General features: G+C 42.1%; 52 protein-coding genes and 1 pseudogene (1 of these 53 only partly in view). 11 read left to right on the plus strand and 42 right to left on the minus strand.

From position 1 onward, the window contains the following. Nucleotides 1–148 precede the first annotated feature (148 nt). Both HQN88_RS03845 and HQN88_RS03850 read right to left on the minus strand, forming a co-directional pair. Nucleotides 149–952, minus strand: coding sequence for an aminoglycoside phosphotransferase family protein (locus tag HQN88_RS03845; RefSeq protein ID WP_173108927.1), 804 nt, complete (start codon nucleotides 950–952; stop codon nucleotides 149–151). Between the two features lie 60 nt (nucleotides 953–1,012). Then, nucleotides 1,013–1,672 carry an NAD(P)H-dependent oxidoreductase gene (locus HQN88_RS03850; RefSeq protein ID WP_173108928.1) on the minus strand — a complete coding sequence of 220 codons (660 nt, stop codon included), beginning with the start codon at nucleotides 1,670–1,672 and terminating at the stop codon, nucleotides 1,013–1,015. A gap of 358 nt (nucleotides 1,673–2,030) precedes the next feature. Between HQN88_RS03850 and HQN88_RS03855 the strand changes: the two genes are divergently transcribed. After that, nucleotides 2,031–2,378 carry a winged helix-turn-helix transcriptional regulator gene (locus HQN88_RS03855; RefSeq protein ID WP_173108929.1) on the plus strand — a complete coding sequence of 116 codons (348 nt, stop codon included), beginning with the start codon at nucleotides 2,031–2,033 and terminating at the stop codon, nucleotides 2,376–2,378. A 467-nt stretch (nucleotides 2,379–2,845) separates the two neighbouring features. Next, a complete protein-coding gene (locus HQN88_RS03860) occupies nucleotides 2,846–3,382 on the plus strand; it encodes a nuclear transport factor 2 family protein (protein WP_173108930.1) in 537 nt (178 codons plus the stop codon). Between the two features lie 524 nt (nucleotides 3,383–3,906). On the opposite strand, the gene HQN88_RS03865 is transcribed toward HQN88_RS03860, so the two are convergent. Next, nucleotides 3,907–5,331 carry an MFS transporter gene (locus HQN88_RS03865; RefSeq protein WP_173108931.1) on the minus strand — a complete coding sequence of 475 codons (1,425 nt, stop codon included), beginning with the start codon at nucleotides 5,329–5,331 and terminating at the stop codon, nucleotides 3,907–3,909. 77 nt (nucleotides 5,332–5,408) lie between these two features. Between HQN88_RS03865 and HQN88_RS03870 the strand changes: the two genes are divergently transcribed. Beyond that, nucleotides 5,409–5,735: a winged helix-turn-helix transcriptional regulator gene (locus tag HQN88_RS03870; protein ID WP_173108932.1), complete on the plus strand. Its 327-nt coding sequence runs from the start codon at nucleotides 5,409–5,411 to the stop codon at nucleotides 5,733–5,735. A gap of 375 nt (nucleotides 5,736–6,110) precedes the next feature. Here HQN88_RS03870 and HQN88_RS03875 read toward each other — a convergent pair whose 3' ends face one another. Together HQN88_RS03875 and HQN88_RS03880 are read right to left on the minus strand one after the other, a co-directional pair. Next, nucleotides 6,111–6,485: a DUF1904 family protein gene (locus HQN88_RS03875; RefSeq protein WP_173108933.1), complete on the minus strand. Its 375-nt coding sequence runs from the start codon at nucleotides 6,483–6,485 to the stop codon at nucleotides 6,111–6,113. Nucleotides 6,486–6,625: 140 nt separating this feature from the next. Next, the gene (locus HQN88_RS03880) at nucleotides 6,626–6,997 is read right to left on the minus strand and encodes a winged helix-turn-helix transcriptional regulator (RefSeq protein WP_173108934.1); all 372 of its coding nucleotides are present in this window, start codon (nucleotides 6,995–6,997) and stop codon (nucleotides 6,626–6,628) included. 129 nt (nucleotides 6,998–7,126) lie between these two features. On the opposite strand from HQN88_RS03880, the gene HQN88_RS03885 reads away from it, so the two are divergent. Next, complete coding sequence (locus HQN88_RS03885) at nucleotides 7,127–7,765, plus strand: NADPH-dependent F420 reductase (RefSeq protein ID WP_173108935.1); 639 nt, start codon at nucleotides 7,127–7,129, stop codon at nucleotides 7,763–7,765. 168 nt (nucleotides 7,766–7,933) lie between these two features. Here HQN88_RS03885 and HQN88_RS03890 read toward each other — a convergent pair whose 3' ends face one another. From HQN88_RS03890 to HQN88_RS03900, 3 genes are all read right to left on the minus strand, one after another. Then, nucleotides 7,934–8,155, minus strand: coding sequence for an aspartyl-phosphate phosphatase Spo0E family protein (locus HQN88_RS03890; protein ID WP_337995217.1), 222 nt, complete (start codon nucleotides 8,153–8,155; stop codon nucleotides 7,934–7,936). Further along, on the minus strand, nucleotides 8,094–9,485 hold the full coding sequence (locus tag HQN88_RS03895; protein ID WP_173108936.1) for a hypothetical protein: 1,392 nt from the start codon (nucleotides 9,483–9,485) through the stop codon (nucleotides 8,094–8,096). Before HQN88_RS03895 ends, HQN88_RS03890 begins: the two co-directional genes overlap by 62 nt. A gap of 434 nt (nucleotides 9,486–9,919) precedes the next feature. After that, nucleotides 9,920–10,501 carry a TetR/AcrR family transcriptional regulator gene (locus HQN88_RS03900; protein WP_173108937.1) on the minus strand — a complete coding sequence of 194 codons (582 nt, stop codon included), beginning with the start codon at nucleotides 10,499–10,501 and terminating at the stop codon, nucleotides 9,920–9,922. Between the two features lie 351 nt (nucleotides 10,502–10,852). On the opposite strand from HQN88_RS03900, the pseudogene HQN88_RS03905 reads away from it, so the two are divergent. From HQN88_RS03905 to map, 3 genes and pseudogenes are all read left to right on the plus strand, one after another. After that, nucleotides 10,853–12,006 (plus strand): annotated as a pseudogene (locus HQN88_RS03905) (MFS transporter). Between the two features lie 191 nt (nucleotides 12,007–12,197). Continuing rightward, a complete protein-coding gene (locus HQN88_RS03910) occupies nucleotides 12,198–12,782 on the plus strand; it encodes a TetR/AcrR family transcriptional regulator (protein ID WP_173108938.1) in 585 nt (194 codons plus the stop codon). Between the two features lie 7 nt (nucleotides 12,783–12,789). Beyond that, a complete protein-coding gene (gene map / locus HQN88_RS03915) occupies nucleotides 12,790–13,536 on the plus strand; it encodes a type I methionyl aminopeptidase (protein WP_173108939.1) in 747 nt (248 codons plus the stop codon). A gap of 166 nt (nucleotides 13,537–13,702) precedes the next feature. Here the strand turns inward: map and HQN88_RS03920 are convergent, their stop codons facing one another. From HQN88_RS03920 to HQN88_RS03935, 4 genes are all read right to left on the minus strand, one after another. Continuing rightward, complete coding sequence (locus tag HQN88_RS03920) at nucleotides 13,703–14,074, minus strand: HIT family protein (protein ID WP_173108940.1); 372 nt, start codon at nucleotides 14,072–14,074, stop codon at nucleotides 13,703–13,705. Nucleotides 14,075–14,096: 22 nt separating this feature from the next. Further along, on the minus strand, nucleotides 14,097–14,405 hold the full coding sequence (locus HQN88_RS03925; protein WP_173108941.1) for a hypothetical protein: 309 nt from the start codon (nucleotides 14,403–14,405) through the stop codon (nucleotides 14,097–14,099). A 79-nt stretch (nucleotides 14,406–14,484) separates the two neighbouring features. Beyond that, nucleotides 14,485–14,964 (minus strand): hypothetical protein, encoded by a 480-nt coding sequence (locus HQN88_RS03930; RefSeq protein ID WP_246320040.1) that lies wholly within the window; start codon nucleotides 14,962–14,964, stop codon nucleotides 14,485–14,487. 92 nt (nucleotides 14,965–15,056) lie between these two features. Continuing rightward, entirely contained in the window at nucleotides 15,057–15,968 is a 912-nt protein-coding gene (locus HQN88_RS03935) for a helix-turn-helix transcriptional regulator (protein ID WP_173108942.1), read from the minus strand. A gap of 101 nt (nucleotides 15,969–16,069) precedes the next feature. Between HQN88_RS03935 and HQN88_RS03940 the strand changes: the two genes are divergently transcribed. Further along, entirely contained in the window at nucleotides 16,070–16,534 is a 465-nt protein-coding gene (locus tag HQN88_RS03940; protein WP_173108943.1) for a VOC family protein, read from the plus strand. 61 nt (nucleotides 16,535–16,595) lie between these two features. Here the strand turns inward: HQN88_RS03940 and HQN88_RS03945 are convergent, their stop codons facing one another. From HQN88_RS03945 to zwf, 7 genes are all read right to left on the minus strand, one after another. Next, nucleotides 16,596–16,946 carry a hypothetical protein gene (locus tag HQN88_RS03945; RefSeq protein WP_173108944.1) on the minus strand — a complete coding sequence of 117 codons (351 nt, stop codon included), beginning with the start codon at nucleotides 16,944–16,946 and terminating at the stop codon, nucleotides 16,596–16,598. Between the two features lie 111 nt (nucleotides 16,947–17,057). Beyond that, nucleotides 17,058–18,218: an FtsW/RodA/SpoVE family cell cycle protein gene (locus HQN88_RS03950; protein ID WP_173108945.1), complete on the minus strand. Its 1,161-nt coding sequence runs from the start codon at nucleotides 18,216–18,218 to the stop codon at nucleotides 17,058–17,060. A gap of 406 nt (nucleotides 18,219–18,624) precedes the next feature. Continuing rightward, nucleotides 18,625–19,077 carry a DinB family protein gene (locus HQN88_RS03955; protein WP_173108946.1) on the minus strand — a complete coding sequence of 151 codons (453 nt, stop codon included), beginning with the start codon at nucleotides 19,075–19,077 and terminating at the stop codon, nucleotides 18,625–18,627. A gap of 168 nt (nucleotides 19,078–19,245) precedes the next feature. Beyond that, nucleotides 19,246–20,664: an NADP-dependent phosphogluconate dehydrogenase gene (gene gndA, locus HQN88_RS03960; protein ID WP_173108947.1), complete on the minus strand. Its 1,419-nt coding sequence runs from the start codon at nucleotides 20,662–20,664 to the stop codon at nucleotides 19,246–19,248. Between the two features lie 32 nt (nucleotides 20,665–20,696). Continuing rightward, nucleotides 20,697–21,365: a fructose-6-phosphate aldolase gene (gene fsa, locus HQN88_RS03965; RefSeq protein WP_173108948.1), complete on the minus strand. Its 669-nt coding sequence runs from the start codon at nucleotides 21,363–21,365 to the stop codon at nucleotides 20,697–20,699. 62 nt (nucleotides 21,366–21,427) lie between these two features. Next, nucleotides 21,428–23,416 (minus strand): transketolase, encoded by a 1,989-nt coding sequence (gene tkt / locus HQN88_RS03970; RefSeq protein ID WP_173108949.1) that lies wholly within the window; start codon nucleotides 23,414–23,416, stop codon nucleotides 21,428–21,430. Next, entirely contained in the window at nucleotides 23,400–24,893 is a 1,494-nt protein-coding gene (gene zwf / locus HQN88_RS03975) for a glucose-6-phosphate dehydrogenase (RefSeq protein WP_173108950.1), read from the minus strand. The genes tkt and zwf overlap by 17 nt, the downstream gene beginning before the upstream one ends. A gap of 93 nt (nucleotides 24,894–24,986) precedes the next feature. Here zwf and HQN88_RS03980 point away from each other — a divergent pair, with 93 nt between their 5' ends. Beyond that, nucleotides 24,987–25,865 (plus strand): LysR family transcriptional regulator, encoded by an 879-nt coding sequence (locus HQN88_RS03980; protein WP_173108951.1) that lies wholly within the window; start codon nucleotides 24,987–24,989, stop codon nucleotides 25,863–25,865. Nucleotides 25,866–25,878: 13 nt separating this feature from the next. Here HQN88_RS03980 and HQN88_RS03985 read toward each other — a convergent pair whose 3' ends face one another. From HQN88_RS03985 to HQN88_RS04015, 7 genes are all read right to left on the minus strand, one after another. Further along, entirely contained in the window at nucleotides 25,879–26,274 is a 396-nt protein-coding gene (locus HQN88_RS03985) for a peptidylprolyl isomerase PrsA (protein WP_173108952.1), read from the minus strand. A 247-nt stretch (nucleotides 26,275–26,521) separates the two neighbouring features. Beyond that, nucleotides 26,522–27,205 (minus strand): FMN-dependent NADH-azoreductase, encoded by a 684-nt coding sequence (locus HQN88_RS03990; protein WP_274320482.1) that lies wholly within the window; start codon nucleotides 27,203–27,205, stop codon nucleotides 26,522–26,524. A gap of 22 nt (nucleotides 27,206–27,227) precedes the next feature. Continuing rightward, entirely contained in the window at nucleotides 27,228–27,866 is a 639-nt protein-coding gene (locus tag HQN88_RS03995; RefSeq protein ID WP_173108953.1) for an FMN-dependent NADH-azoreductase, read from the minus strand. A gap of 253 nt (nucleotides 27,867–28,119) precedes the next feature. Then, on the minus strand, nucleotides 28,120–36,417 hold the full coding sequence (locus tag HQN88_RS04000) for a glycoside hydrolase family 94 protein (protein ID WP_173108954.1): 8,298 nt from the start codon (nucleotides 36,415–36,417) through the stop codon (nucleotides 28,120–28,122). A 156-nt stretch (nucleotides 36,418–36,573) separates the two neighbouring features. Continuing rightward, nucleotides 36,574–36,984, minus strand: a complete 411-nt coding sequence (locus HQN88_RS04005; protein WP_173108955.1) for a hypothetical protein — start codon at nucleotides 36,982–36,984, stop codon at nucleotides 36,574–36,576. A 257-nt stretch (nucleotides 36,985–37,241) separates the two neighbouring features. Next, nucleotides 37,242–37,856 carry a Crp/Fnr family transcriptional regulator gene (locus tag HQN88_RS04010; protein ID WP_173108956.1) on the minus strand — a complete coding sequence of 205 codons (615 nt, stop codon included), beginning with the start codon at nucleotides 37,854–37,856 and terminating at the stop codon, nucleotides 37,242–37,244. A 234-nt stretch (nucleotides 37,857–38,090) separates the two neighbouring features. Next, the gene (locus HQN88_RS04015; protein WP_173108957.1) at nucleotides 38,091–38,765 is read right to left on the minus strand and encodes a cupin domain-containing protein; all 675 of its coding nucleotides are present in this window, start codon (nucleotides 38,763–38,765) and stop codon (nucleotides 38,091–38,093) included. Between the two features lie 653 nt (nucleotides 38,766–39,418). On the opposite strand from HQN88_RS04015, the gene HQN88_RS04020 reads away from it, so the two are divergent. Beyond that, complete coding sequence (locus tag HQN88_RS04020; RefSeq protein WP_173108958.1) at nucleotides 39,419–40,918, plus strand: P-loop domain-containing protein; 1,500 nt, start codon at nucleotides 39,419–39,421, stop codon at nucleotides 40,916–40,918. Nucleotides 40,919–41,016: 98 nt separating this feature from the next. Here the strand turns inward: HQN88_RS04020 and HQN88_RS37285 are convergent, their stop codons facing one another. From HQN88_RS37285 to HQN88_RS04100, 16 genes are all read right to left on the minus strand, one after another. Continuing rightward, on the minus strand, nucleotides 41,017–42,528 hold the full coding sequence (locus tag HQN88_RS37285) for an S-layer homology domain-containing protein (protein WP_274320486.1): 1,512 nt from the start codon (nucleotides 42,526–42,528) through the stop codon (nucleotides 41,017–41,019). A gap of 204 nt (nucleotides 42,529–42,732) precedes the next feature. After that, nucleotides 42,733–42,981: a tautomerase family protein gene (locus tag HQN88_RS04030; RefSeq protein ID WP_173108959.1), complete on the minus strand. Its 249-nt coding sequence runs from the start codon at nucleotides 42,979–42,981 to the stop codon at nucleotides 42,733–42,735. Nucleotides 42,982–43,043: 62 nt separating this feature from the next. Further along, on the minus strand, nucleotides 43,044–43,781 hold the full coding sequence (locus HQN88_RS04035; protein WP_173108960.1) for an SDR family NAD(P)-dependent oxidoreductase: 738 nt from the start codon (nucleotides 43,779–43,781) through the stop codon (nucleotides 43,044–43,046). Between the two features lie 22 nt (nucleotides 43,782–43,803). Then, on the minus strand, nucleotides 43,804–44,475 hold the full coding sequence (gene wrbA / locus HQN88_RS04040) for an NAD(P)H:quinone oxidoreductase (protein ID WP_173108961.1): 672 nt from the start codon (nucleotides 44,473–44,475) through the stop codon (nucleotides 43,804–43,806). 109 nt (nucleotides 44,476–44,584) lie between these two features. After that, the gene (locus tag HQN88_RS04045; RefSeq protein WP_173108962.1) at nucleotides 44,585–45,217 is read right to left on the minus strand and encodes a DsbA family oxidoreductase; all 633 of its coding nucleotides are present in this window, start codon (nucleotides 45,215–45,217) and stop codon (nucleotides 44,585–44,587) included. Continuing rightward, nucleotides 45,214–45,756, minus strand: a complete 543-nt coding sequence (locus tag HQN88_RS04050) for an NAD(P)H-dependent oxidoreductase (RefSeq protein WP_173108963.1) — start codon at nucleotides 45,754–45,756, stop codon at nucleotides 45,214–45,216. Before HQN88_RS04050 ends, HQN88_RS04045 begins: the two co-directional genes overlap by 4 nt. A gap of 27 nt (nucleotides 45,757–45,783) precedes the next feature. Further along, nucleotides 45,784–46,107: an NIPSNAP family protein gene (locus HQN88_RS04055; protein WP_173108964.1), complete on the minus strand. Its 324-nt coding sequence runs from the start codon at nucleotides 46,105–46,107 to the stop codon at nucleotides 45,784–45,786. A 76-nt stretch (nucleotides 46,108–46,183) separates the two neighbouring features. Beyond that, nucleotides 46,184–46,753 (minus strand): TetR/AcrR family transcriptional regulator, encoded by a 570-nt coding sequence (locus HQN88_RS04060; RefSeq protein ID WP_173108965.1) that lies wholly within the window; start codon nucleotides 46,751–46,753, stop codon nucleotides 46,184–46,186. Between the two features lie 283 nt (nucleotides 46,754–47,036). Continuing rightward, nucleotides 47,037–47,480 carry a hypothetical protein gene (locus tag HQN88_RS04065; protein ID WP_173108966.1) on the minus strand — a complete coding sequence of 148 codons (444 nt, stop codon included), beginning with the start codon at nucleotides 47,478–47,480 and terminating at the stop codon, nucleotides 47,037–47,039. 16 nt (nucleotides 47,481–47,496) lie between these two features. Further along, nucleotides 47,497–48,351, minus strand: a complete 855-nt coding sequence (locus tag HQN88_RS04070; protein ID WP_173108967.1) for a GNAT family N-acetyltransferase — start codon at nucleotides 48,349–48,351, stop codon at nucleotides 47,497–47,499. A 169-nt stretch (nucleotides 48,352–48,520) separates the two neighbouring features. Further along, nucleotides 48,521–49,999, minus strand: coding sequence for an Lsa family ABC-F type ribosomal protection protein (locus HQN88_RS04075; protein ID WP_173108968.1), 1,479 nt, complete (start codon nucleotides 49,997–49,999; stop codon nucleotides 48,521–48,523). A 475-nt stretch (nucleotides 50,000–50,474) separates the two neighbouring features. After that, nucleotides 50,475–50,933 carry a hypothetical protein gene (locus tag HQN88_RS04080; protein WP_173108969.1) on the minus strand — a complete coding sequence of 153 codons (459 nt, stop codon included), beginning with the start codon at nucleotides 50,931–50,933 and terminating at the stop codon, nucleotides 50,475–50,477. Nucleotides 50,934–51,321: 388 nt separating this feature from the next. Next, a complete protein-coding gene (locus tag HQN88_RS04085; protein ID WP_173108970.1) occupies nucleotides 51,322–51,960 on the minus strand; it encodes a nitroreductase family protein in 639 nt (212 codons plus the stop codon). Between the two features lie 210 nt (nucleotides 51,961–52,170). Continuing rightward, nucleotides 52,171–53,460, minus strand: a complete 1,290-nt coding sequence (locus tag HQN88_RS04090; protein WP_173108971.1) for an enolase C-terminal domain-like protein — start codon at nucleotides 53,458–53,460, stop codon at nucleotides 52,171–52,173. A 1-nt stretch (nucleotide 53,461) separates the two neighbouring features. Beyond that, entirely contained in the window at nucleotides 53,462–54,385 is a 924-nt protein-coding gene (locus tag HQN88_RS04095) for a Gfo/Idh/MocA family protein (protein ID WP_173108972.1), read from the minus strand. A gap of 15 nt (nucleotides 54,386–54,400) precedes the next feature. Further along, entirely contained in the window at nucleotides 54,401–55,351 is a 951-nt protein-coding gene (locus tag HQN88_RS04100; protein ID WP_173108973.1) for a carbon-nitrogen hydrolase family protein, read from the minus strand. Nucleotides 55,352–55,614: 263 nt separating this feature from the next. On the opposite strand from HQN88_RS04100, the gene HQN88_RS04105 reads away from it, so the two are divergent. Then, on the plus strand, nucleotides 55,615–57,671 hold the start of the coding sequence (locus tag HQN88_RS04105) for an OmpL47-type beta-barrel domain-containing protein (RefSeq protein ID WP_173108974.1). 2,062 nt of this gene lie beyond the right edge of the window; 2,057 of the gene's 4,119 nt are visible here — the first part of the coding sequence; its start codon is at nucleotides 55,615–55,617; the stop codon falls past the right edge of the window.

Here is a 57,671-nt window from a genome sequence, read left to right on the forward strand (position 1 = left end):
CAGTTAAGGAAAAAACATTAGGTTTCCTTTGAATTCCTACTAACTACTATTATTACTAAAACTTCCCACTCTATCCTACCCATTACTTGAGAAAAGGCAACCAATCCACCTGGACCGGCTGCCTTTGCATCTTGTTTTTGAACAATCGTTATGTGTACATTAGATTCCGCTGTATTAGAACTAGTAGCTTACGTTGCTCCTCTTCTGGAATGCTCTCGCCTAGGCGTGCTGCCATCAAGGGAATCTCCCACTTCGTGAGCTCTTCCTTATTGAAACCGGTCTGTTCAAGATATGCGTCTTCGTAACTTTTCAGCAATATGGTTCGAGTATGAGCAAACGTTTGACTGACGACTTCTGGAAGCTCTATTGGCAAGACTGCATGCTGAAGTAACATGATCGTCCTTGCTGCATCGGCTTGTGCGGGTCCATATGCTGCAGTCATCCAATCGATTACAACAGGTCCCTCCTGACTTAAGAGTACATTGCCAGGGTGATAATCGCCATGACAAAGTTGATTCCCATCAGATAGATCGGCCAAACAATTTACGATCGCTTCTCGAAATGGCTCAAATCCGGGGTGACGAATGTGATTAATTGTATCAGCCAATCGACTTTTAAAAGATTGCAAATGTTCGTAAGCCTTGACTCTTTGTAGCTTGATTTGTATCTGAGCTAGCTGGCGGCCGCATTCTGCAGCTTGTTCCGGCTTTCCTAGCAGAATCTCCAACATAGAAGGCCCCTTAATTCTCTCATAAGCAAGCCCAGTTAATCCGTCGATTTCCACTGTGCCATAAAATGTCGGAGCGCCTACTTCTAATTTTTCAATAATATGGCTGATCCCTTCCTCTAATCTTAGTAATTTGGGGTCATGGAATACTTTAAGGACTTGATCAGACCCTAATACATAAATATTCGCAGTATTGCCGCTGCCAATCCGTTCTCCCAGTCCCATGAGTCACCAACCATTTCTATATATTGTGATAAAGCACTTTTACAACTTGTTCGTTACCATTCAAACAAATTTTGCGATTTCTTTAAAGGAACGTCTTCTTTTAGGGCGTCCTTCCCTTACACGATATCCGAAGGCCACCATGACACTTAAGCTAAATTCATCATTCCCCAGAAGTCCTCTCTTTTGAAGGAGGTTATTCACCGCATCTAAGTCGAAGCCTTCAATAGGAGATGAATCTACGCGAATATGCGCTGCTGCCGTCATCATATTTCCGAGTGCAAGGTAAGTTTGTTTGGAGGACCAGTCAAGCAAAGTTCTTTCAGAATCTAAATGCAGATCATGATAAAACTGTTCGTAAGCAGGTCTCATTTTATTTAATACTTCCAATGGCATCTGCAGAATTTGAGTTTGTTGTTCGATTAAATAAGGAGAATCAAACGTTAGACCTTTTCTAGCCAAAATGATTACAAAATGACTCGATGTAGGAAGTTGTCTCATGGCACCAGACACATGTGGAGCTAATTTTTTTCTAAATTCAGGGCTCTGTACAACAAGAAATCTCCACGGCTCATTGCCCCCTGAACTTGGGGATAACCGACCAGCCTCTAGAATAAATTGAAAATCTTCTTCAGAGATTTTTTTCTCGGGGTCGAATTCTTTTGTAGCATGTCTGTAATTGAAGGTTTCTAACATCTCTAATTTTCTTACTGTTCTATCCATTTTTCTCCCACTTTCTAATACTAGTTATTTTAATATATAAAAAGTCCAGATTCCATGTTTCAATTAGGACGGCATGTGAAAACTGCAATCGCCTTGGAGTCAACTATAGCAGGTATTTATTTTCTTCATAAGAAGGCAATTATTATAAACAAGCTTTAGAAAAGTAAAGTGATGCTTCTAGGTTTTTCATAGAAAGAAGCAGACAACTAAGATCAGATGTCTGCTTCTATTTATAATTAATATGATTTAATTGGAAAATAACCCCAGTGACTTTTTGAACTCGTTTTATTATAGTTTATTTCCAATTACTACTTTACTTTTTATTCTAATACTATAAAACGAATGCGAGATGATAAATATGGAGTGTTCAAAGGTTGAGAATACATGTGTTGCGTCAATATCTGAAGTTTTGCAATTTTTCTCTGGGAAATGGACTTTTCTAGTGTTAACTGAGCTATTAAAGGAACCTCAGCGTTTTAATCAATTACGAAGAAATTTAGATAACGTAAATACAAAAGGTTTAACAGATACATTACGTAATCTAGAACAACACGAAATGATAAGACGCGAAGTGTTTCCGACTGTCCCCGTCACAGTCGAATATTCAATTAGTGAGAAAGGAAAAGCCTTTTCGAAAGTGTTTAACGAAATTAATCGTTGGAAAACCGAATGGGATTCTCCTATTCAACAATTTAAGTCCCTCTAGTAATCCTACCAAGATATCTTCCGAATTTCATTTATGCAGTTAATAGTTAATGATATTAAGTGTTGGAGAACCTAGGTTTTATTTAAACTATATCGGTTGCAATTAGTCCTAGTGGAATTATTCCCTTGGGGCTTTTTGCATATACGACGAATTGTAAATGTTCGAGTTAAAGTATGTGAATGTATATTTGGCACCAAATCGTATTCAGAATAAGATAGAAAATTGTTTAATGAATACTAGTTGTATAACTTTATTTTTCTAAAGCATATATAAAAAAATAGCCTCCTTATGAAATTAAAGAATACCTGCTATAGTTATTTCCGAGGCGATCGAAGCTTCACCTACTATCCTGAAGAGAAGAGGTTATTCACATATGTGGCAGATTACTCAATCATAGTTGAACAGCTTTTAAATCAAAGTATCATGGTTTTCTTTACCATTTAAAAATAGAAGGAGATTGATATATTATGACAAACACTATAAATAATGAGCAAGAAAATCTAATCAATAGACTTATTCAACTTGAACAAAAATCCCAACGATTAGAGGACATCGAAGAGATAAAAAAACTGAAAGCCCGTTATTTCCGTTTTGTCGATGAGAAAAAATGGACGGATTTTGGGGATCTTTTTACGGCTGATGCCACACTTATTTCACAAGGCCAAGATTTTTCTGCTGGTGGCGGGCAAGCTTACGGTAAAATGATCGGAGATCTTGTGGGTAAAGCACCTACGGTACACCATGGACATATGCCCGAGATAGATATTATCGATAAGGATAACGCCAAAGGTATTTGGTCTATAGAGGATTTATTAACCTTCCCTGACGCGAAGGATGCATATCCGGGGCATAACGGGTATGGGCAATACCGAGAAATGTATAGAAAAGAGAATGGCACCTGGAAAATCAGCAGCACGGAACTAACGCGATTCCGAATGGATCCTCTTAAGAACTGGGATCCAAATACGGATCCTGTAACTGGACAACCTGTAACTAGTAAGTAATTCTGCGCCCCAATAGATGTGGAATAAACAAACTAACCCCTTTGGAGGCTCAAAACTGAGCTCCAAAGGGGTTACTTGCATGAACGTATATGTAACTAGATGGATGGCATTCTTGTGTATCAAACCGCGGCGGTTTTATCTTCATGATCTTTTTCTACATATACTTTAGAAAATAACATCTCGCTCCGGACACATGTAAAAGAGCGATCACCATAAAGGTGGTCGCTCTTTTAGTTTTCACTCAGAGATCACTACGGGGCTTATGTTCAATTTACGCAATGCCTGCTTATACTGGAAACTTAACTCCAGTTAGATCTTCACTAAGATGCCAGAGCTGCTCAGCATATTCAGGATTAACTGCCGCTGTCGTTCTAGCATCAAATCCTGAATGAATAGGCGCTTGTTTCGTTATTTATCATTATTTTTTCGCATCTGTATCTTCCTCCATTATTTATTTCATACTCACTCTATCCATTGCTCAAAGAATATAATAGCTAGATGCCTCATCCCTACTCACCGTGGCTTTAAATCGGCAACTCTTGTGGAACGGAATCAGAACGTTTACTCTTACCTCCGTTCAGGAAAGCAAGGATCAACGCAATGATAGCGAAAAAGCCACTCACATTTAGTGCCGTATGGAAACCTGCTAATAAGGCTGTATTTGACGATGCATTATGCATCGAAGTAGTAACCGTAGACGCGATGGTGGCAAGGATTGATAAACCCAAACTACCTCCTAATTGCAGGAATGTATTCACGATTCCACCAGCTATTCCATGTTCCTCGGGTTTAACATCCTGAACAGAACCAACGATAACTGCTGTATAGGACGCCCCAATTGATAAACCGAGAATAATAAATGCCGGAAGAATGAACGAAGCATAACTTTTATCCATGTCCATATTACTTAACCAGAACATTCCGAGTGCATTTATTGTCTGTGTAACGATTAGAACTCGTTTTGCACTGAACTTCCGCATAAAGAAAGGCGTAATTTGCGTTACGACGATGGAAGTCAGTCCAAGCGGCATAAAAGCCAAGCCGATAGTTAAAGATGAATAACCAAGCTCATGAAAGTATAAAGTTGAGAAATAATTAAACCCAGTCGTATAAGAAAACATCAAAAATCCGATAATATTCGATGTAACGAGCGATCGAAGCTTGAATAGACGAAGTGGCATCAATGGATTTTTAGCATATTTTTCGATTACTATAAAAGCGACTAATACTACAATTCCTACAATAAACATGGCGATCTTCGCCGCGGACCAGCTTCCGTCGACATCCGGCATTGAAATGCCGTAGACCAGAGCGAAAATTCCTGCTAATACGGAAATCAATCCAAGGAAATCAATGGATTGTTTTTTCACTGTGGTCAATGGACTGACTTTAACGAACAACAATCCAATGATGAGCAATATTGCAAGTGGAACATTTAGATAGAATAGCGACCGCCAGCCGGCGGAGTCCGTCAGCAAACCACCAACGATTGATCCTGCTGCTGCTCCAGCGGATCCAAAAGCGCCGAATATACCAAATGCTTTATTGCGTTGTGGCCCTTCTGAAATATTGTTGCTGATTAGCGACATTGCCGCTGGAATTGAAAAGGCTGCTCCGATCCCTTGCACTGCTCTACTGGCAATCAACCAGACCGGATTCATTGCCAAGGCGCCAGCCAAGGATGCAAGTGCGAAGATGCTTAAACCAATCAATAATACGCGTTTTCTTCCGAGTAAGTCGCTTGCCCGCCCACCGATCATCAGGAAACAAGCGAAGGTAAGCACATACGAAGTTACGATCCACTGCAAGTCATTCGCCTGCATGTGAAGCGCGGTTTGAATAGAAGGCAATGCTACTACGACCGTGGAACTGTTCATGACCTCAATAAACTGGGTTAAAGATACAATGATAAGCAAAAACATATTTGCTTTTGAAATTCTAGCACTCACTTTTTTACACTCCTATCTTTTCTTTAAATTGATCCTCAATTTTCTTTCTACTCTTTAAAATTACTGGAGATGATAAATTGGAATCATCTAAATTTGAGACTACTTGTCTATCATCTATTTCAGAAGTTCTGCATTTTCTTTCCGGGAAATGGGCTTTTCTAGTCATAACAGAGCTTTTAAAAGAGCCTCAGCGTTTTAATCAATTACGAAGAAGTTTAGGTAACATTAATACGAAAGGTCTGACAGATACATTGCGAAATTTAGAAGAACATCAATTAATATCACGCCAAGTTTTCCCTACCGTTCCAGTGTCTGTCGAATATTCAATAACTGAAAAAGGACAAGCGATTACGGAAATATTTACGGGAATACATCGTTGGAAAACCGAATGGGATTCTCCTTAGGTGTTATTCTTTTTCATAAGAAGGATATTTTTTTATATATACTTTAAAAAAGTAAAGTAATTCTAGTTGTTTTACCCACCTCCCCATGCATTGTCTGAGGTGTTTCAAAAGTAGATGAAAATAGTAGGCTTTGATACGGTTTCCTACGATGTCTATAAAAAGAAGACCATCCTTTTGGGATGGTCTTCTTTTTTACATGCAAAAAATGGCCCGCAAGGGGCCATGATGATTAGCTCAAATTGTTCTGATCACTGACCAGCCGCGGACTTCGCTCAAGCAGAACCTCGACCAAGATGACCTCTTTCTTCGTGAAGGAGACCTTCTAATGGTCCAGCTGCAGCTCCATCCGCTTGTTCTTCCAATTTGGGAGCGTAATCACCATATACGCGCCTCAGATGGCTCCGAATCTTGGTCATGATTTTTTAGCATTGGTATCTCATTTAACGGAAGCCCCTCTTTGTAATAAAATGAAGGGGTGAGCATAATAAAAAAGATATGAGTGTGTGTAAATCCGTGTTCGCTTAGAATCCTATACATCATTTTTGCAATCTCATCATGTATCTCTTTCTTTCTCTGAAACATTAGAATTTCTACAGACATTGGACTGTAGGTTATTTGCTCAACATTAATGAGCTCCATTTTCACAATTTCTTTGGGTACATTAGCAAGATTAGAAAATTGCTCGATAATCAATGAAGAAAAGTTAATCAACGAATTTTTTTCGAATCCTTTAAATCTAAGAAAAGGCATATTGATTCCTTCTTTAATGATAAATTTTTTAAGTCTACTCTCTATTCTCTACGTTTATAGATAAAAAAATTATAGTCCTATTCTTCAGCTTATTTATTTAAATTTGTGAATTTTTATAGTTATTTCTCTGGTATATAATATTACTTGCTACCACGCGAAATATCAACGGAAGGACTACTATATTCTATTTTATTTGAAAAGATGTGCTCTTCGCCCCACTCACTCATTTTATCAAGAAATACAATCATGGATCTTCCGGACGAAGACATCATATATTCTACTCTTGGTCGAGGTTCAGGATATGATTTCCTTTCAACGATTCCATCACGCTCAAGTTCGCGAAGCTGTTCAGTTAGTATCTTTTTCGAAATAGACGGTAAATGCCGCAGTAATTCACTATAACGCACTGGTTTGTCATTTTTATATAAGTATCGATAAATCGGAATTTTCCATCTCCCACTTAACATCGCAAATACAACTTCTACCGGGCACTCATTTAGTTGGACAGGCATTCGCTCACCCCATTTTTACAAATATTATACCTTATATCATACCCCCTCTGGTTGGATACTTAAAAGTGCCTTATTGTTCATCATTCATAAAGTTCATATAATCACAAACGTAGAGAGGAGTGAATGTGTATGAACATTGGCATTATTGGAGCTGGAAATGTAGGTAAAATTTTAGGGGAGGGATTTGTTAAATCAGGTCATCGTGTTGTAATTAGTAGCCGAGAACCGCATAACTTGAAGCATGTTTCTTGGAAGCAAGAGGTAGGCGAATCTGGAGACATTACTTCATTTGAGGAAGCCGCCCGGTTTGGCGAGATTATAATTGTAGCACTCCCTTGGTCCTGTTTAAAAGATGTTCTTACATCTATCAATCCAGTCTATCTCACAAACAAGACGGTCATTGATGTAAGCAATGCCATTCATTTTGATAACGGTCCACGCTTACTCCTTCCCGATACATCGGCAGGTGTAACAGTCCAAAAGTTATTACCGGAAAGTCATGTTGTTAAAACACTTAATACAATCAGCGACAAAATCATGATTCATCCAAATTTTAAAGAAGGTTCGCCAATCATGTTTATGTGTGGGAATGATAATTCATCTAAAGATCAAGTCAGAGCTTTGCTTAATGATATTGGTTGGACAACACTTGTTGACTTGGGTGACATACGGCAAAGCATTCTACAAGAATCGATCATGATTGCATGTGTGATTAGCGAAATTCAATTACAATCGCCAGGATCTGCCTTTGCTTTGTTAAAACATTAAATTCTCAGCGTTATTTTCTTAAAATCCTCTAGGCGATCCTTTTTGGCAAACACGATTTCTAAGGCCCTACAGGAAGGTTTAACAGACAAAGGAAGCCGATCGTGTATCGGCTGCCTTCATGGTTTGAAACAAGAATAAAAAGAGATCTGCAATGGTTTATTCATATGTTTAATTGATCTTATTGTAAGCATTAATTAATTCATCGAGCTCCATCGAACAATGAAGACATCTAGGGTCTGAAAGACCATATAATCTAGCATATTTATTTAACTGCTGTCGTTTCTCGTAAATAGCCTGTTCGATTGCTGAAAGGTTGTCCGCAGCTTGTTCATGCAGCGCCTTCGATAGCTCCTGCTTCAAAGGAACCTTTCCCATGGATTTGTATTTCATTCAATATACACTCCTTCTCTACTTGTTTAACGACGAGTGAGAAGAAGGTATAGCGAGGCGGTTGAGCTGGTGGCGGCTTCGACCATTGATTCGCACTAAAAAGCCGAGAGTTTTCAAATTTTTGGTTCTTTATTTTCGGCTGAGGTAGATGAATATCAGGAAAAAGATAACCCAGACTTCCATAGAACCCGCTGCTTCCAGTAACGAATGATCCGCTCCCTCCTGTTGAACCATTTCCTGAATAAAGAGTCAACAGGACGGAATACCAAGTACTTGTAGGATCTGTACGAATCGGAGTTGCTTCTGATGTTCCTGACTGTGTCTTTGCTGCCATCTGTGGCTCGGACAGAGCATTCACTTCCATCGAAAGGGGTAATGATAATCTGAGCTTCAACGACGGTAAAACCGAGGGAGGATCAGGATCTTCGATAGTTGAACATGGGAATGATTTGCTTCCCGAGCCGTCATTACACTGATCCGCTGCTGGAGTTAACTTGATCTGTTCATCAGATTCGTTACTGTACACTGGAATAGGTCTCTCAGTAGGACTTTCATTTCCACTCGTATTGAAGTGCAGATCCCGTGCTCCATCTGTTCCGATAAGCGGTTCTATCTTTCCTACGTCAACGTCAGCCCTTCCTTCCTCGATCAGAGGGGGATTCGAATGGCTCGTGCTCGGAACTGGTATATCCGTCACAGTCACCTTCACATGAACGGTCGGGGTAACCACCTCGATTTGTGGCGCTGGTATCGGCGTCAATGGAACTTCAGCTTGAATCGCAAGCGTCTTTATTTGAACGATTGGGGTGTCGACTTTTGCGGCCGGCAAGTTTACCGACACCAACGGTATCCGATCCGTGGATACTTCCACTTTTGCTGATGGAACGTCCAAATTAACCAAAGGAGTTTCAATTGTAATGGAAGGCGTTATCACTTGTATATCGGGAAGCAGACTATGTCTGGAAGTTTTTTCCGCAGACGAAGTCGAAACAGGTGGCAAAGGCACGGCCGAATCGTTCACCTGGTTAGTGGAAGGTAGGGCCGTATTTCCGATGTCGGGCAGAATATTGGATAAAATCGGAATATTTGATAACGCTGGCGTCAGATTTATTTGTCCGGAAACCGCTTTCAGTGAATTCTCAGACCCGGATTCTTCACTATCATGCTTCCCTGAGTAGACTGGGTCCCCCGTTAGGTTCTTCAGCGACTCCAATAGAGTGGCCTCTGCGATGTGGGAATACGCATACTGCTGTATGAACGCTAGAACGAATAAGATGCACAAACTCTTAAGCCAGATCGTTCTTATTGTTCTTAAATACTTTGTTATCATACTGTTTTTCACCTCCTTTCTCAGCCAAATCAAATAGTAAACCGTTTTCCTAACATCTTCCATGAAATTACCCTTTCAGATCTATTGACACTTGTAATAGAACTTTTGTTACAGACATGCACATAAAACTCTGGTTTATGTCTATTCCTTTGCTTAAATAATAGCTTTAAAAAGCATGATCGATCCGTGGATTCAGTTTCCAGATCGACCATGCTTTTTGTAACTATTGATGAGCCATTTTGAGTGTTTTCCCATTGTCTTAATAAAAATCTATATCATCATCGAACTTCTCTTCTATTTTGTATTAAAACCTTATTTGTATAATTAGACGCAATGGAGGAAATTCCTCCCAAATCTCATCCTAAACGAACTTTCTCGAAAAATGACGAACAACATCCGCTGATGTCACAAGGATTCACCCTATTTTTGTTGATTTAATTAAGCAATGTAAGTATTACTTCTACTGAATTATCAACAAATGAACGTTCGGGACGAGATTTCATGATCACAGTTAGTCCTATTAAAGAGACGACTAGTGTCTGTGCTAAACCCTTTGCGTTAATACCTGCATCAAGCTCGCCTGAGCGCAAGCCCCGTTCTATCGTTTCTTGAAATATGACGGAAAGATACATCTGATGTTCTCTTGTTAGGATTTCAAATTTCTCATCATGAGGCGAAAGTTCTACCATTGAATTAATGCAAAAACATCCCCAGTTCGGACTTTTTTTATATTCTTTTGCCACCATATTTTCAAAAAAGGCGCGAAATGCCTCTTTAACGGAAGCATTGTTTTGAAGATTGGTGCGAACATAGGCAGCATGAAAACTCGTGTATTTACGCAACGCAGCTTCAAATAGTCCCTTTTTGTCTCCAAAGGTTGAGTATATGCTTGGTCGCTGAATGCCCATTCTCGATGTCAAATCGCTTATCGAGGTAGCTTCGAATCCCTTTTCCCAAAATACTTGCATAGCTGCATCCAATGCTTTGTCTTCATTAAATTCACGTTGTCGTGCCATAACAACTTCCTCATTTCGTATCGAACAGTATGTTATTATTTTATTCTGTGAAGAGTGACCTGTCAATAATTTCTTATGGCGCAATGCTGGCAAGGTTAGTATTTTTCTTGTTAATTACCATAATCGTTTAAATTGATTACTTGACAGCACGAAATATTTGGAGTTATATTTAGCCCTAAAACAACATACTGATCAGTACGTAATTTTGTTTGTTAAAAGGAAATTTAAGGAGGTATTATCTGTAATATGGAGCAGTTCGTCAAAAAAGTCACAACAGTGGATTATGTCACTATAGAAGGGAAAACGGAACAAGAAGCGTCAATAGGATCAGAATCATTTCCCGCCTCTGCAATGTCTCGAAAAGTAGCACTCTTGTTTGCAATCGCCTGTGGACTAGCTGTCGCCAACATATACTACGCACAACCATTGCTGGATGCTATTTCAAAAGAATTCGGTATTACCCATTCATCGGTAGGTATTGTTATTACAATTACTCAAGTTTGTTATGCACTTGGACTGCTATTGCTAGTGCCCCTCGGCGATTTATTACATCGACGTTGGTTGATCGCTGGACAGATGATAGTATCTGTATTGGCTTTGATTGTGGTTGGTACCGCCACCACCAGTCTGGTGTTATTCAAGGCATAGCTGCGGTTGGATTGCTAGCCGTAGTGACACAGACACTCGTTGCGTTCGCGGCAACTTTGGCTGCCCCTGCTGAACGCGGGCGTGTTGTGGGAGTTGTGACAAGTGGAATTGTAATTGGTATTCTAATGGCGCGAACTTTCGCAGGCGTATTAACGGATTTAGCTGGTTGGCGTTCTGTCTACCTTGTCTCTGCATTATTAACGCTAATCATGGCAGGTGTACTGTTTTGGGTGCTGCCGCATTATGAGCACAAAAGAGAATCACTATCCTACCTACAGTTGATTCGTTCGCTGCTCACGTTGTTCGCACAAGAACGAATCCTGCGAATCCGTGCTGCACTAGCCCTGCTGATTTTTACAGCTTTCAGTATATTATGGACTTCCCTAGTGCTTCCTCTCAGCGCCCCACCGCTTTCTCTTTCACATACTGCGATTGGAGCGTTTGGTCTCGCTGGGGTTACTGGAGCGTTAGCAGCAACGCGAGCAGGTCGTTATGCTGATCGAGGTTTAGGGCAGCGTACCACAGGCGTGGCATTGATTCTGCTGCTTATATCATGGTTGCCAATAAGTTATACGCAACATTCACTTCTGGCATTAATCGTGGGTATTGTCCTTCTTGATCTGGCCGTACAAGCCGTACATGTCACCAACCAGAGCATGATCCTTACATTGCGCCCTGAGGCACGCAGTAGGCTTACTGCTGGATACATGGTTTTCTATTCCATGGGCAGCGCCATCGGCTCAATTGCATCTACCAGTATCTATGATTACTTAGGTTGGAATGGAGTATGCTTGTTAGGGACAATTGTAAGTGCTTTGGCTCTTCTATTTTGGTTATTGACCCGTCGACTTCATTGATTATATACTGCACATTTAACAACGAAAAGAGACCCACAGCAACGGGCTGCGGGTCTAAGTTTATTTTTTTATCGTGTAGCAACCAATTAAATACCTGTATTGCTCTAAAAGATAATTTGCATATCCTCTCCCCATGCGTTACTATCTTTATATCGACAAATTTGCAGGTCTAAATAAGGAGGTGTACGCCCATGTGCCCCCGTACTAAAGAACAAAACGAGCTCATTCGCATGCAGCGCAGTGAACAGATCCTAGACGCTGCCGCGCGCACTTATTTCCACACAGGCGGCAGCTTTGATATCCGCGACGTCGCCCGCGAGGCCAAGATCGGTTACGGCACGGTATACCATTATTACCCCAACCGACATTTATTGATAGAAGATGTGCTGGACAGTGGCTTCGAGCGCTGCGAGCTAGCCCTGGCAGAATGGGCAAACAGCTACGTCGACGGCCAAGATGAGAGGCAGATGTTGACGTATTGCAAGGCGCTGCTCCGGCTGTGGCAGTCGGATGCCCGCGCATATCTCGTCTACAAAATGGCCGCGGAACATTATGCAGGCTTGCCTGAGAGGGATCGGCACTCCACCAAGAGACGATTCATGGAACGGCTGTACGTCCCGCTCCAATCGATCGCCCAGTGCGAAGACGACAGTGTCAACCATCTGCTTGCCGTGCTGGTAGGCTGCTGCGGGCTGCACTACTATGCGGGAACTTCCGAGTTGGACGTTGATCGAATCGCCAATCTCGCGATGCAAGCTATTACGAAGGAGTCCTGATACGAATATGGTCATCTTAAAAAGCAAGTATGAAATCGAGGCTATCCGCAAGGCATGCCAAGTAGTGGCCGAATGCCATCGCACGATCGCCCCGCTCATCAAACCAGGAATCACGACGAACGAGATTGAGCGCATCTTCGAGGACATTATCTTGAAGCACGGCGCCAAGCCCTACACGAAGGGCTACAAGGGCTATCAATATGCGACCTGTGCCTCCGTCAACGACGTGATCGCGCATGGCTTTCCTAGAGATAAGCCACTTGAGGAGGGTGATATCGTGACGATTGACACGGTCGCGGAGCTCGACGGCTGGCTCGGCGATTCAGCCTGGACTTATGCGGTCGGGAAGATCTTGCCGACAGCCGAGAAGCTGATGCGCGTCACGAAAGAATGCCTTGATCTCGGCATCGCGCAGGCTCAGCCCGGCAATCGACTCGGCGACGTGACGAGTGCTATCCAGCAGCATGCCGAATCGAACGGATTCGGCGTCGTGCGTGACCTTCTCGCGCATGGCATCGGCCGAGACCTGCACGAGGCGCCAAACTATATGCATGTCGGCAAGCGCGGCAAAGGTCTCCGTATCAAGGAAGGCATGGTGTTCACGATCGAGCCAATGATCACCGAAGGCACCTATTACATGACAATCGATCCAGACGGTTGGACCGCGCGGACACTGGACCGCAAGCTCGCCGCCCAATACGAGCATACGATCGCTATCACGGCTGAAGGTCCACAAATCCTAACCGCACAATAGAAAAAAAAGAAGTCGACCAACAAGATGGTCGACTTCTTTTTTTTCGTATTTATTCAACATTTAGGTCACTAATACCTAAGATATGTAAGAAATCATAACGGTCTTTGCCACTGTGAATCATTCAGTATAAGCCTTAACAGTAGTTGAAAGTAATAGAGCCGTCTATTTATTGATTATTTTTAAATAAGTACCGAATCCCTTTTCCCGCCATTTTCTCATTCGCATATCTAGGAATCACATGTAGATGTGAATGAAACACATGCTGCCCCCCTACATATCCACAATTCCATCCGACATTGTAGCCATCAGGTTTGTAATTTTGATCCAAATACATCTTAACTTCGTGTAATAATTGATATGTCGCATTCCACTCATCTTGAGTTAAGTCAAAAACTGTTTCCCTATGTGCTTTTGGGACAATAATGCCAGCCCCTTTAATCTCTTGTTCTTTAAGCAAAGTATACATGCAAAAGTCATTGCTAATTATGACTTCATGACTGTTATCATTGGAAATTTCACAATAAGGACAGTTAACCATAGCTGCACTCCCTCTGATTTTCCTATTCAAATAAGAACCAAACCAAAAGCAACGCAAAAACCAAGAGAAGGTGAATAAGTGGAATGGCCGAAATCAGTAAGATTCTTTGCTTTCGCTTGACGATAGCGAGAATCAAACACACCAAATACGTAATCAAATACAAGCTAGATACGACCACGAAAGTATATACGACGAATAATATCAGGGCGCTATCGCCATCAGATCGAACACCAGCTATCTGCATGATGTTCCCAATCATCAAGAAAGGATAAGGCAGCAGCGCAAGGCCGCCAATAACAAGGAAAATGATACTTAACGCTTTCTTATTCATATTACACCTCAAGTCTCTTTTCTTATAACCAATTCAACATTTAAAGTTTTTCGAGCTAACCATTTTCTCCAATTCATTGTTACAGTTTTTCCATGAATGCTAACAGATGTTCTTTTACCTGTACTTTTTCTTCCTGCGTCATATTATTTACTTTCATATTCCTTGCATTCTCAGGAGCTATGAGGATTGTTGAGGGCTCTTGAATTGTTTCTTTTAAGGTATTCCCTTGTATAGTGAGCAACAGCTTAGATTGGTTTGAATAGGAATGGATGATTTCTGTTTGTAAATAATTACCTGCCATATCATAAAAATCTTCAATAGATTTAATATCAGATTTCCTATGGGTTTTTCCTTCCTCAGTTGTGGTTATTGCATTCACTATTTTGTACCCCGTTTGTTCAAAGAATCCTTTATCATTTTGATTATCATCAAGTGTTTCTATTGTAAAAACCTCAATGGTTTCATATTTTTCAGTTTGACTACATGCACTTATAAGCAGAAAAGTGAACATCAATAAGCAAATTTTTACTAGAATCATTAGCTTTTTGTTGGAATTCATTCAGTCACTCCTAACTGGATGGGTTCAGCTTATTTAGATTAGATAGTATTATACCATATAATGGATAATAGCTAATTCCCAATAGGAATTTTTTAAGAATATTTCTCCACCATACTAATTAAATAATTACGAAATTCTTCAACGTATGTTTGAGGCTCTAAGATTTCTATATTTGTACCGAGGCTTGCTAAAAATTGAAAGCCAACACTGTTTTGAGGAACATGGATGGTGGCTAAGAAATAGTCAGAACTATAGGTTTCAATACTCTTACGACCGTACCTTTCTATGAATTGATCTTTTATGCTAGGCGAAATAAACGCTTTAATAGCGACTAATTGCGGTTGGTAACTTGCTTCATGTTCTTGTTCCAATGAATAATCTCTAGGGATAAATGTGTTTTCATCCATATGAAATTGATCAATCCTGGATAGTTTAAATGTTCTATTGCTCTGACGATGTAAACAGAATCCCTTTAAGTACCAGCTCGTTTCGCTAAAATGAAGTAAGTATGGCTCGACAATTCTAGATGAAATGGTGCCATTTTTATCTAAGTAATCAAATGAAACTAACCGTTTCTTTAATATCGATTCTTGGCATAATTTCAAGGTTTGAAGAATCTCAGACCGCCCCTCCCACTCATAAAATGACAGATGGATTGAACCTTTCGGAGACAATGGATGAACCATGGCTTCTATTTTTTTTATGGTCACTTCAATTTCATTGCTAATTAGAATTTGTTCCAATCCGCCGAGCGCAGTCAATATATTCTCCAAGTCGGAGTTGCTTAAAAGGCGTTTATCAACCTTGTATTCATCCATCATGCAATATCCACCATTGCTTCCATTGATAGCATAGATCGGGATGTTTGATAAACTCAGTGTTTCCATATCACGAAGAATCGTCCTTTTGGAAACATTAAATAATTGTGCGAATTCATTTGCTGTTACGACATCTTTTTTCAGCAAAATCATGATTATAGAAATTAATCTCTCAACCTTGTCCATACTTCCCCCACTTTTGCTCTTTTTATTCAAAGAACGGTGACATACAGCTGTCACCTTTTCTGGATTATACTACATTTATCACAAGAAGGAGGTAAAACTTTATGTCAGCTATTACATATTTAAATTTTGATGGAATTGCAGAACAAGCGATTGAATTTTATTCGGAGGCTTTACAAGCGATCGAGGTAAAAAAGGTGAAATTCAGCGATTTCCCCCAAGATCCGAACTATCCATTGCCAGAAAATGAATTAAATATGATCATGGAATCTTCAATCGAATTTGCAGGTGGAAAAGTCATGATGTCTGATCTTCTGCCTTCAATGAAAAGTGTAACGGGCGAGTTAGTTAAAGGCAACAATATACTGATTAGTATCGTTATGGATGATAAACAAACACTGGAAAAATACTTTTCCAATTTGTCTGTAGGTGGTTATGTGATCATGCCGTTATCAGAAATGCCTTGGTCTTCCTGCTTCGGAATGCTAGCGGATAAATTTGGTGTTGTTTGGAAATTTAATAGTGATGCAGATAAGTTCCTTGATCAAGTTATTTCCAACAAACAGTAACGCGTTAAAAAATGGCCTTTTCAATGAAAGGCCATTTTTCAAAAATTTTGGATGGATCCAATTAACGCTCGTAGCCGGGATCTTCATAATCGGTATTTTGCAGCTTATGAAGTATGTTCATATCATGAATATGAGCCTTCGTCTTGTCAGTTCCCAAAACGTAGATGAATTGATAGAGTTTAAGCAGATCATCGTTAAATTGATCCGTTGCTTTATCGTGATCGGCGGATTTATACGGAATTGGAGCTCTGAATTGAGTCACTTCATCGTCTCGTTTTAGTTGTTCAAGCATTTGACGTAGCTTTTCGAGCTCTTCCTCTGTTCCGGAGACCTCAAGCTGTTCATTCATAGAAGCTTTCCATTCAAGACTTTTGTTGGATACAGAGACGTATAGTGTATGTATAGTTGACATTTCAAACACTCCTTTTCTTATGGACTACTTCCTATTAAAGCCAATATGTCTTTTTTGAAACAGCGTTCCTTATGGCCATAACGGTCGATAGCAAATAAAAAGAGAGCTCCATCAACGTTTTATAATATCGTCAACATCTATGTCATCATAAATTTTGATACTAAGAACAAAGCCTATCGATACCATGTTAATCAACAACGAGGTGCCACCATAGCTAATAAAAGGAAGGGTGATTCCCGTAATAGGCATGATACCGATCAGCATCCCGATGTTTTCGAATACTTGAAACAAAAACATAGCGGAAATTCCACCAATGATATAAATACCTGTTTGGCTGCGAATGTTAAGTGCGATAGTAATCATTCGATAAATGAGAAGAAAATAAAGGAAAAGCAACGCAGATGCTCCTATAAATCCAAATTCTTCTCCTACTACAACGAATATGGAATCTGCATAAGTATATGGAACCTGACCACTCTGGACTGAAGTTCCGTGAAGATAGCCATCTCCTTCTAACGAGCCTGATCCGATTGCTTTGACTGATTGTTTCATGTGATATGTTGCTTTTTCAGAAGCTTGCTCTGGCAGAAGGACAGCATCCACCCTATCCAACCAGTACTCTTTATGTTTGGACGCCATGAATTGCTTTACTTCGTCATGATATTCGATATAGCTCCAGAGGGAGCTTCCACTTACGATTATCATAATTACTAGGCCTATCCAAGCATGCTTGTAGTTAATGTGCCCGAACCAACAGACAACAATAAAAATAACCAAATAAGCAATGGAATTACCGAGATCTGGTTGCATTAGAACCAAGAGAAAAGGAACTAATGTTATTAAACCCATTGGCAGTATGTCCTTGAACAGGCTAAGTGTCTCGACTTCTCTTTTGGATAGAAAATACGATAAAAACAAGATTAAAATGAGCTTACACAGCTCTGCCGGTTGAAAGCCAATCCCTCCAGGAAGAATGAACCACCCCTGAGCATTGTTAATGGTATCCCCTTTAAAAAATAATAAGACCAGCAGTCCCACCCCAATGAAATAGTACATCGGTGAAAAACGCAATAAGATCTTATAGTTAATAAATAGCATAATAAATAAGAACATAAATCCTAAACCGTAAAAATACATCATTTTAATATAGGATTGTGAATAATCTGGAGTAGTCCGTGTTGCGCTGTAGATGCAGAAAATACTAATAATCATTAAGATGAGCAGCAGCAACAAAATAAGGACATCCAGCCCTTTCAATATTCTTTTCAACATGAAAGCTAATTGCGTTCCCCCGAGGATATTCTCAATAATAAATCACCTGTTTCTGAATATGTTAAGGCAGCTACAGATAAGTATAAGAATAACTTTTTAATTAAAAGTGGGGTATATATTAAATTTTTCTTAAATTACATACTTTCTGGGGAGAAAATAAATAGGAGCCTACCTAAACAGGTAAGCTCCTTTCTCGTTATTCTATTTTTAGTTTAATTTCTTTCCCGGGTTTCCTCCTACAGATTAGGCCCATCACCTGGCAATACTTACGCTCTGCCAGCTTGTGAATAATGTCGAACTGAATTGAAAAGAAGCCTCTTACTCGACTCCTAAAGTCTGAGAGGCTTCTTAATTATGTTTGATATGGGTTATCGAACAAACGTTCTCGTACCTTGAACTTTTGCTTCTAACTCAATCTTACTTTTATTTGATTGAGATGATGGTTGTCGTGGTCAATAAATATGTTGAGATAGGTTGCAACTGTAAATTGATGATTCTCGGAACCAATAGTAAATATCACATCACTCTCAATTCCAGACATCATTTCAATCAACAATCTTCTTTTCTCAACAAAATCCTCAATTAAAGAGCCAGTTGTTTGATATGCACTGATATATTGAATAGCCTCACTATTATGCTCATCATGGTCTGGAAAGGAGATTAATACAGCTCCTTGATTCATAGATGGGAAATGCTTCTCCAAGATGAATTTATCCCAATAAAATAGATGACCTATTATTTCCTTTGCAGACCATTTGCCTTCACTTATCGGTTCGAGGAATCGAGGTTCATCAAGTTCCTTAAACCGCGCTAATTCTTCAATTATCTTTCCATAGTTCCGTACTTCTATAACAGCCATATTAGTCCTCCATATAAGTTTTAAATAATGTTAATTATACTGCTAACTGATGTAATCGTAAAGAACGTGTGTTCGTGTTAATTCCAAAAAAAAGGTACCTCAAGCTATGATAATAGCGAGAGGCACCTTCTTTAACAGTCATTGCAGCAACAGTAAGAAACCAATTGCTTACTCCGTTTTTTCCATCCATTGAAAATGAAAACTTCCCTCTTTATCAAGCCTTTCGAACGTATGCGCCCCAAAATAGTCTCTTTGAGCTTGAAGCAAATTTGCTGGCAGTCTCTCTGTACGATAGCTGTCGTAATAAGCTAATGCGGAAGCAAACGCAGGAACAGGAATCCCTCTGGTTACAGCAATCGATATGACTTTTCTCCAAGCATCCTGGTAGTTTTTAACGATTTCACCGAAATATTCGTCTAATAACAGGTTTTTAAGAGCAGGGTCTCGGTCATAAGCATCTTTAATATTTTGCAAAAATCTTGCACGGATAATACATCCACCTCGGAATATCATCGCGATGTTACCATAGTTCAAATTCCAATTGTATTCATCGGAAGCTGCTCTCATTTGCGCAAAGCCTTGCGCATAAGAAGCGATTTTACTGGTATACAAAGCTTTGCGAACCGCTTCGATAAATTCCTTAGGATCTCCCTCATAGCTGGATGTCGCAGGACCACTTAATCTTTTGCTAGCAGCTACACGTTCTTTTTTCATAGCCGAGATGAAACGAGCAAATACGGATTCAGTAATAATGGATAGTGGTACTCCCAAATCTAATGCGCTTTGGCTCGTCCATTTACCCGTTCCTTTTTGACCTGCTGAATCGAGAATGACATCCACCATAGGTTTGCCAGTATCCGGATCGGTCTTAGCGAAAATATCAGCTGTGATTTCGATCAAATAACTATCCAGCTCGCCATTGTTCCATTCAGTAAAAATGTCATGCAGTTCGTTTGTATTTAAATTCAGTACATCCTTTAGTAAGTGATACGCTTCGCCGATGAGCTGCATATCTCCGTATTCGATGCCGTTGTGTACCATTTTGACATAATGCCCCGCGCCATCTTCTCCAATATAAGTCGAACATGAATCGCCGTTCACTTTGGCCGAAATGGCAGTTAAAATGGGCTCGACCAGTTCATATGCGTCTTTTTGCCCGCCAGGCATAATCGCAGGACCATTAAGGGCTCCTTCTTCTCCGCCTGATACCCCAGCACCGATAAAGCGAAATCCTTTTGCTTGCAGGTCTTTATTTCTTCTTTGTGTATCAGGGAAAAAGGCATTCCCACCATCGATGAGTATATCTCCTTGACTGAGGTAAGGCACAAGCTGATCAATGGTATCGTCTGTGGGTTTTCCCGCTTTTACCATAATCAATATTTTGCGCGGCGTCTCGAGTGATTGGACAAATTCTTCGATAGTATACGTGCCAATAAAATCTTTTCCTTGCGCTTCCTCCACGAGTTCATTCGTTTTCTCTGGTGAACGATTATATACAGCTACCGAGAACCCTTTACTTTCAATATTTAGAGCCAAGTTTTTACCCATTACGGCCAAACCTACTACGCCAATTTGCTGTTTTTTCATTGTTATACCCTCCCTGATATTTCGATGTCAAATCAGCCTTTGACTGCTTTTTTCCAATCGGCTGCGAACTTCTCGAGTCCTTGATCCGTTAACGGATGTTTGGAGATTTGTTCAATGACACTGAATGGTACTGTTGCAATATGCGCTCCTGCCATGGCTACGCGTGTGACATGATCAGGATGACGTACTGACGCGGCGATGATTTGTGCATCTAAATTGTGGATTCGGAATAGCTCTGCAATTTTGACAACTAATTGTACGCCGTCTTCCGATATGTCATCAAGTCGACCCAAGAATGGCGAAACATAGGTGGCGCCAGCTCGAGCAGCCAATAAAGCCTGATTGACGGTAAAGATCAAGGTTACGTTCGTTTTGATACCTTTATCGGCTAGATAACGGCAAGCTTCTAAACCATCTAAAGTCATTGGCAATTTAATCGTAATATTCTTATCGTAATTGTTAATCTTGATGAGCTCTTCTGCTTGAGCAATCATTTCTTCAGCCGTAACAGCATCCGGTGTAACTTCAGCAGAAACGGATTCGACTTTAGGTACTAATTTTAGAATTTCTTCGATGCGATCCTCGAATTTCACGCCTTCTTTTGCCACCAAGGATGGATTCGTCGTTACGCCAGACAGAACACCCACTTTGTATGCTTTTTTAATATCCACTACATTCGCGCTGTCGATGAAAAGTTTCATTTTAAATTACCTCCATAAAATTAATTAGTTTTTTGAACTGTGAGTCAGTTAGTTCATTAAGATTAACTGAGTAGATCCTTCGAGAGCTGAACGACATTTTCTATGGAGAAACCGAAATATGCCATGACTTCAGGGCCTGACCCTGATGCACCAAAAGTATTGATAGCGATTATTTGTCCTTGCAAACCTACATAACGTTCCCAACCCAATGAAATACCTGCTTCAATGGATACACGTTTGATTATGGTAGAAGGAAGCACAGTTTCCTTGTAAGAAGCTGACTGGCGTTCAAACAGTTCCATACTTGGCATGGCTACTACTCTGACTGAAATATTATCCTTCTCTAATTCCCTTTTTGCATTCACAGCCAACGAAACTTCCGATCCAGTTCCGATGAGAATGAGATCAGGTTGAGCATTGGTCTCCGTTAAGATATAAGCACCCTTCCTAACTTCATCTAAATTTGCTTTCGTCGAACCGTAAACCGGAAGGTTTTGTCTACTTAAAATAAGAGCTACTGGACCATTCTTGTTCTGCAAAGCATAAGCCCACGCGCTCGCTGTCTCATTGGCATCGGTCGGCCGTATAACGGTTAGACCAGGGATTGTTCTTAGTGCAGCCAAGTGCTCTACAGGCTCATGCGTTGGTCCATCTTCGCCGACCGCAATTGAATCATGTGTGAATACATAAATAATCGGCAGTTTCTGCAAGGCAGCCAACCGAATGGAAGGCCGGAGATAATCACTAAAGACGAAGAATGTACTTACAAAAGGGATAACGCCTCCGTGTAAGGCCATCCCGTTGCCCGCTGCACCCATCGCATGCTCACGTACCCCGAAATATACATTTCGTCCTTCATAGGATTGGACACCAAAGGTTTTTTCTCCAATGATATCTGTCATCGTAGAATGCGATAAATCCGCGCTTCCTCCGAATAACGATGGCACATGTTTCATAAAATGATTGATCGCATTCCCACTGGCTACACGAGTCGAAATGGGTTTCGATTCATCAAATGTCAGAATATCGGAAGCTTCGATCAGTACCGTACCTTTTATGGCATTCTCAAGTTCAAGAGCAAGCTCTGGATAAGACTGTTTATAAGAATCCAGCAGTTGGTTCCATTCTGCTTCCTTGGACTGACCAAGATGCTTCAAATTATCAAAGTGAGCTTGTACGTCCTCAGGGACTGTAAATTCATCATGCGGCCAACCATAGAAATCCTTCGTCGCTTTGGCTTCTTCGGCCCCTAGCGGATTTCCATGGGCTTTATTCGTTCCTGCAACCTTGGGACTTCCGTACCCAATGATCGTCCTTATTTCGATTAAGGTAGGACGTGTGGAATCCTGCTTGGCTAATTCGATCGCTTTCGTGATTTCCGCGATGTCATTGCCATCCTCAACCCTCAAGTATTGCCAGTTCGCAGACTCCGCTCGCAATTTTGCATTATCTGAGTAGGAAACATTCAACTCTCCATCTAATGAAATATCATTAGAATCATACAAAACAATCAGTTTATCGAGCTTCAGATGTCCAGCCATCGACATCGCCTCATACGAGATACCTTCCATCAGGCAACCATCTCCAACAAGTGCATACGTGTAATGATCGACGACCGGGAAAGTTTCTTTGTTAAATTTCGCAGCCAAATGAGCTTCAGCCATTGCCATCCCTACGGCCATTGCAATTCCTTGTCCCAGTGGACCCGTCGTCGCGTCAACACCATCGGTATGTCCAAACTCCGGATGACCAGGCGTTTTACTTTCAAGTTTGCGGAATTGTTTAAGATCATCCAGCGACACCTGATATCCCGACAAATGAAGCATACTATAAAGGAGTGCAGAACCGTGTCCTGCCGACAATACAAATCGATCACGATTAAACCACTGTGCATGGAATGGATTATGCTTTAGATGTTTTGCCCATAATGAGTATGCCATCGGGGCAGCGCCCATTGGCAGTCCAGGATGTCCTGAATTCGCCCTATTGATAGCATCGATGGATAAAGTGCGAATGGTATTCACGGATAATTGATCAAGCGTTGTATTCATAAGCATAGAACTCTCCTTTTATTGCATCGTCAGTCGATGCGTTTTTGGAATCGAACCACCAATGGAAGCCGTCAATTGCAAGCAATTTATCGGATTCATTTGGTCCGTACGATCCAGCTGGATAGATATGAAGGGGTAGAAGGTTTTCCTGATAAGCGTCTATTATTGGCTGTACCCATTCCCACGACAATTCCACTTCATCCCAATGGGCAAAATAGGTTTTATCACCTATTAACGCATCGTGGATTAGTTTTTCATAAGCATCTCGAACACCTTCATTCATGACGCTTACTTGTCTCCGATCAGAACTACGGTCATCTGAACGTTCCTTACCCGTCAGGCTTCTTTGAAAGAAAATGCCTTCGTTGGAACCGATCTCTATAATCAAAAGATCTTTTAACGGACCTTCAGATGTAAACTCGATAACAATTCTCGTCACTTTCTCTTCTAATCGCTTGCCTGTTCGAATGTAGATGGGCGTGTCCTTCCAAAACGGGTTATCGATTTGTAGTCTAGCTGCAATGTAAGTATCATTTTGAGAATCCAAGGCTATTCCCGGTTCATCTGTATAGCTGACAACCTTCTCCCCTTTTATCTCCCCAGCACCATACTGACCGCGAACTATATGTTTAGTAACATCCATTTTGTCAAGTGGTTTTAACGCCTTCATTACCTTCCTTTTAAGCTCCCCAACCTCATCTACTGAGCTTCGATTGGGCAATTCGATCGTTAACATCATAAGTATTTGAAGCATATGATTCTGAAACATATCGCGTATGGCACCTGCATGATCGTAGTATCCAGCTCTCTCCTCCACACCTAATGTTTCGTTTGCCGAAATTTGAACACTGGCAATACTTCGTGTTCGTAAGTCTTGCTCAGAAAGAGCAGCGTGAAGAAGTTTCCCCATTTGCTGAACCATAGGTTTGCCTAAGTAATGATCAATTCGATAAATTTCAGTCTCATTGAATGCTCCGTTTAACTTGTTGTTCAATTGTCTCGCGGAAGACAAATCGTGGCCAAAAGGTTTCTCGATCACCAGACGCTTCCAGCCGTTCGCTGAACCAAGCCCGCTTTCATGAATATTTGTTGCGATTGTTTCAAAAAACTCAGGTCCAACAGACAAATAAAACATCCGATTCGGCGTTAAGTTAAGTTCTGCCTCGCGATCTTCAACAAAGTGCAGCAACTTCGTGTAATCTTCTTTGCGATCAACATCCAGAACGTGATAACGGAATGCACGCAAGAATTTTTTCATGGTATCAGCATCTTTCACTTCACTTCGGGAGAATGTAATAAGAGATTGCTCTACATTCGCCTGAAATGTTTCATGAGATACTTCTCTTCTACCAAGCCCGATTAAGGAGAAGTTTGAAGGTAGTTTCTGATCGATGAACAATTGATACAAAGCTGGGTAAATTTTTCTTTTGGCTAAATCCCCTGTAGCTCCAAATAATACAAACGTTGCTGGCTCCATGTTAATCTCTCCTTCGCTGGTTTCTTTTACGCAGCTCAACTATAATGTTTCATATATCCATTAAATCAATCTAGGAGTTATAGCCCAAATTTTATGAATAATAACTATGAATTGTACAAAGTATTTTATTGGGCTGCGAAGACAGGAAGCCTAACCCAAGCTGCCAAAGTCTTGTTCCTCACCCAACCTAGCGTCAGCCACGCCATCAAACAACTGGAAGACAGCTTTGGTATTACGTTGTTTAACCGTAACTCCAAAGGGGTTGTTCTCACGCAAGAAGGTGAGGTCCTGTATTCCTATATTGAGAAATCTCAGATCTTAATTGCTCTCGCTGAAAAACAAATGGCTGCACTTAAAAATCTAGACAGTGGCGAACTGCGAATCGGCGGGAGTGATTCTCTGTTCAAGCATTACATACTTCAACACTTGGAAAACTTTCATAAGCAATATCCTGGCATCAAACTTCATCTTAATCACGGAACAACCCCGGAGATTATTGCTCTTTTAAAAGAAGGGGAAATTGATTTAGGCGTCGTTCGTATGCCAATTTCCGATCCCCAGCTTGAAGTAAGAGAAAGCTTTCAGCTTCAAGATTGCTTTGTTGCAGGATCTCTTTATTCCGAGCTTCAAAATGTGGTACTATCTCTCGATATGTTGCTCCAATACCCAATCATCCTATTCTCACGGAATAGCCGAGCTCGCATGGCCATTACGGAATTATTTCATAGCTATGGTCATCACATCAAACCTGAAATCGAGGTTGGAAGTGTAGATCTTCTCATTGAATTAGCTCGGAAAGGGCTCGGAATCTCCTACGTGACCAGGGAATTCGTAGCGAAAGAACTGGAAGAAGGAACTCTCTTCGAGATTCAATTAGACGTGCTGATACCACCTTCACACGTTGGTATTATGATTATGCGTAACATGCCGATTTCCAATGCAGTAAACAAGTTTATTGAACTGGTTCAATAGATGGATTAACCTATCACGCAGGAATACCAGATAACCAACCTACTGCATTGTGTACATCCTCGAAATCATGGTAGCTTAATTCTGGTGTATCCCTTACGAATGTTTGACTCATGTCAATATTCGTAAGGGTATTCTCTGGAGTAACAATAGCCATATATTGAATCCCCGCATTCAAGAGTTTAGGAAGCCACTCTTTAGCGAACCATTCAGTGTCTTCTTCTGATACAAATCTATGGTTTTTATCAACTAAAACTTTTTTGGCTTCTTTTATAACTGCCAGTTCAATTAATTTATCCAGTGGCTCACGGAAATCTTCATTCTGAGTTGTAGAATTCCAACGTAGCACAGCGGCTTCAATCACATCGTCCCAAAAGATATGAGCTTTATCAGAAAAAAAATAGTGCATCATATTTTTATCTCCTAACATAAATTATTTGACGTTTATCTATGTCATAAACCATGTATGCTTTGCTTAATATCACTATACTATAATTAGTTACTATATAAGTAATTAATATATTTCATAATAGACATAGACCACATGAATGGCTTACGTCTTAGCTCATAGCTTCAAACACTCATTTAATTACATATTAAGCTTCCCGTACATAAAAAATAACGACTCCGATTATTCATCGAAGTCGTTATTGCTTTTTTTAAAATGCTTTTGCTAAATCACGTGCTTTTCGGATAGCTTTAGCCTTTATCTCTTGTGATTGATCAGAAGCCGCACCCATGCCTTCAACGAAAATCGCTTCAAAGCTTGGAACACCAAGAAATTTCATAATGACATCCAAATGGCGATGGCCCATTTCAAAACTCTCCATCACCGAACCAGGCGACAAAAAGCTTCCGCTTGCTTGGATATGAACTGCTTTTTTTTGGTCTAATAAGCCAACTGGACCTTTGTCAGGAACATACTTAAACGTTTTACCGGCTACACAGATAGAATCAATATACGCCTTTAATACAGGAGGATACGAAAAATTCCATGTTGGATTTACAAATACATATTTATCGGCTGCAACGAATTGTTCGACGAGTTCGTTCAAACGGTCAATTTTGGCTTTCTCTTCTTGGTTTAGGTGTTCGCCGTCACCCAGCTTTCTCCAAGCATTGAACACATCACCATCGATGTTCGGGATATCCGAATTATAAAGATCAAGATGAACTACTTCATCCAAAGGATGCGATTGAAGATAACTCTCGATAAATTCAGCCCCCACAGCCATGCTGTACGAAGCATCTTGTTTATTGGGATGAGCTGTAATATACAAGACTTTCTCTTTCCTGTCATTACTCTTCGAGGAACCGAATATTTTTTTTATAAATTGCATCATAGCATTATGACTCCTTCAATACTTAGAATGTTTTTGCCAGCTTCCAAGCTTGTACGATAGCATCCTCTTTAATCTGACGAGCTTGATCCTGAGCCGCGGCCATACCTTCTACATAAACAGTCTCTAAAGTTGGAACTCCTAGGAATTTCATAATGACGTCTAAATGGCGATGACCCACTTCAAAATCAGCGAAAGCAGAACCAGGGGATAGTACACTTCCACTTGCTTGAATGTGAATGGCTTTTTTGCTTTCGAGCAGGCCGATTGGGCCATTCTCTGTATATTTAAAAGTTTTCCCAGCAACACAAATAGCGTCAATATAAGCTTTCATCACAGGAGGGTATGAGAAGTTCCAAGTCGGGTTTACGAATACATATTTATCTGACGCCACAAACTGATCCACTAACTCGCCGAGTCGGCTAACTTTTGATTGCTCAGCATTCGTTAATTGGTCAAAAGGTGTGCCCGATCCCAATTTGCTCCAAGCACTAAATACGTCTGCATCAAGACGTGGGATATCCATTTTAAATAGATCAAGATGTTTAATTTCGTCATCCGGATTAGCTGCTTTATAAGCCTCAAGAAATTGCTTACCAACGGCTAAACTATAAGAAGCCTCGCTCTCATTTGGATGTGCAGTAATATACAATAATGTTGACATAAAATATTCCTTCTTTCATTATAATTTTGGAATTCACATTCCTATTTTTTGAATAAAAAAGCAGAAATTTATTGAAAATGAGTATTGGATCAAATTCAACAAAAATTAAAGCTTCTTACATTTTGTATGTTACTATAATTAATTAATTTACGTCAATTCATAAAATTTCCCAGAAACCCACCCCAATGCACATTTGTTCATACCAAAATAAGCCATCGATAAATCGATGGCTTATTTTAAGTAAGACAGATTTTTATAGTGACAGTACGATTTGATGGATTTTACTATCGTCATTTAATTGGACGAAAGGACCGTCATCGGTTGTGAACTCTTGCATCTCGGCTACCTTTCCATCAATCAATAACGTAGCTTCACCACTTGACTTTTGCGATAAATTTTTGACAGAAATGTGGTACTCCGAGTTTCCGAAACGGTAGATTACGGCATACTCAGGCCACTCTCTTGGTATACTTGGGCGGATGAACAATCGTTCTCCTCTACGGCGCAGGCCGAGAATCCATTCAATTCCTGCTTGGTACATCCATCCTGAAGCTCCTGTATACCATGTCCATCCAGCATGCCCTTTGTGAGGATCTTCTGTATAGACGTCAGCAGACATGACGTAGGGCTCACCCACATATTTACGAACCTCTGATGATGTTTTGGTATGCATGATAGGGTTCAACATGTGGAATAGTTCAAAAGCTTTGTCGCCTTCACCAAGTCCACACCAAGCAATGATACTCCAGATTACGCCGTGTGTATATTGGCCTCCGTTCTCACGGATCCCGGGAGGGTAACCCTGAATGTAGCCTGGACTTGGATCCGTTTGATCGAACGGCGGATACAGAATATGCGCTACGGACAAGCTTCGATCCACAAGCTCGCGATCGAATGAACGCATAGCCTGCACAGCTTTATCAGGCTGCGCCATTCCAGAGATCACGGACCATGATTGCGCGATCGCATCAATCCGGCACTCCGCATTGTGGATGGAACCGAGCCATTGTCCATGATCGGTAAAAGCTCGTCGGTACCATTGACCGTCCCATCCCTCTTCATTCAGTGAATTCGCAAGCTTGTCATATATTTGACGATAATTTGCTGCTCGTTCTTGGTCACCGTGATCTTCACACAAATCGGCTGTTCCTTTCAAAACACTTCCCAAGAACCAGCCGAGCCACACGCTTTCACCTCGTCCTTCAGCGCCAATACGACTCATTCCGTCGTTCCAGTCTCCAATTCCGATCAACGGCAGCCCATGCTCACCAAACCGTAAACCCCGGTCGAGCGCACGCAAGCAGTGATCTAAGATCGTGCCACTTTGCTCGGACAACACGGTCGGCTCATACCGTTCATGCTCCTTCTCGTTTAAAGGTTCGCTTCGAAGAAATGGAACAATTTCGTTCAATAAGCTCTCGTCTTCGGTATGTTCCATGTACCTGACAACAGCATAGGGCAGCCACAATAAATCATCGGAAAAGCGGGTGCGGATGCCGCGGTGCGTTTCCTCATGCCACCAATGCTGGACATCGCCTTCTTCATATTGGTGACTGGCGTGAAGTAAAATTTGCGCCCGTGTGAGCTCAGGACGGACATGGAGCAGCGCTAGTGAATCCTGCAGTTGATCGCGGAAACCGTAAGCCCCACCTGCTTGATAAAATGCGGAGCGCGCCCACATCCGGCAGGACAACGTCTGGTAGAGCAGCCAGTTGTTCAGCATGATGTCCATCTCAGGGCAAGGCGTGGTGACGGTAATCGTACTCATTGTATTGTCCCAATACTCTTTCACATCCTCAAAAGCCTGCTCGCATACAAGTGTTTGTCTATACTTTTGTGTAAGCTGAGCTGCTGATTCACGAGAATCCTCGCACCCAAGCAAGATGTAGACGATTTGCTCCGTGTTGGGCTCAATGACCATTTTGTTTTGAATGGCTCCACACCCCTCATACGAAGGACCGATCGCTCCAGACAAGTGAAGGCGGTTCATGACCGCAGGATGTTCCAGCGTGCCGTTACGACCAATAAATTCCAAGCGGTCCGATGTCCAAGTCATTGCCATATTTGGCATTGTAGCTTCCATCTGCGGATGCATCGCTAGAAAGGCGGTCGCATCCCGGAAATTTTCTTGATACGTATTACGTGCCATCAGTACTTCATTCTCTGAATCCCATTCCGAGACGATGTGCGAAGCATTTCCTTCACGGTGCACACCAAGCACCCATTCGGCATAATAAGTGACCGATATTTCCCGTTGCTCGGATGTTGTGTTTTGTAATCGCAATTTGATCACTTTGACGGGATCCTCCAGCGGTACAAAGACGGTCATTTCTTGCAGGAGACCATGACTTTCATGATGATATCGCGTATAGCCACGACCATATACGACCTTATAGCTGGAAGTTGCTTGCCCGCGGGCTGGTGTCAACGACCAATACTCCATACTTGCTTCATCCCGTAAGTAGCATACTTCCCCTGGTTGGTCGATGGCGGGATCGTTCGACCATGGCGTTAATTTGCATTCGCGGCTGTTCCGCCACCATGTATACCCTGTATATAGTTCTGATGTCAAACATCCGAATTTCGGATTAGCCATCACGTTAATCCAAGGTGCTGGCAGGTAGTTACCATTTTTTATTATGATGTGGTACTCGCGCCCGTCTGCTGTAAAGCCTCCCCAACCATTAAAGAAGAGAAGATCATTCGAATCGACGACCTTATGAGACGCAAAACGGTTTGGTGATGCCGTAATTGGAATCGATTCTACCGGAGTAGGGCTCGGAACAGATGCTTTTAATTGGGCTTTTAGACTTGGGCCATCGGCTCGCAGCACAATACGGGATACCGCGAATAACAATGACTTGTCACCATCCCCTATTTGAGAAGCGGGCAGGACGTGTACGCCCCCTTTCCCTGAACCTTGTCCGCCAACGATCTGTTCTACCGTTCGCCGAAGGGCTTCTTGTAATTCCTGTTGATACCCTTCGACGGATTCATTCAAAATCACAAGGTCGATGAACAACCTGTTATGACGCAAGTACTCATATCCAATGATAAGCTTGTTTATAAAAGCTAGATTCATCGTATCTGAGACCCGGATCATAACAATCGGCAAATCCCCAGAGACCCCATACGCCCAAAGTCCTTGCTGTCCTTTTGGGTTAACAGCGATCCCATTCTCCCGCTCTGGACGAAGCGGAGCTGAATAAAGCGTACAACCCGCAAGCAATTGAAAAACAGTCAAATCTGCAATCGTGATATGTAAATGCTGTATTTCAATTTGGCTCCTTGTCCAAGCAAGCTGGAAAGATCGCTCGATTTGTTGTTTATGGGACAACTGCTGCACAATATCAATCGCTTGTTCTTTCGACTCTGTTACTCCCGTTAGAGCTGTCAATTCAACTTGCTCGCCAGGCTGTAGGGTTAAACGTCGCCGCATAATAAATGCCGGATCGGCCACCGATCCAACCGTGCTGCCAAGACGGGTTGCAATGCCACTTGGTCTGGATAGCGTATATCCCCTGCCAATAAACCGCGCACGATCTGTCTCAAATTCCACAGGTCCAAGTGGCTTGTCGCCAGTCGTTAGCGTATGGAACGCCCACACGGATTTCTCTCCACCGTCCCGAGGACGTTTGCGAGCAAGCAGGCATTCAGCATTAGCTTCGAATTGCGTTTCAATAAACAATTTGGTGAAAGCCGGATGCGCTTTATCCGCATCGTGAGGCGCTAAGGCGATTTCGAGAAACGTCGTTACCTCGATGATCCGCACTTCACTTCCCTTATTGGAAATGGTTAACCGTCGGACTTCGGCGTTCACTTCAGGCGATACGCAGATTTCAAGTATTGTGTGTACATCCTCCTCTTCACATAAGAACGTGGATCGCTCTTGGGAGAACTGCGCCCGCTGTTTGTTGGATGACAGGCGACATGGTTGAAAAGTCGGGGACCATACCTTATCTGAAGTGACATCCCTAATGTATATATAACTACCCCAGTTGTCCGTAACCGGATCTTCTCGCCAACGCGTTACATCCATCTCTTCAAACCGAATGAATCCACTGCCGCTATTAGAGATCATCGTCGTGAGTGACCCATTCGAATGTACATTCACCTCAGGAACAGCTGTATCGGCGGAGTCATATTCACGCAAAGGGACAATATGTGCCGGTTTCGGTTTTTCGATCCTTGACTGCCCTGATAATTCACGATTTATGATAGAATCCCGTGGAGGAATTCGCTCTTGCAACAACAGTTCCGCCGCCTGTACGCGTTTATCGCGATGAAAGTAATCATACATTTTACTCGGCAGGAGTACATTCGCAAGCGTCAGCAAACTCATTCCTTGGTGATGAGCCATAAAACTTCGGATGATCTTGTAAGTATCACCTTCTGGCATACGCTCAGGGGTAAAATCAATGGCCTCGTAAAAGCCATATTGGCCACGCGCGCCTAGTTTCTCCATTCGCAGTAAATCGGTCAACCCTTCACGTAATGCAAATGGAAGTGCCATGACTGTCGCATACGGCGCCAGAACCAAATCTTTTTCAAGTCCACGTTTGAAGCCTAAGCCTGGAACACCGAATGCCCGGTATTGGTAATTCATCTGATAATCAAACGCGTAATAACCGGATTCCGAAATACCGAAAGGAACACCTCGTTCACGAGCGTATTCAATTTGTCGCTTCACAACACCTCGATACGTACTTTCCCAGATCGTGTTCCGATAGGAACGCATAATCAGGCTCGGCATCAAGTATTCGAACATTGTACCTGACCACGAAACTAGAGTTGTGTGGTTCCCTTGCCTCTTTACTGTCCGGCCGAGGGCCAGCCAATGGGACACTGATATTTGCCCAAGTGCAATTGCAACAAAGCTAGTCTCTCTGGCCTCGGAAGCTAATAGGTCATAGAGAATATTATCCCGCTGGTTCGATGAAGCATGGAAACCTAGAACGAATAGTTTGGCTTTATAGTCATAAAGCGGTCTGAAATCGGTCTCTATAATCAAAGTTTCGATACGGTCGATTAGCTTGTAGCCGAGGGCTAGCCAATCACTTGAGGCCGCTTGATTAGACGAGTGCCTGTTATCCTTCATATCCATATCAGCATGTTGATCTTCTAGTCCAATGTACGTCATTTCTTCAGGGCTCGTTTGATCTAGATCAACGGCAAACTCAACATTTAACCCTAATTTGTTGCCAATAACTGACGGAAACGTTTGTTTACCCATATTGAAATCAGTCTTAAGCCAATGGGCCAACCCTTGCTTGACCGTCATTAGACTGGCCACGAAATTACCCGAGTCCACCGTTGAAACGTAGGCTGGCGGTAGTACACCTAGTGAAAGGGTATCGTACCAGTTATAAAGATGTCCGTTCCATTTGTCTAACTTCTCGATCGTGCCCACAGTCCGTTCTAAACGCTCCACAAGCGCAGGTGTATCAATAAACTCGAAATCCCGAGCAGCTAGTGCAGCTGTTAGCAGAAAACCAATATTGGTTGGAGACGTACGATGTGCAACGCCATTTGGAGGATCCATTTGCACGTTATCCGGTGGCAGAAAGTGGTCCTTAGGACCGGCATAATCTTCATAAAATGTCCAAACTTGCTTAGCCAATACACGCATTTGGTCCTCTTCCTCCGGCGTGAATTGCAGCTTTTCATGTGCAAGTGGCTGGTCCAGCCAGCGAACAGTCAGAGGAGCTAAAGCCCATAGCAAACATAGCGTGAAACCCATCCATTTTTGCGAGGTCTCCTGCTGTATCGCTACAGCTAAGGCAAAGAGGATAATCAATCCATATCCGCCACGAGTTCCTAGAAGCAACCCTTGTTGTTTCCCCTGATTGTTTTCAATATGAGAAGAACTGGTCCATTCAAGCATACGACGTTTACTTATCGAAACCCTGTACAGGGTTTTTATGATCGCATCGAGCAGAACTGCACTTTGAAAAGGTAACGTCAACATATTCATTAAGACGTATAATGTCGTTGACAACGCCCTTCGCGGATGTACAATAATGGTCTTCAAGTGAAACAGTTGCCGGATAATCGGCAAAAGCATCGTTGCTAGAATGAAAACAAACCAACCTACTGCTGAACCAGGCAGAACACTTAAACCAAGTGCTAAGAGGACGAAATAAGCAATTGGAAGTAAACTGCGGCGTAAGTTATCGATCATTTGCCAACGCGTAATAGCGGTCAGATCAACGGGGCTTAATGTTCCCCGCCGGTCGCATACACGTGGGAAAAGCCAGCAGAGCAGCTGCCAATCTCCACGTACCCACCTATGCATCCGCTTCTGATAGGCAAGAAACTTCGACGGGTGGTTATCGATTAGTTCAACATCTGATAACAGAGCAGCTCGCAGGAATCCTCCTTCGAGCAAATCGTGGCTAAGCACTGTATTTTCAGGAATACGTTCGCATAATAACTCTGCAAAAGTATCCACATCAAAAATACCTTTTCCCGTAAAAATACCCTGCTCCATTGCGTCCTGATAAGGATCTGAAGCAGCAAAAGCATACGGATCCAAGCCTGGCTCCGAACAAATGTATGCAAGCCTTGATTGCATAGCCGACTCGTAACTAGTTCCTATCCGCGGTTGCAAGACACCGTATCCTTCAACGACTCTCGTTCGCGCTTGATTTAAGCGCGGTCTGTTATATGGAAGATGCAACGTACCAATCATCCTCTGTGCACTTCCCATTGGAAGTTGTGTATCTGCGTCCAATGTTATTATGTAGCGAATTGGCGGCAAATCGACGGTTTCACTTAACATGAAATCGAAACTCGTCTCTTTGCTTCCTTTCAGCAGCTCGACAAACTCCACCAATTTCCCGCGTTTCCGTTCCCATCCCATGAATACATCCTCAGCAGGGTTCCACTTTCTTCGCCGCTGGAAAAAATGAAAGGAAGCTCCTCCTGGGATGGCATACATCTGGTTGAGTCTCGTAATTTTTTCTTTGGTAAAGGCAACAAGCGCATCGTCTTCCTGAAGCTTTTCCTGTGCTGCATCAGTAAAATCACCTAAAAGAGCATAATGGATGTTTGGATCGCGATTGGCCAAATAATGAATTTCCAGACGATCAGCAAGTTCTTCCACTTCCTTTGGTGTGGACCAGATCGCCGGAATAACAACCATCGTAGTTGCAGTCGAAGGTACTCCATTCGAATAATCATAACGTAGCAAAGGCCGGGGGCGTATCATTCGCTCAATGCCAAAATGAAGCCAAGTAATGACCCATTCGCTTACAGGAAGGGAAAGCATAAGTAAAACAACTACCCACATCACAGGAGTTAAGCCACGATCTCCAGCAATCCAAATTGAAGAGGCCAATAGTGCAACCGAGAACAATCCGATTAGGAGTGATAAATAGGTACCAGTTGCTCCCTTTACAATCCCAGTTCCCCGCACTTGGCGAGTCTTTCTGCATGATTGTAAGGAATGCTCCAATTTCTTAACTCCAGCTGGTTCAAATAAAAAATAAGCCACAAACGTTGATCGTGGTAAGTCATCTGCCTTCTCTTTTTTCTTGTCCCACTGTTCATTCTCTTCCTTCGAAAGAGCTACTGCCTGACTTGCGATCAAGTTTTCAGGTATGCGCATACGGCGTGCTAACTCTTCAACTCGATTAAGGATCTCATTCCTGCTATTGGAATCAAGTAGGGAATAATCACCCGAATAATCTTGACGAAGTGTTTGATCTAGCAAGCTAATGCGCTCGAATAGGTTACTCCAATCCATACGCTCATTTTTTCGTAAACTACTGATCAAATTACCTGCCTTAACCTGAAAAGCGGACTGAAGTTGATGCTCATATGATACAATGCGGTCCACTTCAATTGAACTATTCTCCAATTTGCAAACTAACCATTCCCGAACTGTCGCGGAATCCTCTGCCCACTCCCGCAAGTGACTAATCAAATGAACGATCCATGGGCCTGATAGTGGAACTTTTTGCTCTGCATCTTCTAATACTGCGTTAATCGTCTCTGGATTTAACTTGGAAGGTTCTATTCTTGAAAGTAAACGTTCAACTTCTACGCAAACCTCCCGACGTTCCCGGACAAGTGCCATCGTTTCGGATAGCCTTCCAATTAAAGTCATCCTTAGTATGAGTGAGATGGAACAGGTTTCAGAAAGTCTCAATGCGGATACTTCTTGATAAGCATTCATATAGGAAACGATGGTTTCCTCATCGAGTATACCGTCAACTTGCTCCAAGTAATCTTCACAAAGACTCTGGATTCGTAAAATCCCCTTCTTTTGAAAGCAAGGTAAGTAATCAAAAGAGCGGTTGGAGAAATTAGACTTTACTTCTATTGCTTGTTCCTCAATAAATTCAGCATTATCAAGCAGCCACTCTTCTGCGGGTAATGCACAACTTGCGGGACTGTTTTGCAACGATAGTACAAAATCCCTTAAACTCTCTATGTTCTTCTCAAATTGGTTCCATATGTATTTGGGTTGGATTCGCTTTAACGTTGGCGTATGCTGTAATGCGAGTTCTCGTGCTCTTTGACAAATTTTATCCGTATTAGTTACCATTGGCCCCTCCGGAGATCAGTTTATACAATTTCTTGTCTTACTGTCGTCCGGTATAAAGAGGATTCCGGGACAATCAAATTATCCCCAGTTTTGTATAATCTCATAAGTAAATTTATGTTTGCAGGACTGTAAACATTTTTAAGCCCTTTGAATTGTTTAGTTAGTGCACACTATTGGTAATGATGACAGCCAGCTGACTGCACTGTGAATATTATCAAATTCACGATAAAGCAATTCATTTGAATCGTGCTTTTCAATAGATTCTCCAACGTTGATATTAGTAACTGTGTTCTCTGGAAAGACGATAGCTATAATTTCAATGCCAGCGTTTAATAGTCTAGGAAACCACTCATCGGACAACCATTGTGTCTCATTTGCAATAAAAAGACTATGACTTTCATCAAATAAAGCTTTCTTCGCTTTTTTCACAGCAACAAGTTCAACTAATGCATTCAGGGGAACGCGGAAATCTTCCTCATGAGCTAAATAACTCCAGCGAATCACGGCAGATTCAATCACATCATCCCAAAAAATATGAGCTTTATCAGAAAAGTAATAATGTAACATGATTAATCTCTCCTTTCACCTGCTGCTCGAATATCAGTTAACTATCGCGATAGTAGTATTAGCATCTCAAAACCAAATTATAATCCATCTCATAAATCCATCCTGATGCACTCAAAAAAAAAAAAAAAAAAGAAACCCGCCATTAAGAACGGATTTCGCTTGTTTCTATTTCAATGATTACAGGATTAACCTAATGTTGTATTTTGTAAGTTAATTAGATCAAGGCATGATATGTATATTCACTTTGACTATTTCAATCATGTCATTTTCAATCTTTCTTCTGCCATCTCTAGCTGAACCATGATTGATTTTCTGCCTGTAATTATAACACCTTCATTGGAAAACTCTTGTAAAACAAGAGAAACGGATTCTCTTGTGGCACCAATCATGTTGGCCAATTCCTGATGGGTCAGTGGAATCTCTATTCTTTGATATCCCTTTTCTTCAACACCAAATTTTTTCGAAAGTTTAGTGAGGAAAAAAAGAACTTTACCTCGAAGATCACTTAATGCCAATTTTTCCAATACTTCGTCCCGATCACGTATGCGATTGCTCAACTCTTCCAAGAACTTTAAAGCGAGATCTGGACGTGTGCTCAAAAATTGCTCGAATTGATCCTGAATGATGGAGCAGACGATTGTCTCCTCCATAGTTTCCATATAATTTCCATTTGTCCCAAATGAGAACAAGCCGCTTTCGCCGTACATACTACCTGACCCTAGTATTCCTACGGTATACTGTTTTCCATCGGCATTTGTTTTAAACAAACGAATTCTACCTTCGATAACAATAAATAAACCATTACTATCATCTTCAGGTGTTTGAACTAAAGTACCCTTAGACACAGATTTAATATTTGACTCAGGAGCCATTTAATCAATTTTCTCTTTATCTTCTATAGGGAGGGATTCAAATAACCTGAATTTTGATAAATGCCAATGTTTGCTTATGTCTTGCATGTAGCAGCTCCTTACTATCTACAATGAAGATTACCGTTCAATTAAATTATTCCCTGCTTGACAGGATATCATAAATACGATTTAGGTGAAGGAGTACCAAGGTTCTACCCTCACCTGTTCGTTGCAATGCTTACTTCCCTTCCGATTCTAAAGTAATTTGTTTTGTTGATTGTAGCCGTTGCCGATGACGGGGTAAGAAGATTGTCGCGCCCCATATACCGGATAAGAGACTTGCAGATGTTGGGCCACATGCGGTGAGAAGCTCTCATTCCGCGGCAGACGTTGATTCTCGCAAATGACCGGAGGACCGATCGTAGTTGTACTCTTAATTGGTGCTAGCGCCTGTGTCACCGTTGCTTGATCTAGACAATAGGTGTGGGCGAGCATATCCCTCGGGGCTAGCCTGAGAAAGTCAGAAACCGCGATGAATTCAGGTACTGGCGCGTCGAAAATCGCAAGCAAATGCGTATCATCTTCCGTAGCCATCTCCCAGTGGAACCACCCCTGAGGAATATTAGTTACCTGTCCAGGCGTTATATTATAGTTAAGCACCGTTTTGTTAAACGGATTCAGAAGCGATACGACGGCTGCTCCTCGAATACAATAGACCAGCTCAGAGGCGTTCTGGTGAATATGCGGTTCAACGACATTTGCTTTAGATAAGTAGATGTCTAGAAGAGATACATTGCCGAGTGTATTCAACTGCTGGATACTCAAAGCATTAATGAAATTGCTCGCATCCTTTGTGAATGTACGATTGTTCTTCAGATCGTAAAAAAATTGTACGTTTGGAGAATTGAAATCCATGTAAGATACTGCCATACGCTCACCCTCCCAATTGTGGTTTCACTTTTACTAAGCGTATTCCACTGCAACTATAGCCATGACTAGTGGGGTGAGACCTGCTATATTAAAAATTGCAAGGTTCGTCCTGTATTAATCACTCTTTGGTAGGAACTATTACCTTGAGTTAATTATAATTAATCTTTCCCTATATAGCCGATGTTCTTAATGTTATGATTCTGTTGCAGTAAAAATAAATCTTAATGAGGTGAGGACAATGAAAATAATAAAATATACGCCTTATCCTCATGTTGCTTATTAGTTATTCTTTTATGAATACTTGAAGCTCTGAGATTAGGATTCACTCTCAGGGCTTTTATATTATGACAGCCACTCAAGGGTGGCTGTTATTTTTTTGCAAACAAATAGACGTTAGTCACCGGTTTTCAAATATGAAAGGATGATGCTTTATTAAAAGACTCGCTCACTATTTTCGCTCATTACAATCCGTACAAACATCGTACAGTTTGATTTATGAAGGTTCCTACTATGATCAAGGGGGGACGATATCTGACCCAACCTATTGGAATAATGATGTTGCCTATTACATTGAACGGACACATAAACTCACGTTGGATAAACCATGTATCACCATAAGAATACCGTTTGATCGTCTTGGCTTAGATGAGAATATGGATGCAGTTGTTCTCTCCGATTTTGCATTAAGAGAATGGGTAAATCACATTGAGGCATTAAATAAATTGATTTATAACCGGTCACGTTCTGATAAAGAAAATGGTGCCTTTTATTGTTTTCGTCCAACCAATGTGGTGTTGAAACGGAATGCATCCTTTGTCGTAGTCGCCTCGGAAAAAAGGTATCTATGCTTAATGATTACCGTTCAACTTCCATACAAGAATAATGATAAAGCTATGCGCATGCTCTGCAAAATGCTTCCAAAAGAAGTGGAGGAGTTAATTGGCAATTGGGATCTCAACAAATTAAATGCTGCCTATGCATTGGTAAACAAACAAAATAGGATTCGCGAATGGCTGAAAGCCAATGATTATTGTGCGTTTATTGCGAATGGCAGCATTTTGCCAAGAAACAAAGACAACAGCGGACCACTGGAGGGTGCCCTGCCTTTTACATCCCCAGAAGATATTGAAATTGAAATTTGTGGTATGCGAGGAATGGGAATAAAACATGGTGTGACGGTCATCACCGGCGGTGGTTATTCGGGTAAAAGCACAATGCTGGATGCACTAAACTCGGGGATTTACAATCACATTATAGGCGATGGACGAGAATTTGTAATTACGGATCAAAGTGCAATGGAAATATCTGCGGAAGAAGGTCGATCCATTACAAATATAAATATTACACCTTTCATTAAATGGATACCCAATAGTTCGACTGAACAGTTTTCGACTGACTATGCCTCTGGTTCTACATCTCAAGCTGCAAATATTATGGAGGCAATCAACTTCGGGTGTAAGCTTCTTCTAATAGATGAAGACAGAAGTGCGACGAATTTCATGATTCAAGACATCAAAATGCGCTCATTAATCAAGCATGAACCCATTACACCTTTTACGGAACGTGTCAAAGAGCTTTATGAGGCTGCCCACGTATCTTCCATTCTAGTTATTGGAGGTAGCGGTGAATTTTTATCCGTTGCCGATCAAATTATCCTGATGGACAATTTCGTGCCAAAAAACGTAACCCAGGAAGCAAAAAAATTATGTGAACACGACAAACCACGCGAACGTATCCCGCTTGCTAAATGGGAGATCGATAGAAAAATAACCACCGATCACTTTTCGAGCTATCCACAAAGCAGTGGTACAGAAAAGCTGATGGTTTCAACCATGGGATACATCATGATTGGTGATGAACAAATTGATATTAGAGGTCTTTACAATATCACATCACACGCCCAGCTTGTAGCTATTGCCTTTTTAATTCGAAAAATCGCTATAAGTAATCAAGATCGCCTTATCTTTTTTCATGAAAAGATTAAAAAAGTTCTCGAAGATATGGAGAGTGAAGGAGTTGATATTGTATTTTCCTCCTTTTTCCCTGGTTTCGAAAGATGGCTTGAATTACCAAGAATGAATGAAGTATTATCTGTCATAAACCGAATGAAACATTTGAAGATTATTCAGCCTGAGCTTTCTGAACACCTCTAATTACGAGTTGTATATATATTTATCCAAAGTGTCAAGCAAGAAAAAAAGCTTATCCTAAGTCGTATTCGGCTTAGGGTAAGCTTTTTTGTGAAATTTGATTATTTTATTGGTTGAATTGGATTGTTCTTCAAGATGTCTTCCACTTCTTGGTAGCCATCTGGGTAGGCAAAGTTATAACGCGCTGGAAGTGCGAACACGTACTTGTCACTGCGCGTCAGTTCGCTAGGGCCGATAGGCGCTGCGCCGATGTGGAACTTATCCTGCTGAAGTTTGTTCCATTGATCAACCGTAAAGACGAGAATTGGAATATCCTGTCTAGGTTGTTCAGCGGTCCATTGGGGATGGCGAATGTTGAGTTTCGCACCGCTTTCTACGATCTTATCACCTTGCGGATCGCCGATGGAAAGACCCTCCCATTTGTCCGTAACAATCGTGTACCCTTTCCAACTATCCGGCAACGTGAAACGGAAGCCATATTGGGAATTCTCATAGACGGTTTGGCTTACTTGACCTGTTTGTCCACCGACTGGAATTATCGGTTGAATTGGATTGTTCTTTAAGATATCTTCTACTTCTTGGTAGCCATCTGGGTAGGCAAAGTTATAACGCGCTGGAAGTGCGAACACGTACTTGTCACTGCGCGTCAGTTCGCTAGGGCCGATAGGCGCTGCGCCGATGTGGAACTTATCCTGCTGAAGTTTGTTCCATTGATCAACCGTAAAGACGAGAATTGGAATATCCTGTCTAGGTTGTTCAGCGGTCCATTGGGGATGGCGAATACTGAGTTTCGCACCGCTTTCTACGATCTTATCACCTTGCGGATCGCCGATTGAAAGACCCTCCCATTTGTCGGTTACAATCGTGTACCCTTTCCAACTATCCGGCAACGTGAAACGGAAGCCATATTGGGGATTCTCATAGACGGTTTGGCCGATTTGACCCGTTTCTCCAATAGGCGCTGAAGGTTGGTGGATGTATTTAAGCGTGTTAAAAATCATCTCAGCGGCTTGCGCGCGTGTAATCTCCGTATTCGGATGGAACTTACCGTCGGCGTCTAGCGTCGCAATTCCTTTGTAAATAGCGGCTTGGATCGGAGCAAGATCGTCAAGGGCTATTTCGGCCCTGTCTTTGATCTCAATTGCCGGGAGCTTCATCATGTGCATGATGTTATGCCCATCAAGCGCAAGAAGCAATTCGTTGGTAAAAGTAGCTTTCGTCCATTTCTGATCTGGATCAAGATCGGCCGGAAGCTTCAAGCCGTTATTCGCCGCGATAATGAAGCTTTGCGAGTACCATGCGTCATTTTTTGCTTTTGCAAAATAGTCAGAAGCCAGCGGCGCTTTAACAAATCGAATAGCATCTAAGTTCAAGCCAAGCGCATTGACGATCAATTGAATGCCTTGCGCAGCTGAAAGCGTAGCATTGGGCTGAAACAGTTCATTGCTGACACCTGATACGATGCCTTGCGATTGTAGAGAAATAATTTTATCTTTAGCCGCAACTAGGTCCAGATCAGTGAAAACTGCAGTTGCAGCAAGGCTTTGCCCAGCTATGGTAAGAGACAATATGGCGGCAGTGGATAAACTAAGAAGTTTTTTACGGGATTTCACTTTCTATCACCTCGTTGATTTTTTTACTTACAGTACCTCAAACGTATAATCGGTTGAAATTGTTGCAATATATGAACTGCTGTTTGTAGTGAATTTTCGGGATCACTAACCAATTACAAGTACTACTCGCGGCGCCGAAGAGGCGACAGCTGCTCTCGGCATCTGTCGCCTCTTCGGAGGGCAGTACTGCGTTGTCTTTCCTAATTAGCCTTCAGTGACTGCTTTCTGTGCAGCTACCTTTCTGCGATACTCTAACGCCGGGAGTCCGCCCCAACCCCAATTGTCGGTGTCGACTTCTTCAATAACAACGAAAGTTGATTCCAGCGGCTTATTAAGCACATTTAGCAGCAATTCGCTTACGCCCTTGATGAGAGCTGCTTTCTCTTCTGCGGTTATCGAATTGCGGTCAGGTGTCGTACCCTCTCGCGTAACTTGAATATTTACAATTGGCATATTGAATAGTCCACTCCTTTAGTTTAATATATCGTTTTTTTTCGGCACTTCTCCGGCTTTGATTAGTTACCGGCGCTTTGGCCGCCGTCCACGTGAAGAATTTCACCCGTAACGAACTTCGCCGAATCCAGGTACAGAACCGCTTCAACGATCTCGTGTTCCTCGCCCATACGTCCCATCGGATGCAGCTTAGACAAAAAATCGTGCGTTTCAGGAGCATGCATCGGCGTTTTGATGACTCCCGGCGACACAGCGTTCACGCGTATGCCCCGTTTCGCATACTCGATCGCCAAGGCTTTCGTCGTGGAGTTCAGACCGCCCTTCGTCAAGTTCGCCAGCGCAGAAGGCACTTGTTCCGTCGGCGAGTCCGTCAGGCTTGTCGTGATATTAATGACGTGTCCCGTGCCTTGTTTCAGCATTTGCACAAGCGCGCGCTGTGTCAGATGGAAGAAGCCGACCACGTTGGTGCCCATGTATCTCGTAAATTCTTCCTCGGTGTATTCTGTGAACGGCTTCGCGATAAAAATGCCTGCATTATTGATTAGCGTGTCAATGCGACCATATTTCGCCATTGCTTCGTCAACCAGACGCTGAGCGACTTTCGGCTCTACAACGTCGCCAGCTACAATATGCACGTGCTTGCCTGTCGGATCGATATCTTTCGCGGCTTCTGCCAGCGCTTGTTCACGGCGTCCGTTGATGACGACATTTGCACCGCGCTTAACTAATTCTGTAGCCATTGCTTTACCAAGTCCGCTGCTACCGCCTGTGATGACATATACTTTTCCTTGATTGCTCATGTTTTTATTCTCCTCGTTTATATTATTGTTGTTGTTCATTACCGATTTTCAACGCTTTTGCAATGGATACGGTACGTTTGGCCTGATGCTCTGCCGCGCCGCGTGCATCTTCTTTAATCTTGCCGTCTTGACCGACGGTTACACTTGTTCCGTACGGGTTGCCTCCGGCAGTGAAGACCGACTGGTCCGTGAAGCCAGGCGCGGCGACTATAGCGCCCCAGTGGTACATAGACGTGTACAACTGCAGGATCGTTTGCTCCTGTCCGGCATTCGGATTTGTAGCGGATGTCATAGCGCTCACGACTTTGTTTACTGTTTTACCTTGCGCCCATAGACCACCGGTTGTATCCAGGAATTGCTTCAACTGCGCCGGCAAATTACCGAATCGAGTCGGCATACTAAAGATAATGGCATCCGCCCACTCCAAATCCTCTACTGTCGCAGTCGGCACGTTTTTCGTCGCTTCGAGATGAGCTTTCCAGGAGGGTTGGCCGTCCACAACGGATTGCGGCGCCGTTTCTGCGACTTTCAAAATTTTCACTTCGGCTCCTGCTTGGCGTGCGCCCTCCGCTGCCCATTGGGCCAATTGATAGTTTGTTCCGTTAGAACTGTAATATATAATTGCTAAATTCACCTTTGTTGTCATGGCTGTATTCGTTGTCTCCTTAGTAAAAAGTTTTTTGAAAAATCCCATTGCTATCGCTCCAAGCTTATTATATTTGAGGTCAAGTCCATGCCGGTACGAACCGCAAATAGCGAACGATCGTAGCCAGCACCGTCTTGAACGAATCTTCAGGTTCTGCTTACTGCAGCTTGAATGCGCTGATCAAATCAGCAGGCGACTGCAGCCCGGATAAAGCCTTTTTATCGTTGATAATGTAATAAGGTACGCCTCTGATACCAAGTTTCTGCGCCTCGCGCTGTCCTTCTTCCACTTTCTCAAGTCCTTCTCCTTGGAGAAGACGTGCCTTGAGCGCTTCTGGATCATTCGTAACCCCGCTCGCTTGCGCGATTTCCACAAGCTTGTCCACATCGCCAATATTAACGCCTTCTTCAAAATAGGACGTATATATTCGTTCGAGTAATTGTGATTGCAGATGCTCTGGCGTAATCGCGATAAGTTGATGTGACAACACTGAGTTCGGCGTATATTTTACCAAATCCATATTGTAGTTGAGGCCGAAATGAGCCCCTGTTTGATTATATTGCTTCATTCTTGCTTCGAATTGGGCTTGTCCACCCAAGCGGCCGATCATAACCTGACGGTAGTCCTCGCCTTCCTTGCGAATACCGGGATTAAGTTGAAACGCATGATAGCGAACCGTAGCGCTTATACCTTCTGGTAGCTCTTTTAACGCGGTTCTCAGGCTAGCATCTCCCATTCGGCACCATGGACACACCGTATCTATATAAACGTCAATCGTTACGTTTTTCATAATGCCTCCGTTACCGGTTTAATTGTTTTAATGTGTTCGACGTATGCTTTGCTGCTTTGTGCCAAACGCTCAGGTGTCACGTCGGACGTGTCATTAACCGTGAAGTGCGGCAGGTATACAGCGCTAATGAAACGCGCACTTGCTTGAATAGGCGCCAAAATTTGTTCCAACGTCAAACGGTTGGATCCTGTGGGTTGATAAGATTCAGCAGTGCCATAAGTTGAGATGGCTACGCCGATTTCTTTGCCGGTTGTTGCAGTCGCTTCCGGACCGTAAGCCCAGTTATACTGCAGTACTGCATCGAACCAACTTTTGAGCAGCGGCGGCATGTTGTACCAATAAAGCGGATATTGGAAGATGATCCGGTCATGCGTTTCAACCAGCTGCTGTTCGCGCTGAACGTTGATATTCTCGTTTGTATATTCTTTGTATAAGTCATGAATCGTGATGTCGCCTTGCTTCTCCAGTTCTTCAACCCATGCTTTGTTCCAGTTGGATGATTCCAAGTTAGGGTGTGCTACGATTACGAGTGTTTTCATTTGATTCGCTCCATTCAATTAGTTTGTTTAGTTATTTTTGAAAAATACTGTATTGTGCATAAAGATACTTTCCTGTTTCTGAGTCAGAGGACCATCTAACTCCGAGAGCCGCTTCGCTTCAATCCATTCGGGATCGGCGCGGAAACGTTCGTAGTTCGCATTGCGCGTTTCCATGTCAGAATGCTCAACGACATAATATAAGCGGTTGTTCGCGTCATCCGCATCCACCCAAAAGTGCTTGATCGGCATTCCGTGCTTATCGAACAAAGCGACGACATGCTTATCGAAGCGCTCAATAATTGCTTCCATCTTGCCTGGGCTAACATCGTAAATCCTCATCTCGTATAACATCTGTTCACCTCCAATTCAGATTTTGTCTATCTATTAAAAGGTAGATAAAACTCAAAAAAATAACCGCCGCGCCTTGTTACGTTAAAGAAGATATGATGCCTACGGCAATTAAGTTGAACCGATTTGCATCCTTAAAAGTTCTTGCAAGCAGCTGTGCCCCTTGAAGAGTGGCTAATATTCTGTTCGCCTGTGCTTCCGCCGTTCCTTCGAATTGAAGATGACCTTCACTGCTTCCTTGTTCGAGCACCCGTTCTATCCACGCTAAGTTTGTGGTGAAGAACGCGGCAAGCTTCTCACGAATTTCTTCCGTTAAGTTCGCTAGCTCGGATGAAAGCATCACGCTCAAGCACGTACAGTACGTATCCACAGGAATACTGAAAACATGGATGTATCTGCGTATTTTCTCCAAGTTGTTCTGCGCTTCCTTGTCAATCTGAGCAATGGTAGCGATAAACTCTCGGTGGTACCTGGTAATTAGCGCTTCTCCTAGATCCTCCTTATTCGGAAAATGGTAGTGAATGCTCGCCGTGCGAATGCCAACTTTCTCTGCAATGTGCGAATAGCTGAAGCCGTGGAAACCGACCTCCTGCACTAGGACTTGGGCAATATCAAGAATCAACTCTGCTGTGTGTTTGTTGTTGTTCATGTTTGTATTCTACCTTTCAGTAGGTAGATTGTCAAGGTGCTTTTTCTACAAATAAATGTAATAGCCTTCGTGCATCTCATCAAGCTGTATTCAAATTGCGCTACACTTGATTTACAACAGCCTGTTTCGTATTGATGCGCAGCACCTCACCAATCATGAGCACCAGAATAATATACAATGGAATGTGGTAGATTAGTTTGTACAGGATTGCAGCCGAAGAAGACGGCTGCTTCCCTAATAGATATGTTCTGCTAAGTTCCAGGTTTATTCCTCTCACAACAAATTAATCGGATACTTCAACAACAAACACGTAGCTTGAACTGCCTTCAGAAATTCTCTTTTCCTTATCTTTTAGCCAAGTTGCAGAAAGAGAATAGTAATACACACCATTTTCTTCAGGAATTTGAAAGGAGTTTTCAGTTATTGTTTCTTGAGAATGTGCACCATTATGAGTCTTGGATAGGCTTATCTCCGTCGGCTGTTTTCCTTCAAACCTGAACTTAATTGTAGCAAGCGCCATAACGATTTCTTTTTCCTTATCCTTGAGCATTTCTTCGGGACCTACATAATCGGCACAAGTGTTTCCCCAACAGTATGAACTTTGATAGACCTTAATGGCTTCTCCGTTGACTACGTTAACACTTGGCTGAGGAGGGCTGCCTCCTAACCTGCAAGCACTCAATAACATTACGATAGCGACCGCAATTGGCAGTATTTTTCGAAGCATCGAATCCCTCCTTTAGCTAAACATCCAATGCCTTGAGTTCTAATCTTATAGGAAATGTATAGCCCATTGAGTCTAACAACATCATAGCTTCTTTATTCTGTTCATTAACTAGCGTCTCAACTTCTTTTCGACCGTTCTTCATGTGATACTCAAAACTCTTTGTTATAAGAAACTTACCCAGCCCTTGATTACGCCATCTAGGAATTACGAATAATCTTTCAACTGCACCCGTTTGCCAACACATAACGCTCCCAACAAGTTCATCACCTTCAAAAGCAGAAATGGTATATAACTCTGGCCCTCCCATCATCCATTCCAACATATCTACGCTTCTGTATACAACACCTTGATAATATTGTTGTTCTAATTCCGTATATGTGATCCTTTCTTCCTTAGACTCCATCGAGTGAAATTTGACATTAACTCCAACAGGCATTTTGATTTCAGGCATGGTTTTTTTAAGCGAATGCTGTGCTATTAAATATGTTTGATAAGGGATAAAACCCTTCTCTTCGATAAACTCACTGTCACCATAAAAGTCTTTCCAAGCAACCAACTTTGTTTTCTTACTTGGATTACGGAGCGCTAGACAGGTATTTATGAATATAGGATATAGTACCTCTCTCAATTCATTCATGCGATTTGAAGCAAATTCATTCGTGGGCATTTCGATTTCAAATACATCATGATCAGCAGCTATTCCGTGTCGTAAGTACCCCGCGCAAATTAATTTACCATCCTCGTTAAATACACAACTCATTCTTTGATGTTCAAAATCTTTATTGTACTTAAAAAGTAGCCATACTTTGTGACTTAAATTTTTAACAGTTTCCTCTAGTTCACTGCAATATGGGCGAACTTGTAATGACATCCCAATACCTCCCCAAAACTTCTTTACTTAAGTAAATGAGATATTGTATTATTTTAACCTTTTGGTAAAATATGGACAATGGAAATAATGATTATATAAAAAATCCACCACTCCTACCAACGAAGAGGTGGATTTTTGATTACTACATGCGTCTGTTATACGAATTACATTAGAGTTCAATGACCTTTGTAGCTACATTTTCACAAAATTCACTGTCATGCTCTACAAAAAGAATAGTTGGCGAGTATTCCAGCAACAACTCTTCAATTTGCATGCGAGAGATAACATCAATAAAATTAAGCGGTTCATCCCATATATGCAAATGCACTTCCTCGCAAAGACTTTTTGCAATCAGCACTTTCTTCTTTTGCCCCCCGCTAAAAGTTGAGATATCCTTCTCAAATTGAACTCTGGAGAAATCAAGCTTTCTTAGAATCGATTTAAAAAGGGGTTCATCAATCCCATGACTGGCTGCATACTCCGATAAATTACCTTGAAGATGTGAAGTATCTTGGGAAACGTAAGATATTTTCAACTGTTTGTCCCTATTTAGGTTGCCTGTAAAGCTTACATCTTCACCGCAAATAAGTTTGATAATACTTGATTTCCCGGATCCATTCTGACCCGAGAGTGCGATTCGTTCACCTTGCTGGATAGTAAAGCTTATATCTGCACAAACCATCCTCTCCCCGTAAAAAATCGAGACATGATCCAGCTCAGCCATTTGGTTGTTTTGAAAAGCTAATTGCGAAATCTCTAAGCTTTCAGCGTTTTCGATATTTTTAAGGAGTTTCGACTTTTCATCAATAGCAGTCTGCTGTCTTTGAGCAATTGATTTAGAACGCTTCATCATTTTCGCAGCTTTGTGGCCAATATACCCTTTATCTACCTTCGAACCAGAATTTCTTGTTCCATTTTTCGTTTTCTCCACTTCATGTGACCAGTTTCCCGTCCGTTTAGAAGAATCGGATAAGCGTTTAATATCCTTTTTAAGTTTGTCGTTCTCGGCAAGCTCAAAGTTATCTTGTCTCTTTTTATTTTCCCACCAGCTTGAAAAATTTCCTCTTTGAATTTCTATATTGGTCTTATTGATTGAAAGGATATGATCAACACAATTATCCAGAAATGACCTATCATGAGACACCAAAATATATCCTTTTTTATTATTGAGATAATTACTGATTAGTTTTCTTGCATTCTTATCAAGATGATTCGTCGGCTCATCGATTAATAGGAAACTATTTTCCTTAATAAATAATGCAGCAAGTAATACTTTGGTTTGTTCCCCGTTAGACAATGAATTAAAAGGCCGATATAAAACATCTTCAGACATCTTGAGTAGTGAAAGTTCACGAACTAGTTTCCAGTGCTCATAGTCCGGATATATATCACTGATTACATCGAGCGTATTGTTTTCTTTATTTTCCACATAGAAAGGGAAGTATTCAAAGACCACATGAGCAGAAATGTTTCCGCTATATTCATAGTTGCCCAGCAACAAGCTAAGAAAAGTCGTCTTGCCTCTTCCATTTCTACCGGTAAATCCCAACTTCCAATCCGTATCGATTTGAAAACTTACGTTCTCAAATATGTTATCGTAACTGCCCTCATAGGCAAAGGTTAGGTTTGTAACATTTATTAATGACATCACGTTATCCTCCTGTGTAAATAAATAAAAGCCACAAGAAAGTTACTTTCTTGTGACTCAAATAAATACGACAAATCTAGCCCCTTGAGGATTTAGATAAGGAGATATCGTTTGAGTGAAAAGAATGTAGTAACTTTCTTGCATATAAAGAATAAAACATGCGAAATAAACCATTCGCTATTGTTGTTTTATTTTTTATTATCGCAAGAAATACTACATATTCTTTTCAACTCCAATCATTAATTATCAGAATCTTATCATACCCTTTTTTTTATTTCAACCCAAAGGTCCTGGGAAACTTTTGTTTTAATTAATTTCTAGTCCTATTATTAAGGAAGTGCTTGTCGTAACAACTTGCTATTCTAACGTTTATTTCACTCCTAAAAGTAAAATGTTTTTACTTTGACAAAACCGCTTCTCATTTCAACAGCGACATATTTCAACTATGTGATGTAATTTTTGCTTGTCAGCAACTCTATGAATCACTAATGAATTCTTTTCCATTCCAAAAGAAGGTTTGTTTCACGATTTTTCCGATGCTGTTGTCATAATACGTGCGTGAGAAACCTAATTTGTTTTTCGGTAACCTTGTGGAATATCGTTCAGTATCGCTTACGAATATTTCCGAATATCCTTTGATAGGCAGTACTTCTATTCGTCCTGTCTTATCAAGAGTAAACAGAATAAATACATTCCCGTTGCTCGAACCATATTGACCTATTGTAAAATCAACATTCCCATCCCCATTGTAATCATCAAATTCGATGTTAAAAAATGAGTTAAACACTATATCGCTAAAACCATTTAAATCAAGGGCACTTGTCACTTCGCCGCTCTCATTGGAAAGTTGAATTTGGAATTTCCCCGTCCAATTGCGCCCCATATAAGGACCTTGAGACCAATCTTCAAAGTACTTACCATTGGTAAGTACCACACTTATGTATTCATGCTTATTAGTATACTGAAAAAGGTCGTTTCTGGATAATGTGAGCGATCCCGTTACTTGAACTATATTAGATGTAGGTGTAGGCGAGGACAATTGTACTGTTGATTTATCTACTGAGATTGACCCGGAGGGTTCGGCGGTTATTGAGGTCATGGGTTTCGTATTGATTGCTGTCTCCTAAGAGCACGCACTCATTATGAATATGGATGCCATTGTGAAAAATAACTTCTTCATAGGAAACCCCCAAAGAACCAAATTGTAATCTTTCCTTTACTGTATTGGACGTATTTAAACTACCATCAGTTGAATAAAAAAAGTGAATGTTCACAGAAGTAAACATTCACTACCGATATTTTGTGTTAATCACGTAATTTTCTTAAAACGTATTATAGCTGACGAATTCCCCAACAGGCTTACGATAACCCCGCGGCCGTTGGCTGGATGTATCTTCTTTCCCGATTGTAATAAGCAGCGCAGGCACATAGTCATCTGGAATCTGCAGAGCAGTTCTCAACGCTTCCGTATCAAATCCGATCATCGGGCACGTATCCCAGCCCTTTTCCTTTGCAGCAAGCATGAAGGTCATTGCGGATAGATTCGCGTTACGAATGGCTTCCTCCCGCATAAATTGTTCGCCTCTGCTTTCATAGAAATCGACGACGGATTCCACGGTCATGTCATATTCCTGTTTACTGATCGCACCTAAATGCAACAAGCCCTCATTCAACTGGGCCACATCTTTATAAGCGTCCATCTTTCCTAAGACAACAATCGCAGCGGACGATGTCTGAACCTTATACTGTTTAAAGCTTGCTTCATATACACGCTGTTTCAGGTCAGGATCCTTCACAACCAGGTAGTGCGCATGCTGCAAATTAAAAGCAGATGGAGCATACTTCACCAATTGAAAAATCTCATCAAGCTCTTCATTCGAAATATCTACATCTAATAGAAATTTATTAGCGGATCTACGTGCTTTAAGTAAGGTAATAAAGTCGGTTTGTTGTTGAATCATTGTGAATTCCCCCATGACTGGATTTTATGTAAAAATAACTTAATTACTTTTTGTAAGTAATTTTAATTTATATATTAATTGTCGTCAAGTGGGTGTTTGCACAATCTGCGTTTTTGGTTGTCATAAATCCTCCTGCACAAAAAATAAAAAAGCCTGATTACTCAGGCAGTTACATTTACAATTATGTAGGCACTTTTGTCTCATTGAACATTAACTGTTAAAGAGGCAATAGTAACCACTACGACTGAATACGCCTCCACTATGCTCATAAAATTCAGGAAGTAGTTGGAATTGCCCATCCACTGTCTGAATCCAACTTCCCTCCGGCATTGGATGATTTTGCTTCATACCTTCCCAGTTGGTATAGTTTTGACTGCCGTTGGATTCGATCAAGCCCATGGAGAGTCCCGGCACAGGAGGTAGATGCGCAGCAAGATTCTTATTCCAATCCACCATCATCGGATTTGCAGTCAAGTCAGCACAGAAACAAGGAATGCCATGTTCACTAGCCAGCTTTGCAACGCGCAAGCTCATGCTCATCGTCTTGGCAACTGGCTTTAAGGCAAAGGCGCCGTACCCCATTTGAATTCGCTGCAAAGCATCCTTTTCATTATGCACACTTTCATCGCCTGCCACCCTTACTGGGATATCTGAAACATCCATGTGCATATGTTCCGGAAACGGCTCTTCCACCAAAATAATATGCGCTAAAGCTCCCATTTTCTCTGCAGCGTCCACTAACCTCCATAGAAGTTCCTTACTGCCGTACCGCCCGTTAATATCCAGGTAATAGGCTATTTTTCCGTTTGCCGTATGAAGGCAGTCACGGTTCCCTGCTATTCGATGAATATCCTTCAACCTATGGATATCCCAATCCAGCATTTTCTCAGGATCTCCATCCTGATTCGGATCCGAGCCTAGTTTTATTTTCAGCACAAAATAACCCTCATCGAGCAAAGCCTCAACATCCGCCTCTGTCATTCCATAAGAAACAACTGGCGTACATGCAAGCCGTTCATGCCGAGTCGCTAGTATGGATCTGTACGCCTCTGGGATCATTTCTGTAAAGAGGGCACCAGGTTTTTTACGACTCAACAGCATCCAAGCAGCATGATCAATAGGAACTAGTGCGTTGAGCGCAAAGGTAACCCTGAGCGGGTTCCCACCCCATACGCGGGAGGCATATTCATAAGCCTCCACTACCAGAGGATCCAAAATATCCATAGGGGTTTCGAATGGGATATGCTGAGCGGCTAACAACGCATGTTTGGTAATCTCATTCATGAATATATTGCCTCGTTCATTGCCCCATTGTGTATATACCTGTGGATCAGACCAAAGTATGCTCTGGACACCCAGCCCTACTCCGATATCCCCCTCCAAATCTTCCAAAGAAACGAAGGATTGCCAGAGCTCATTCACATAGCCACCTTTGAATCCGAATGGAGCGAGTAACGGTTCACGTTCAACCATAAAATTCGTTTTCTTAATATTTATCATCCTAATGTCCTTTCACTTTCATTCGATACTGTGCAGCGAAAGCAGTCCCTTCGTAACCTTGATCTTCGTTAGATAAATGCTTTAAGTCTACTTGCTGTCCACCCGACAAGAATGATTTTCTCGCGGCCATCGCAGCGAGTTCTGCCTCTAGCAGTTGACTTATTGTAACGAAAGGATCCGCATCCCCAGCCAAGTATGGCAAGCTTGCTTCCAAAAAAGAACGATATAATCGGCTGCTATCTACCTGCAGATGCTTAACTGTCTGCTCAGTCACTATAGTCGCAAAGAAGGGTAAATATCCCTTCGTATTTCCGACACTTAGGAATCCCTTGCGCCCATCCTGCCATACGAGCTCAATTTGATGCTGTAGATGTACACCCGTGGATCGTACGCTTGCGATTCCCGCTCCCATAATCGCTTGTAGGAAGTAGAAAGCATGTATGCCGTAATTAAATTCATCAACGGAACATCCCGCCAGTACAGTTACAATCTGGTCGTTCGGATCATGCAGCCTATGCCAATCTTTGGCCTCTTCGCAGACGCTTAACGAAGAACCTCCTGTTATACGAGCACCGCTGCGTTCCCAATCTTGGAGTTGCTGGATGTCGCGCAAGTTCCCTGCCATAGGTTTATCAATCAATATAGCTTTACCCGCATTGACAAAAGGACGTGCACGCTCCACATGCAAGTCCCAATTCACACTATGGATAATGACGGCATCTACGTGGGACACCATGTCTTCCAACGAATTACAAACCATTTTGATTTCGTGCTTCTTGGCAAATTGTGAAGCATACCCTTCCTCATGAATGGTTCCCCCATCAAATACGGCAACGACCTCATGGCCTAGATCCTTAATGATAGGCACCCAATTGTTCGGATGTGATGTGTCCAGGTCGACAATTCCAATTCGTAGAGATTGCATTTTTGTGCCTCCTATTCAAATCTCTATTCGCCCAGGCATGAACCGAGCCTCTTCTGCTCGAAGGAAATAATCATCCATTAGCTCCAGCCCAAATTCTGCAATAATATCCTTCACATAAAAGTCCTCAGATTCGCTTGTCACCAGCACACATCCAAGAAAACCTGGGTCATGAATCTTGACTTTCGGCCCATATTTTTGTTTGATCTTAGGAAAATGTGCACTATTCTCATCAATATGAATGACAGCGTAATCCAAATTAATCTTGGTTGTGATAAATGAGTAGTAATTCGTGCTCTGTGCCGCTACCTCACCCAAGGGAGTTACAATCGTGCAAGGCAAGCCGGCAATCGCACCGGCAAAATAAGATCTACAGGAGTAAGCCCAATAGTTTTGCATAAATCCTCCATGAAACATGGAAGGAAATAGGATCAAGTCTGGCTTTACTTTCGCATACTGCTGCCGAATTCCTTCAAAGTTCAAATCAAAGCAGATTGCCGATGCAACTCTTCCAAAATCACATTCAAAGATAGGGGCTTCCTTCCCATAAAGAATATTATTCGTGCTATATTCATCAGGAACCAGATAATTTTTATGGTAGGCCCCCATCACTTGACCTTCGCGATCAATCAATTGCATCGCATTGCGCCAGCTGCCGTCCTCAGCTTCTATATGTGCCGGATACGTGATATAGCAACTGTGTTGCTTGGCAATGCTCGCCAGAAAGTCACGGATTTGATTTTGCCGAACCCGATAATAAGCCAATCTTTGCTCGCGAGGAAACTTCCCTGGATCTGGCCTGTCACAGACTTCAGGCAGTATGATCAGATCAGGAAGATCTGGTAGCACCTGGTCCAGCTGTCTTTGCCAATGTTGGATCATCCGCCCCACCACCTCTTGGGCAGGAACTTCTGCCTCTATCACTAAAGGTTTAGGCCCTAAACAACTTATCGTTACATATTTTGCCACGGATATTCTCCTTCCTCCATTCATACTCACATCCAACTTAAACTGAAATTCAAACAATGAAAAGTGCAAGATCTGTACTTTTCTCTATTATGGAACTGTATGTATTAAATTCTTACTGCGCAGAAACGGTGGTTCACAAAAAACTAAATGTTTCAGCTGCATTTAGGAGTAAAGTACGGATATTTGACTTTTTATTATTTGGCCAATTGATAAGTTAGATGTATGGATATTGTCCATAACAACTTATCAAGGAGGACTGTGTAATGAGAAAAAAAATGAAGCTTGGTTATGGCTTGGCGTTAACACTGACGCTAGGTTTTGTAGGCGGATTATTGCCCGCACCAAGCGCATTTGCATCTGCAACAACCTACTACGTGGCCCCAAATGGAAATGACGCAGCAGCGGGCAATGTAGAGGCATCCCCATTTAAAACCATCAATAAATGCGCCCAAATCATGACGCCCGGGGATACTTGTATCATTGCATCAGGCACGTATCGAGAGACGGTTACTCCGGTTGCATCCGGCCAAAGCGGCCAGCCCATCACCTTTAAGACAGCACCAGGCGCAACCGTAATTGTAAGCGGTACCGAACCGATCAGCGGCTGGACGCAACACACAGGACAAATTTATAAAGCGGATCTATCTTGGAGCCTGGGAAAAGAAAACCAGCTTTTTGTAAATAATGGCTTGGTTGTTGCTCCTCTTTGGGAAGCGCGTTGGCCTAATATCAGCGAATACTCACTGCCGGGCTTAAAAGCAGGTGTTGCCACCGCGGACTCAGGATCAGCGACATCCATTGTTGATTCGGATCTGTCGCAGCCTAGTGATTTTTGGAAGAATGCGTTGGTCTGGGAAAGAGGTGGGAACGCTTATCAAGGCATGACCAGCAAGGTGACAGGCTATAACAGCGCGACTCACACCCTTACGTATGAACCGATTACTGGTGACTATCAGGAACTGTATCCTCGGTTAGGCAGCACGTATTTCCTTAGCGGAGTTTTAGGGGCATTGGATGCTCCTAACGAGTGGTATGTGGATGAGACAGCCCAACAGGTTTATTTGTGGGCACCGGATGGCGGAGTTCCCTCCAATGTTGAGGTTAAAAAGCGCAAGACCGCATTCAACTTGAACGGAAAATCCTTCATCCAAATGAAGGGGATTCGCACCTTTGCTGCGAACATCACGATGAATGGTTCAAGCAATAACGTTTTAGATGGCATACAGGCTGATTATCTGTATTTTTCGAACTATTCCCAGAATACGACGAATGCCGATCAGCTGAATGGCGGAATTAGCATATTCGGCAATAATAACGAAATCAAGAACAGTAAGATTGGCTACTCCTCGGGAACTTTGATCAATATTGAAGGAAACAGCAACCGCATAGTGAACAACATTATTCATAACGGCAGCTATATGGCCTCCTATGATCCCCTGGTGAAGCTTTCAAGCGGGACCAGCAACCTGATCAGTTACAACGAGATTCGAGAATCCGGAAGATTCAATATTTATTGGAGATCCGGCAGCGGGGAGATTTCGTACAACGATATTTCTAATGGGATGTGGCTTTCCCGAGACGGAGCCCTGCTATACAGCTGGGGTCTTGATATGGGCAACAGCGACATTCATCACAATCTGATCCACGACAGCAAAGGCTCTGATATGAGCGTCGGTCTCTACTTCGACAACTATGCGAACAATGTGGTGGCGCATCATAACGTTATCTACAATAATGATGTAGGGATTCAAATGAATACGCCGGGTAACTATCGACTCATTTATAACAACACGGTTGTGAATCATAGAACAGGCAGCATAGGCTACTGGGGATCACCGCCTTATAACCAGGAGCTTTTCGGATCAAGAGTGTATAACAACATTTTTACGAACAGTGTCTCCTTAACAGCAGATACGGCAAACGGGTACAACACGACATCAAGCACTGGCGTGAATTTTATGAATCCAGCTGCGAACGACTTCCGGTTAAATGACGGTTCAACGGCTATTAACACAGGGGCGGTCATTAAAGGAGTCACCGACAGTTATGTAGGTATTGCTCCGGATGCAGGTGCCTATGAGTTCGGCGGTGCCAATTGGAAAGCAGGGCCGGATTTTGCCAATCCTCCAAGCGTGACCTACACCCAGATCGATACGCCTTATATGAACCTAATTAAGAACAGCGGCTTCAATGGGACTACCGATAACTGGCTGAAATGGACGACGAACGGGACTACGGATGTACAATCCGTACCGGCTTCACCAGACTGGCAAGTACGAGGTAGACAATATCGCTTGAAATTGGGGCCTGGCGGAGCTGG

It is taken from the genome of Paenibacillus qinlingensis (assembly GCF_013204845.1).
GTDB lineage: Bacteria > Bacillota > Bacilli > Paenibacillales > NBRC-103111 > Paenibacillus_E > Paenibacillus_E qinlingensis.

Bases quoted from the DNA above. Each gene is read 5' to 3' on its own strand.
- HQN88_RS03845 (WP_173108927.1), bottom strand. From the start codon at position 952: ATGGGACTGGGAGAACGGATTGGCAGCGGCAATACTGCGAATATTTAT.
- HQN88_RS03850 (WP_173108928.1), bottom strand. From the start codon at position 1,672: ATGGATAGAACAGTAAGAAAATTAGAGATGTTAGAAACCTTCAATTAC.
- HQN88_RS03855 (WP_173108929.1), top strand. From the start codon at position 2,031: ATGGAGTGTTCAAAGGTTGAGAATACATGTGTTGCGTCAATATCTGAA.
- HQN88_RS03860 (WP_173108930.1), top strand. From the start codon at position 2,846: ATGACAAACACTATAAATAATGAGCAAGAAAATCTAATCAATAGACTT.
- HQN88_RS03875 (WP_173108933.1), bottom strand. From the start codon at position 6,485: ATGCCTTTTCTTAGATTTAAAGGATTCGAAAAAAATTCGTTGATTAAC.
- HQN88_RS03880 (WP_173108934.1), bottom strand. From the start codon at position 6,997: ATGCCTGTCCAACTAAATGAGTGCCCGGTAGAAGTTGTATTTGCGATG.
- HQN88_RS03885 (WP_173108935.1), top strand. From the start codon at position 7,127: ATGAACATTGGCATTATTGGAGCTGGAAATGTAGGTAAAATTTTAGGG.
- HQN88_RS03890 (WP_337995217.1), bottom strand. From the start codon at position 8,155: ATGAAATACAAATCCATGGGAAAGGTTCCTTTGAAGCAGGAGCTATCG.
- HQN88_RS03895 (WP_173108936.1), bottom strand. From the start codon at position 9,485: ATGATAACAAAGTATTTAAGAACAATAAGAACGATCTGGCTTAAGAGT.
- HQN88_RS03900 (WP_173108937.1), bottom strand. From the start codon at position 10,501: ATGGCACGACAACGTGAATTTAATGAAGACAAAGCATTGGATGCAGCT.
- HQN88_RS03910 (WP_173108938.1), top strand. From the start codon at position 12,198: ATGTGCCCCCGTACTAAAGAACAAAACGAGCTCATTCGCATGCAGCGC.
- map (WP_173108939.1), top strand. From the start codon at position 12,790: ATGGTCATCTTAAAAAGCAAGTATGAAATCGAGGCTATCCGCAAGGCA.
- HQN88_RS03920 (WP_173108940.1), bottom strand. From the start codon at position 14,074: ATGGTTAACTGTCCTTATTGTGAAATTTCCAATGATAACAGTCATGAA.
- HQN88_RS03925 (WP_173108941.1), bottom strand. From the start codon at position 14,405: ATGAATAAGAAAGCGTTAAGTATCATTTTCCTTGTTATTGGCGGCCTT.
- HQN88_RS03930 (WP_246320040.1), bottom strand. From the start codon at position 14,964: ATGAATTCCAACAAAAAGCTAATGATTCTAGTAAAAATTTGCTTATTG.
- HQN88_RS03935 (WP_173108942.1), bottom strand. From the start codon at position 15,968: ATGGACAAGGTTGAGAGATTAATTTCTATAATCATGATTTTGCTGAAA.
- HQN88_RS03940 (WP_173108943.1), top strand. From the start codon at position 16,070: ATGTCAGCTATTACATATTTAAATTTTGATGGAATTGCAGAACAAGCG.
- HQN88_RS03945 (WP_173108944.1), bottom strand. From the start codon at position 16,946: ATGTCAACTATACATACACTATACGTCTCTGTATCCAACAAAAGTCTT.
- HQN88_RS03950 (WP_173108945.1), bottom strand. From the start codon at position 18,218: ATGTTGAAAAGAATATTGAAAGGGCTGGATGTCCTTATTTTGTTGCTG.
- HQN88_RS03955 (WP_173108946.1), bottom strand. From the start codon at position 19,077: ATGGCTGTTATAGAAGTACGGAACTATGGAAAGATAATTGAAGAATTA.
- gndA (WP_173108947.1), bottom strand. From the start codon at position 20,664: ATGAAAAAACAGCAAATTGGCGTAGTAGGTTTGGCCGTAATGGGTAAA.
- fsa (WP_173108948.1), bottom strand. From the start codon at position 21,365: ATGAAACTTTTCATCGACAGCGCGAATGTAGTGGATATTAAAAAAGCA.
- tkt (WP_173108949.1), bottom strand. From the start codon at position 23,416: ATGAATACAACGCTTGATCAATTATCCGTGAATACCATTCGCACTTTA.
- zwf (WP_173108950.1), bottom strand. From the start codon at position 24,893: ATGGAGCCAGCAACGTTTGTATTATTTGGAGCTACAGGGGATTTAGCC.
- HQN88_RS03980 (WP_173108951.1), top strand. From the start codon at position 24,987: ATGAATAATAACTATGAATTGTACAAAGTATTTTATTGGGCTGCGAAG.
- HQN88_RS03985 (WP_173108952.1), bottom strand. From the start codon at position 26,274: ATGATGCACTATTTTTTTTCTGATAAAGCTCATATCTTTTGGGACGAT.
- HQN88_RS03990 (WP_274320482.1), bottom strand. From the start codon at position 27,205: ATGATGCAATTTATAAAAAAAATATTCGGTTCCTCGAAGAGTAATGAC.
- HQN88_RS03995 (WP_173108953.1), bottom strand. From the start codon at position 27,866: ATGTCAACATTATTGTATATTACTGCACATCCAAATGAGAGCGAGGCT.
- HQN88_RS04000 (WP_173108954.1), bottom strand. From the start codon at position 36,417: ATGGTAACTAATACGGATAAAATTTGTCAAAGAGCACGAGAACTCGCA.
- HQN88_RS04005 (WP_173108955.1), bottom strand. From the start codon at position 36,984: ATGTTACATTATTACTTTTCTGATAAAGCTCATATTTTTTGGGATGAT.
- HQN88_RS04010 (WP_173108956.1), bottom strand. From the start codon at position 37,856: ATGGCTCCTGAGTCAAATATTAAATCTGTGTCTAAGGGTACTTTAGTT.
- HQN88_RS04015 (WP_173108957.1), bottom strand. From the start codon at position 38,765: ATGGCAGTATCTTACATGGATTTCAATTCTCCAAACGTACAATTTTTT.
- HQN88_RS04020 (WP_173108958.1), top strand. From the start codon at position 39,419: ATGGATGCAGTTGTTCTCTCCGATTTTGCATTAAGAGAATGGGTAAAT.
- HQN88_RS04030 (WP_173108959.1), bottom strand. From the start codon at position 42,981: ATGCCAATTGTAAATATTCAAGTTACGCGAGAGGGTACGACACCTGAC.
- HQN88_RS04035 (WP_173108960.1), bottom strand. From the start codon at position 43,781: ATGAGCAATCAAGGAAAAGTATATGTCATCACAGGCGGTAGCAGCGGA.
- wrbA (WP_173108961.1), bottom strand. From the start codon at position 44,475: ATGGGATTTTTCAAAAAACTTTTTACTAAGGAGACAACGAATACAGCC.
- HQN88_RS04045 (WP_173108962.1), bottom strand. From the start codon at position 45,217: ATGAAAAACGTAACGATTGACGTTTATATAGATACGGTGTGTCCATGG.
- HQN88_RS04050 (WP_173108963.1), bottom strand. From the start codon at position 45,756: ATGAAAACACTCGTAATCGTAGCACACCCTAACTTGGAATCATCCAAC.
- HQN88_RS04055 (WP_173108964.1), bottom strand. From the start codon at position 46,107: ATGTTATACGAGATGAGGATTTACGATGTTAGCCCAGGCAAGATGGAA.
- HQN88_RS04060 (WP_173108965.1), bottom strand. From the start codon at position 46,753: ATGAACAACAACAAACACACAGCAGAGTTGATTCTTGATATTGCCCAA.
- HQN88_RS04065 (WP_173108966.1), bottom strand. From the start codon at position 47,480: ATGCTTCGAAAAATACTGCCAATTGCGGTCGCTATCGTAATGTTATTG.
- HQN88_RS04070 (WP_173108967.1), bottom strand. From the start codon at position 48,351: ATGTCATTACAAGTTCGCCCATATTGCAGTGAACTAGAGGAAACTGTT.
- HQN88_RS04075 (WP_173108968.1), bottom strand. From the start codon at position 49,999: ATGTCATTAATAAATGTTACAAACCTAACCTTTGCCTATGAGGGCAGT.
- HQN88_RS04085 (WP_173108970.1), bottom strand. From the start codon at position 51,960: ATGATTCAACAACAAACCGACTTTATTACCTTACTTAAAGCACGTAGA.
- HQN88_RS04090 (WP_173108971.1), bottom strand. From the start codon at position 53,460: ATGATAAATATTAAGAAAACGAATTTTATGGTTGAACGTGAACCGTTA.
- HQN88_RS04095 (WP_173108972.1), bottom strand. From the start codon at position 54,385: ATGCAATCTCTACGAATTGGAATTGTCGACCTGGACACATCACATCCG.